We start from the raw sequence: 56141 nt of genomic DNA, 5'->3' as shown, positions 1-56141 counted from the left end.
TTATCTGCAGGCGGTCGCGCAGCGCCTGCATGACGTCGCGGCTTCCTTGGGGGCGTTGCTGGTTGTTGGCCCGCAGGTGCTGGGCATGTTCCTGATCGGCGCTTGGTTCGCGCGCAGTGGTGCCATTGCCGAGCCCGGACGCTACCCGCGCTTGTGGGCCGGCTTGCGCTGGTTGTTGCTGCCGATCGGCTTGGTGGTGATGTTGCTGAGCGTTTGGGTGCTGCCTTACAACGCCCCGGGACAATTCAACATGCGCAGCGCGGCTGCCTATGCACTGACTGCCATCGCCGGCTTGCTGATGTGTCTTGGCTATCTGGCCTGGGGCGTGCGCTGGAGTCGCCATCTGCAGTGGCTTGCGCCGGCCGGGCGCATGGCCTTGAGCAACTACCTGGGGCAGTCCCTGGCCTGCACCCTTGTCTTCTATGGCTATGGTTTGGCTTGGTTCGAGCAGATGGGGCGCGCATCGCAGCTGCTGTTTGCTGCCGGCCTGTTCGCTGTGCAGGTAGTGCTGAGCCGGGTATGGCTGCAGCGCTTCCAGTACGGGCCGGTGGAGTGGCTGTGGCGGGCGTTCACATACTTGCAATTGCCACCACTGCGACGCTGAAGCAGCGGCGGCAATAAAATGGCCGGGTGAACTCTCCCAAAGATGATGTCCTCATTGTTGGCGCCGGCGCCACCGGCCTTGCCACCGCCTTGGCGCTTGCCGAAGCTGGTCGGCAGGTGCGGGTGGTTGATGCGGGCCCATTGGGTGGCGCAACCTCGCACGGCAACTGCGGCACCATCACTCCCAGTCATGCGCCACCGCTGGCCGCACCTGGTGTACCGCTGCGCGCACTGCGCTGGATGCTGTCGCCGCAGGCGCCGCTGTATATCCCGCCACGTCTTGATCCTGCGCTTTGGCGCTGGCTGCTGAAGTTCGCTGCACGCTGCAATCGACAGGACTGGCTGCACAGCGCGCACGGGCGTGCCGCATTGTTGAACGATTCGCGGCGCCGTCTGGCCGATTGGGTGCAGCGCTACCAGCTGGACTGCGAGTTCGCCGAGAAGGGCTTGGACTATGTGTTCCGCCAGCAATGCAATTTCGATGCCTATGCAGCCGAATGCGGCGCCTTGGGAGACCTTGGCATCGCCACCGAGATCATCGACGGCAGCGATTACATTCACGCTGAGCCCGCCTTCAATGATGGCGTGGTCGGCGCGATCCGCTTTCCGGGCGATGCCAGTCTGCGCCCGGACCGTTACACCGCCGAACTGGGGCGGGTACTGCGTGCGCGCGGCGTGCAGATCGAAGAACACTGCGCGGTGCAATCCTTCGAGCCGTACGAGCATGGCGCGCGCGTGCATACCAATCGAGGTGCCCGCACCGCCGCTGAGCTGGTGCTGGCGACCGGCGCGTGGTCTCCACCGCTGGCCGCCAAGTTGGGGCTGCGCGTCCCGATCCAGGCAGGCAAGGGCTACTCCATCACTGGCAGCTGCCCGGTGCAGGTGCCGAGCCGGCCGGTGGTGCTGAAGGATCGTTCGGTATTTGTGATTGGCTGGGCTGAGCAGATGCGCCTGGGAGGCACGATGGAGTTCTCCGGGCAGGACCGCCGTTTGAACCGGACCCGCTTGCAGGCACTGGAGCAGGCTGCGCGGCAGTACCTGCGCCATCCAATCGGCGAGTTCATCCATGAACGCTGGTATGGCTGGCGGCCGATGACCTGGGATGACATGCCGATACTGGGGCGTTCGCCTGCGCATGCTCACATATGGCTAGCAGCTGGTCATGGCATGCTCGGCATCAGCATGAGCAGTGGGAGCGGACAACTGATGGCTGATTTGATAACCGGGCAAACGCCCGCAATCGACCCTGCGCCGTATCGCGCGGAGCGCTTCCAATGAGTGCGCGCAACTACGACGTGGTGGTGTTGGGGGGCGGCTCGGGTGGCTTGGCAGCTGCGTTCCGCGCAGCATCCTACGGCGCCAAAGTGGCGATGCTGGAGCCGGCACCCTTGGGTGGCACCTGCGTCAACGTGGGTTGTGTGCCGAAGAAGGCGATGTGGTTGGCCGCGGATCTGGCTGAGCGTATTGGATTGGCACGCCAGATCGGTTTCGATGTGCCGGCCGAACCGGCCTTGGCGTGGTCGACCTTGTTGGATCGACGCCAGCGGTACATCGCCAATATCCATGCCAGTTATCAGCAGCGGCTTGATGAAACCGGTGTCGTGCGTATCAGCAACCGCGGGCATCTGATCGATCCGCATACGGTGCAATGCGAGGATGGAACCCAGTTCCGTGCCGGGCACATCGTCATTGCTACCGGCGCGCATCCGCTCAAGCCCGAGTTGCCGGGCGCAGAGTTGGGTGGTGTTTCGGATGATTTCTTCGCGTTGCAGGCGCGGCCGGATCGCGTTGCCCTGGTAGGCGGTGGCTATATCGCGGTGGAACTTGCCGGCGTATTACGTGCCTTGGGTAGCGAGGTTGCCTTGCTGGTACGTGGGCAGCGCTTGCTGGACAAGTTTGACGCGGAAGTATCGGATCAGCTGGCGGAGAACCTGCGCCAGCAGGGCGTAGAGTTGCACTTCGGCTGCAAGCTGGAGGCGCTGCAGCGGCAGCAGCAACAGATCCGCGCGCAGTTGCACAACGGCCCGGAACAGGCTGTGTTCGATACGGTGCTTTTCGCTACCGGGCGTGGCCCGAACACAAAGGGGCTTGGTTTGGAGCAGGCTGGCGTGAGGCTGGGCGAGAAGGGCCAGATCGAAGTGGACGATTACCAGAACACCTCGGTGCCGGGCATCTATGCGGTTGGCGACGTTACCGGCCGGGTGACCCTGACGCCGGTTGCGATTGCAGCGGCGCGCAGGTTGATGGATCGCGTGCTGGGCGGGCAGGCTGAGGCCAGGCTCGACTACGAGAATGTTCCCAGCGTTGTGTTCGCGCATCCGCCGCTGGGCAGTGTCGGCCTGAGCGAGGAAGAGGCGAGCAAGCGCTTTGGCAAGGTGAACACCTATTACAGCCGCTTCCGGCCGATGCTGCAGGCGTTGGGGCAGGGCGAGGTGCGCAGCCTGTTCAAGATGGTCTGTGCTGGAGAGGATGAAAAGGTGGTTGGCATCCACCTGCTGGGCGATGGAGCCGACGAAATCCTGCAAGGGTTTGCGGTGGCAGTGAAGGCCGGGGTGACGCGCAGGCAGATGGAAGACACGGTGGCGATTCATCCGACTTCGGCTGAGGAAGTTGTTTTGATGCGTTGAAGTGAGGGGGCTGGAGCAACAGCGTGAAAGCACCCCTCCTCAATCCTCCCCTGCGCTGCGCGCAAGGGAGGAGGCTGATCCTGAAGATGCCGACAATGCGTTTGCTACCTCCTTTTGCCATAGGCAAGGGCAGGGTTGGCGAGGGGGGCCGTTGACCTTGCTTCTGCTCCGGTAGAGCCCTTGGTCCTACCCGGCAGCCACGTCCAAATCCCGCAGCGCCCATAATGGAAAGCCATCTCCCCCGGATGCCGTAACACCGTGACTGTCCCAGCCAAGCGCGAGCCCGCCATGGCCGCGCCACTATTGCCCACCAGCTCTCGCCGCCTGTTGATCAGCGGTCTGTTGCTGGCCGCCACCGGTGCCATCGCCGCGTCCGGCAAGGCGGTGATCGTCAAGCTCGCCTACCGGCATGGTGCCGACGCCACTGCCTTGCTTGCGCTGCGGATGATGGTCGCGTTCCCGTTCTTCATCGCCATGGGTATGTGGGCGGGGAGGCGCGCGCAGCCGCTGTCGATCGGTGATCGTTGGCGGGTCCTGCTGCTCGGCTTCAGCGGCTATTACCTGTCCAGCTATCTGGATTTCCTCGGCCTGCAATACATCAGTGCCACCTTGGAACGGCTGATCCTGTATCTCAGCCCCACCTTGGTGGTGCTGATCGCCTTGGTGGTGCTCAAGCAGCGGCCCACCCGCATCCAGGTGGCGGCCTTGCTGGTCAGCTACCTCGGCGTATTGCTGGCTTTCGGCCATGACATCCAGCTTGAAGGCCGGCGTACCCTGATCGGCTCGGCGCTGGTGTTCGCCAGTGCGCTCAGTTACGCGGTGTATCTGTTCGGCAGTGGCCAGGCGGTGGTACGGATCGGCGCGGTGCGCCTGACCGCTTACGCCAGCATGGTGGCCTGCGTGCTGTGCATCGGCCAGTACCTGCTGTTCCAGCCGTGGGCTGCATTGTGGGAATACGCGCCGCCGGTGTATTGGCTGTCGCTGCTCAACGGTACGGTCTGTACCGTCTTGCCGGTGCTGGCGATCATGATCGGGGTCAAGCGGATTGGTTCCTCGCTGGCCGCACAGGTGAGTATGCTGGGGCCGGTTTCCACGATTGTGCTCAGTGTATGGCTGCTCGACGAACCGATGGGAATTTGGCAAAGCGCCGGGACGGTGCTGGTGCTGCTGGGCGTGCTGCTGGTGGGCAGCGGCGTGGCGAAGAAACGATGAGTCACGAGGCCAGTGCCGCCGCCGGTCATGCGCGCATCCTTGAAGCCATCCGTGCCATCCCACGCGGGCAGGTGCTTGGCTACGGCGAAGTCGCGGCCAAGGCCGGACTGCCTGGCAGGGCCCGGTTGGTGGCGCGTCTGCTGGGCAGCAATGACGATCCGGAGCTGCCCTGGCACCGGGTGCTGCGCTCGGATGGCCGCATCGCCATGCCCGAGGGCTCGCGCGGTTGGCGCGAACAGAGTCAAAGGCTGCGGGCCGAGGGCGTGGCGGTAGAGAACGGCCGGGTGAAACGGCCCAGACCGGCGCGCAGCCTGGACGAGGCGATCTGGGGCCCGGGCTAGCCGCTGCGGCTATGATGTAGCCAGTTTCCCCGGATGCCACCATGTTCCCGCGCCTACCCAAGATCACCCAGACGCTGCTGATCGCCAACGTCGTCCTGTTCCTGCTGCAGCAGCTTCCACAGACGGCTGGCATCTTTACCCAACTGATGCTGTGGCCCTTGGGCTCGCAGCAGTTCTTCGCTGATTCGCCTGGTTTCGAACCGTGGCAGCTGTTGAGCTATGGCTTCCTGCATGGCAGTTTCGGCCATCTGTTCTTCAACATGCTGGCGCTTTTCATGTTCGGCGCGCCGTTGGAGGCAACCTGGGGCGAGAAACGCTTCCTGACCTATTACATGGTCTGCGTGGTTGGCGCCGGTCTGTGCCAGTTGCTGGTGGCGGCGTTTGCCGGTGAGTACAACCCGGTACTGGGTGCCTCTGGTGGCGTGTTCGGCCTGCTGTTGGCCTATGGCATGTTGTTCCCGAACCAGCGGGTGATGTTGCTGTTCCCGCCTATCCCGATGAAGGCGCGTACTTTCGTGGTCGTGTTCGGTGCGATTGAGCTGTTGCTGGGTTTTACCGGTTGGCAGCCTGGCGTGGCCCACTTCGCCCACCTGGGCGGCATGCTGTTTGGCTGGTTGCTGATCCGCTACTGGCGCGGGCAACCGCCGTTCAACAAGCGCGGCCCGCACCTGCGCCGGGTCAAATAACAAGACCGTAGTGGGGGGGGCGGGGGGGGCCGGCGGGGCGGGCGGCGGCGGCGCCCCCCGCCCCCGCGGCCCCCCCCCCCCGCCCCCCCCCCCCCCCCCCCCCCCCCCCCCCCCCCCCCCCCCCCCCCCACTACAGTGAAAACGCAAAAAGGCGCGGAATCCGCGCCTTTTTGCTTCCTTCAATTCCGCATCAACGCCAGATCCTGATCTGCTCGGCGTCGGTGCGCTGCATCGGCTGGCCCGGCTTGCAGCTGAAGCTGGCGCCAAACTCCGGCAGGTTGGACAGTGGAGCATTGCTGCGCCAACGGCCTGGCGCGCGCACGTCGGTACGCAGGCGCTGCACGGCTTCGTTCGGTGACAGCTGCTGTGCCCACAGACTGGCCCAGCCCTTGAAGAAGTCCTGCTTGTCGGCCGGCTTGGCATCGGCCTGTGCGGCACTGAAGGCTTCCAGCGCGATTTCCATGCCCGACAGGTCAGCCATGTTCTCGTCGCGGGTCAGCTCGCCATTGACCTTGGCGTCCTTGACGCCCGGGAACGGGTAGGCGCTGTATTGCGCGGCGACGCGGTTGCCGAGCAGGGTCCAGGCGCTCTTGTCGGCTGGCGTCCACCAGCTGCGCAGCTCGCCCCTGGCGTCGATCATCGCGCCCTTGACGTCGATGGCGCGGCTGATTTCATGCGCCACCAGGCCACCGAAGGCGCCGAACTTCTCGGCATTGCTGGCGTTGCTGGCAAAGATCGGGCCCTGCAGTGCGGCAGCAGTCACGATCAAACGGTTCTGGGCGATGTCGTAAGCGATCGACGGCTGCTGCGGCAGCACGTCCCAGCGGCGGTCGGCATTGCCCTTGCCGATGCGCTTCATTTCCTGGGCGTGGCGCCAGGTGGAAGCGATCAGGATGTTGCCGCCGAAGCTGCCGCGACCCATCGGCTGTACGGTGTAGTCCAGGTCGCGCAGCGGGGTGCCGATCTCGATCTTCATCGCGGCCAGCTTGGCTTCGGCTTCGGTCTTGGCCTCGGCACTGAGCCAGCTGCTGCGCTTGACCGCGGCGATCTGTGCTTCACGGACCTGGTCGACCATGATGCCGGCCTGGCGGCGGGTGTCACGGTTGATATAGGACGCGGCGTATTCGTGACCCAGCATCGGGCCGGCAGCGACGTTGATGGCGTCGAGCACGGCGTCCGGACGCGATGGCGCGATGGTCTGGCCACGCAACACGCGGCCGCGGAATTCAAACTCGGCGTCACGGTAGGCCTTGGACAGGTACGGTGCCATCGAGTCGCCCACGCGCCAGCGCAGATAGGCCTTCCACTGATTGGCCGGCAGGCTGTTGACCATGCCGTTGAGTTGCTGGAACAGGGCCGGGTCGGCCAGCGAAACCAGATCGTCGTTCACGCCCTGCGCCTTCAGGAAGGCGTCCAGCTGCAGGTTGCGGTAGCGGCTGTTGAGGTCCTTGGTGGAGACCGGCGCGTAGTTGTTGAACGGGTTGTTGATATCGGCCACCGAGTGGGCGCTGCGCGCCAGCTCGGTTTCCAGCTGGATGACCAGCGCCGATTCGGCATCAAGCTGCGCGGCCGGGGTGCCGGTCAGCGCCAGGATCTGCTTCACATAGGCCCGGTAGCGGCCCATCAGCGCGACGGTGTCGGCATCGGTACGGGTGTAGAACGCCGGGTCCGGCAGGCCGGTGCCGCCCTGCATGAAGTAGCCGATGTGGCGGTCCAGCGCCTTCAGGTCCACGTCCGGGGCGAAGTTGAACGCCACCGGGATGCCGACCTGGTGCAGTGCGGCGATTGAGGCGGGGATGTCCTTGGCCTTCTTGATGGCGTTGATGCGGGTCAGCAGCGGGGCGATCGGTTTGGAGCCATCGGCTTCCACCGCTGCCTCATCCAGGCCGCTGGCCCAGAAGTCGCCGAGCAGCTTCTGTACGTTGCCCTGCGGGGCGGTCATCGACCGATCCAGCAACTGGCGCTGCTGGGTGCGGGTGTTGTCGGCCAGCGTACCGAGGGCGCTGACCGCGCCGGTCTGCGGCACCGGGTTGGCCTTGAGCCAGTTGCTGTTGGTGGTTTCGTAGAAATCCGTACAGGCTGCGCTCACTGCCGGTGCCCGTGCCGCAGGCTTCTTGCGGGCGGCCTGCGCATCGTTGGTGGACAGCACGGTCACCAGGGAGAAGGCCAGGGCCAGGGTAAGTGGGCGAACGTTGGGCATGTGGTGCATATCCGCAGAAGGACAAAGTGGGCGGAGTTTAACAAGCTGGCGGCGGAATGGTGCCGGGGCAGGGCACGGAATTGGGTACTGCATCAAAACCGGTGGTTGTAGGAGCGGCGTGAGCCGCGAAGCTGGTGGTGCGGAGGCTGCTATTGATGGTTGCAATCTGATGGCGTGCGGGTTTCGCGGCTGATGCCGTTCCCACCAGCGAAGCCCGCGACTCTGTAGGAGTGGCGCAAGCCGCGAAGCCACTGCAGTGAAACAGTCAGCACCGTCGGGATTGCGTTGATTCCTGGTGCTTTGGGTCTGGTCAGCTTCGCGGCTTACGCCGCTCCTACAAAACGTTGGAAAGAAGAAGGCCCGGCAATGCCGGGCCTTCTTCGGGTCTCACTGCGGGGCAGCGATTACCAGATCACTACCTGCTTGTCGCCGGTGCGAACCATCGGCGAACCGGCCTTGCACTGGAACGCAGCAGCGAAGGTCGGCAGGTTCGATGGCGCACCCATGGCACGGAACTGCGCCGGGGCGTGCGGGTCGGTGGCCAGGCGGACCTTGGCGTTTTCGGCGGTGTACTTGGTGCGCCACACGGTGGCCCAGTTGAAGAAGAAGCGCTGGTCGCGGGTGAAGCCGTCAACCTTTGCGTCTTCCTTGCCGGCCGAGGCCTTCTGCAGGGCGTCGTAGGCCGTGGCCAGGCCACCCAGGTCGGCGATGTTCTCGCCCAGGGTCAGCGAACCATTGACGTGCTGGTCGCCCACCTTGTACTCGTTGAACTGCTTGACCAGCTTGCCGGTCAGGCCTGAGAAGCCCTTGGAGTCTGCCGGGGTCCACCAGTTCTCGAAGTTGCCGGTCGGGCCGAAACGGCTGCCCTGATCGTCGTAACCGTGGGTCATTTCGTGGCCGATGACCGCACCGATGCCGCCGTAGTTCAAGGCGTCGTCGGCATTCGGATCGAAGAACGGCGGCTGCAGGATGGCGGCTGGGAACACGATCTCGTTCTGCAGCGGGTTGTAGTAGGCATTGACGGTCTGCGGGGTCATGCCCCACTCGGTCTTGTCGACCGGCTGGCCGATCTTGGCCAGTGCCCACTTGTAGTTGAACGCGTTGGCAGCGCGCACGTTGCCCAGATAGTCATCGTGGGTGGTGCTCAGGCCGCTCCAGTCACGCCACTTGTCCGGGTAACCGATCTTCGGAGTGAAGGTCTCCCACTTGGCAATGGCCTTGGCCTTGGTTTCGTCGCTCATCCAGGTCAGGTTCTGGATGCGGTCCTTCAGCGCGCCGGCCAGGTTCTTGACCAGCTCCTCCATCTTGGCCTTGGACTCGGGCGAGAAGGCGACCTTGACGTACATCTGGCCGAAGGCATCGCCAGCGTCGTTCTCAATGGTGCCCAGGACCTGCTTCCAGCGCGGCTTGATTTCCTTCTGGCCGTTCAGTTCCTTGCCGTAGAACGCGTAGTTCTCCTGCACGAACTCATTGCTCAGGTACGGTGCGGCGCCGTCCACGGTGTGGAAACGCAGGTAGGCGCGCCAGGCTGCCGGGTCGGTGTCAGCCAGCATCTTGCTCACTTCCGCGTGGAAGGCCGGCATCGCCAGCGAGAACTTCTCCGGCGCGGCAATGCCTTGGGCCTGGAAGAACGCGGTCCAGCTGAAGTTCGGGGTCAGCTTGTCGGCATCAGCCACGGTGACCGGGTTGTAGTACAGCGAGACGTCGCGCGACAGCTCAACGCTGGACTTGGAGGCCTTGGCCAGGCGGGTTTCAAACTTGATCACGTCCTCGGCCTGCTTGGCAGCGTCGGCCGCGGCCACGCCGCTCAGTTCCAGCACCTTGGCCACGTGGGCCTTGTAGGCGTTGAGCTTGTCGGCCTTGCTGGCATCGGTGTAGTAGGTGGTGTCCGGCAGACCCAGGCCGCCCTGGCTGGCGTAGGCCATGTTCATGGTCGAGTTCTTGAAGTCTGCTTCCGGGCCGAAGCCGAACAGGAAGTTCTCGCCCTTGGCAGCGGTGCTGCGCAGGTAATCAGCCAGCGCGGCGGTGTCCTGCAGGCCATCAATCGCGGCCAGATCGGCCTTCAGCGGGGTGATGCCCAGGCTGTTGATCTTGGCTTCGTCCATGCCGGCGGCCCAGAAGTCGCCGACGATCTTCTCGATGCCGGTGGCGTTCTTCATCGCCGCGGCCTGCTCGGCCAACTGGTGCTGCACGGCAACCGAACGCTCGTCGAGGATGGTGAAGGCGCCCCAGCTGGTGCGGTCGGCCGGGATTTCATTGGCATTGAGCCATTTTTCGTTCACGTAGCCGTTGAAATCGGTACATGCGTCCTTGCTGGCATCCAGATCAGCGGCGGTGAAGGCGTTGTAGGCCGGCAGCTTGGATTCGTCCAGCTTCAGCTCATTGGCGGCGGCAGGAGCAGCGGCGGGAGCTGCTGCCGGGGCTTTGTCTTCCTGCTTGGGGCAACCGGTCAGCACGGCGGCGACGGCCAGCGACAGCAGGAGAATCTGGGGTTTGCGAACGATCACGGGAAAGGCCTCCGGGCCGGTTTCAAAGCATGAGTGGGGCCACGGAGTCCGGGGCCGAAGCAGGAAGATACGCCTGAAACCGATGAGGAAGGGGTGTAGAAGGTCATGGGTCGTGGCGGGGGTATTCCTATGGGCGGCGGCGATGGGCCAATGCTATACAGCAGCAATGACCAAGACATCGAGCAAGCAGTGGGACGCGATCCTGATCGGCGGCGGCCATAACGGCCTGGTGTGTGCGGCCTACCTGGCCAAGGCCGGCAAGCGTGTATTGGTACTGGAGCGGCGTGCGGTGGTGGGAGGTGCCGCGGTCACCGAGGAGTTCCATCCTGGCTTCCGCAACTCGGTGGCCTCTTATACGGTGTCGCTGCTGCAGCCCAAGGTTATCGCCGAACTGGAGCTGGAACGGCATGGGCTGCGGGTGGTCTCGCGCAAGCTCAACAACTTCCTGCCGCTGGGCGACGGTGAGTACCTGTTGGCCGGTGGCGGGCGCACCGCCGAACAGGTTGCACGCTTCTCCGCACGCGATGCGGCACGCTTGCCCGAGTACGAGCAGCGCTTGGAGATCTTCGCTGACGTGCTGCGTGCGCAGGCACTGCAGGCACCGCCCAATATCAGCGGTACCAGTTGGCTGCGTGCCTTGCCTGAACTATGGAAGGCCGGGCAACTCGGCCGGCAGCTGCAGCGTCTGGACCCGGGGTTGCAACAGGAGTTGATGGATCTGTTCACGATCTCCGCGGCCGAATACCTGGATCGTTGGTTTGAAAGTGCACCGATCAAGGCCTTGTTCGGCTTCGATGGCATCGTCGGCAACTACGCCAGCCCCTATGCGCCGGGCACTGCCTACGTGTTGTTGCATCACGTGTTTGGTGAAAGCAATGGCGTCAAAGGTGCATGGGGACATGCGATCGGTGGCATGGGGGCGATCACCCAGGCGATGGCGCGTGCTGCGGTCGAAGCCGGTGTTGAAATTCGTACCGATGCAGCAGTAGGCAAAGTACTTGTCGAGCAAGGGCGAGCGGCAGGTGTGGTGCTGGTGAATGGCGAGGTGCTGCGTGGCAGCGCCATCGTTGCCAGCGTCAATCCGAAGCTGTTGTACGAGCGACTGTTCGATCCCGCCGATGTGCCGGCGACTACGCTGGAGCGCATGGCCAACTGGCGCTGTGGCTCCGGAACATTCCGCATGAACGTGGCGCTGTCGAAGCTGCCTGAGTTCAGGGTGCTGCCCGGGGAGGGTGATCACCTGACCGCCGGCATCATCATCGCTCCGAGCCTGGAGTACATGGATCGCGCCTACCTGGATGCACGCCAGCATGGCTGGTCACGCGAACCGGTAGTCGAGATGCTGATCCCCAGCACACTGGACGATTCATTGGCGCCGCCCGGGCAGCACGTGGCCAGCCTGTTCTGCCAACACGTGGCCCCGCAGCTGTCGGATGGGCGCAGCTGGGATGATCATCGCGAAGAAGTGGCCGATCTGATGATCGCCACTGTCGATAGACATGCGCCGGGATTTGCTGTTTCAGTACTCGGCCGGCAGATCATGAGTCCGCTGGACCTTGAGCGGACCTTCGGCTTGATCGGTGGCGACATCTTCCATGGTGCGCTGAGCTTGAATCAGTTGTTCAGTGCGCGGCCGATGCTGGGTCAGGCAGGGTACAAGGGCGCGTTGCCGGGTTTGTACCTTTGTGGCTCGGGTACGCACCCGGGTGGCGGGGTTACCGGCGCGCCTGGGCACAACGCGGCGCGGGTAATTCTGGGGGATGCCTGAAATCATGAAAGCCCGGCAAATGCAGGGCTTTCTCTTCAAACCCATCCAGTGCATTACTGGAAGGTGTAACGCATGGACAGCATGAAGCGCCGGCCCAACGAGTCAAGCACGTACGGGAAGGGACCGATGTTGTCGGCCAGATTGATGACTGCCAGGTTCAGGCGCATGTTGTCGGTGAAACGGTAGCCGATGTTCGCATCCCACGTGGCCCAGCTGTCACGGACGAAGTACTGGCGGCTTTCTGGCGTGGCCACCAGACTGAACTGTGCGCTGCTGGTGTAGTTCGCCGCGAAGCCTGTACTCCAGTTGCCGATCTTGTGCTGAGCAGTCCAACGGAACTGGCGCTTCGGCTCATTGAAGGTGCCGACCTGTTCCACGAATGGGACCTCCGCATTGGCGGCTTGACCGCGGTTCTTCGGCATGTAGCCGTAGAAGCCAAGATCCAGGCGGCCGAAGCGGTCCATCTCCAGGCGGTAGTCCACTTCGGCAGTCCAGCCGCGGAACATCAGGACCGGGCCATTGCCGAACTGGGTCTTGATGTCGGTGGCCGCAGCGGTGATCGGATCACGGGTAACCAGGCTGCAGAAGCGGTTGGCATTGGCGACATCGCTGGCGTTGAAGTTAGGGTTGTCAAAGCAGCCGGTGATGATGTCGTTTGGGCTGAGTGCGGTGATTACATCGGTGATTTCGATGTCATACCAGTCAGCGGCAACACGCAGACGGTTCAGCCATTTCGGGGTGAGGACGATGCCGGCGGTCCACGATTTGGCCTTCTCGTTCTTCAGACCGGTGTAGCCATTGCTGGAACCCAGCGTGTTGGTCGGCGAGGCGACGAAGGACGACGGATTCACGCTCGGATAGGCCGCGAAGAATGCCTCACAGTTGCGGCGACGAACGGTTGGGTTGCTGCCGCCGTCAATTGCTGCGGTGGAGCACACTTCCGGGATGTTGTAGTAGGCGGGCTGCTGGTTCGTATACAGCTCGGCGATTGAGGGCGCGCGCATCGACTGGGTCTTGTTGCCGCGCAGCTGGATGCCGGCGAACGGCTCGTACTGCAGGCCGTAGGTGTAGGCCGTGAAGCCGCCGGCGACCGAGTTGTCAACGCGGCGAACCTTGCCGGTGATATCCAGACGATGCAGGCCCTGCAGACCCCACTCGGGATTGAACAGCGGAGCCAGTAACTCGCTGAACACTTCATCGGTGTTGTACTCGCCGTGCGCGGACTGGATCGGCACCGAGCGGCCCTGACCCAGGCGCTGATACTCGCTGGGGGTGAAAGAGCCTTCTTCGCGACGGTGTTCATAGCCGCCGGCGACAGCGAACTCGCCGCCTGGCAAGTCGAACAGGCCGCCGGTGGCAGAGACATTGAACACGGTTTGACGCGTCTGCGCCTTGGCGACGGTATTGGTGGAAACGTAGTCCAGCGCTTCGCGCGATGCCTGCTTCTCGCCGAACAGGTTGAGTGGACGACAGGCGGCGTCGACGGTGGTGCCGGCGGCGGCTTCGTCGCAGACGATATTGCCCGAAGCCTCGCGCTTGACGTTGATGGCGTTGATGAAGTTCTGCTGGATCAGGCCGGTGCCGAGGTAGTCGAAGTCACCGCGGCCACGAACAACGCTGGCTTGCCAGTTGAAATTGCGATCACCAAGGACGAAGTAACCATCGGCGCCGATGACGGCACGGGTCAGGCGGGTGTCGGTGCTGGCGTTGTTCATGCTCAGGTCGCGCGAGGAGCGCGACAGGCGAAACTCGGTGATGCCGTTGTCAGCCAGTATCTTGCGTGACTCCTCACTCAAATACGGGTTGTTGGCCTTGAACAGCAGGGCACCGCTCAGTGCGCCGGTGCCGTCGACGCCTGCGCGGCCAAAGGAGATCGCGTTGTAGGTGTTCTGGTCCAGGGTTTCGCGCGCGGTGGCTTCGTAGCGGGACAGTTCGAAGAAACCGCTTACAGCGTCGTTGAACTGGAAGCTGCCGTTGGCATGGACGGTGCGACGTTCGAGGTCGGCGATCAGCGGCACCGTCTCGTTGAGATTCAGGCCGTCACCACCCGAGGCGTTGCCGCCGGCGTAGCTTGTACCCGGGTTGAACGCGACGAGCTTGCCGGTGTTGTCGAACTGCCACAGTTTGTTGTCCGGGCCGAAGCCGGCAATCGCGCCGAGAGGATCGCGGGTGTAGCGGGCGATATTGGGCAATACCAGGCCACCGAAGCTCATGCTGGCGATACGGCGGTTCCGGATCCATATCTGGTCGGCAATGCCATCACGCGGGCCGGCGTTGAAAGGGATGCCACCATCGATACGGCCATCATTGGCTGGGGTGCGCCCCGGCTGCCAGCTGGCTGCGAGACCTGCGTTCGGGTTGGCTTGCAGGCTGTAGCCCTTGCGATAGAAGTCGCGCTGCAGGGCATTGACGCCTTCGCTGTTGTCCAGCTCGGCGGCGATTGTGATGTTGCCGCGGTCGGCGGCGAAATTGGTACCGAAAATGGCCGCCCACGAGTAACGGTCATTGTCCTGCTTGCTGGTTGTGCCGTAGCCCAGCTCGACTTCCGCACCCTGGAACCTGTCGCGCAGGATGATGTTGGTGACACCGGAAATGGCGTCGGAACCATAAGTAGGAGCGCCGCCGACGCTCAGGTTCTCAATGCGGTCGACCATGATGCTGGGAATGGCGTTCATGTCGACCTGGATACCGGAGCCGCCACCGGCGCCGAAAATGGTCGGTGGTGTAGAAGTGACATAGCGCCTGCCGTTGACCAGGGTCAGCAGGCGGTTGCTACCCAGGCCGAAGCGACTGGCAAAGTTCACACCAGCACCAAAGCTTGCCTGATTGCTACGCGAGCTGACGCCGGCGGAAATGCCCGGCACCGTGGTCAGTGCATCGATCAGGTTGGTCTGGCCATAGGCTTCCATGGCCTCACGGGAGACAACAGCAGCCGGTTCAAGCGTATCGAAGCCGGCGCGATGGATGCGCGAGCCAGTAACCGTGATCCGGTCAAGCAGGGTTGCTTCGGTGTTCCCGGCGCTCTTTTCGGCTTCAGCGGCAGCGGAGTCCTGCGCGAATGCCGGTCCAGCTACTGCAACGAGAACCGCTGATGTCAGTGCCAGGCTCAGTGGGGTGCGGCTGAGCGACGTGTGATTTGCCATCTACATCTCCCTCATGGAGTCGTTGTTGTCGGCCTTGGCTTGATTGCGGCCAGGGGTCATCCTTGTTTTGAGCAAGGTTCCATTTGTCTGGAACCGGTTGTTGATGGCCGACAGAAGAACTGTCTTTCCGGCTCGGATGTGCGGTGTAAGTTCATGAAATTGGTCACTAAATGTTTATCTCCGTGTGGCTTGAGGCCTTCATCGGCAAAGGCCTTGATGGGCCTGGGTGACCGCTTGACGCTATAGTTCCGCCCTGATCTGCGAAGCACGAGGAAGACGGTGGGCGGTTCGATCACATTGGGCGGTGCCCACAAAGTGCAGAAGGGGCTGTCGCCTCATCCGCGTATCCGCAATGTCATTGCGGTTGGCTCGGGCAAAGGTGGGGTGGGCAAGTCCACCACGGCGGTGAATCTGGCCCTGGCGCTGAAAGCGCTGGGCGCCAAGGTCGGTGTGCTGGATGCCGATATCTACGGCCCCAGCGTGCCGGCCATGCTCGCTTTGAGCGGCCGCCCGGAGAGCCCGGACAACAAGTCCATCGAGCCGCTGCGGGCGTTCGGGGTCGAGGCCATGTCGATCGGCTTCCTGATCGAGCCCGACTCCCCGATGATCTGGCGTGGGCCGATGGCCACTTCCGCGCTGACCCAGCTGTTCAACGACACGCTGTGGGGCGACCTGGATTTCCTGCTGATCGATCTGCCGCCGGGGACCGGTGACATCCAGCTGACGCTGTCGCAGAAGATCCCGGTGGCTGGCGCGGTGATCGTTACCACGCCGCAGGACATCGCCACGCTGGATGCGCGCAAGGCATTGAATATGTTCGAAAAGGTTGAGGTTCCTGTGCTCGGCATCATCGAGAACATGGCCGTGCATACCTGTAGCAACTGTGGCCACGTCGAGCATCTGTTCGGCGAGGGCGGCGGCCAGCGCATGGCCGAGCAGTACGGGGTGCCGTTGCTGGGCTCGCTGCCGCTGGATATCGGTATCCGTGAGCAGGGCGATGTGGGCGCGCCTATCGTGGTCGCGCTGCCCGAGTCGGCGGCGGCCAAGGCCTATATGGCGGCGGCACAACGGATGGCGGAGGAACTGGCCAAGCGTCCGCGTGCCAGCATTCCGATCCTGTCCTCGTTGATCTGAGCCGGATGACAGCTAGAGCTGTTCATGGGAAAGGCCCGTTCTGCGGGCCTTTCTCATATAGATTGAATGTACGGAAGTTGCCGGCGGGCGATTGCTTGCCGGTCCCTGGCCGGCTCTAGGCTAGAATCGACCACCCCCGGCCGCAGGCATGCTGCGGCACAACGTGAACAGGATCATTGAATGAGCATCAAGAGCGACCGTTGGATCCGCCAAATGTCCGAACAGCACGGCATGATCGCGCCGTACGAAGCCGGCCAGGTCAAGCAGGTGGACGGCCAGCGCATCGTCAGCTACGGCACCTCCAGCTATGGCTACGATGTGCGTTGCTCGCGTGAGTTCAAGGTGTTCACCAATATCAACTCGACCATTGTCGACCCCAAGCACTTCGACCCGAAGAGCTTTGTCGACATTGAGGCCGATGAGTGCATCATCCCGCCGAATTCGTTCGCGCTGGCGCGCACGGTGGAGTTCTTCCGCATTCCGCGTGACACGCTGGTCGTGTGCCTGGGCAAGAGCACCTATGCGCGCTGCGGCATCATCGTCAACGTCACCCCGCTGGAGCCGGAGTGGGAAGGCCATGTGACGCTGGAGTTCTCCAACACCACGCCGCTGCCGGCGCGTATCTATGCCAACGAGGGCGTGGCGCAGATGCTGTTCTTCCAGGCCGACAAGGACGACATCTGTGAGACCTCGTACAAGGATCGTGGCGGCAAGTACCAGGGCCAGACCGGCGTTACCCTGCCGCGCACCTGAGTGCGGCCTGGGCTGAAAAGAAAAAGGCGCCGTCAGGCGCCTTTTTCTTTATGCAGGATCCGGCGGAGCGGCTTATTTGCCGCGCCCAAACAACATGCCGATGCCGACGGCTACCAGGATGGCTGGCCACCAGGTGGCCAGCATGGTGCCGATGTTGCCGTTGATCCAGCCGAGGTTCTTGGCCAGGAAGAACAGGCCAACGATGATCAGGATCAGGGCGGCGATCAGATTGGAGCGCATCGGCTTGCGGAGTCCGTAAAGGGGGAAGGTGCTTATCGTAGCCGTTGGCGCCAGATTTCGACACGTTGGGCCAGCACCTCCGGATCGAAACGCTGTGCCTTGCCGCTGCCCCAGACCGGGCCCGGCCACGCGGCGTCGTTCTCGTTGCGGCCGATCAGATGTACGTGCAGCTGGCGCACGATATTGCCGAGCGCACCGATGTTGATCTTGCTGACATTGGGCTTGTGCTTGAGGTGCTGGGAGATCTGGTTGATCTCGGCCAGCAGCAGGCGTTGCTGGGCACCGTCCAGGTCGATCCACTCGCTGGCATTGGGCACACGCGGTACCAGCACGACCCAGGGGAAGCGGTCGTCGTTCATCAAGCGGATCTGCGACAGGGGGCCATCGGCAATCAATACGCTGTCGGCGGCAAGGCGGGTATCAAGTACGAAATCGGACGTCACAGCTTCGGTCATCGCAGGTTCTCGCTGAAGAAGGCCAAGGTGCGTTCGCGCGCCAGGTCGGCGCTGGCTGGGTGGTAGTGCATGCCGACCTCGCGGTTGAAGGCGTGGTCGGCTGGATAGACATATACAGGCAAGTCGGGTTGCTTTTCACGGTGCGCTGCAACGGCGGCGGCCGGGATCGAGGCATCCTGGTCGCCAAAGTGGAAGATCGCCGGGGCTTTGAACGCTGTATCCAGGAACGGCACGTTGCGCGCGCCGTAGTAGCTGGCCGAGGGCAGGCCCAGCCGTTGCGCGGCCAACATGGCGATGGTTCCGCCCCAGCAATAGCCGACCGTGCCGACCTTGCCATAGGGCGCCAGCACAGCAGCGGCGGCTTCGACCACGGTTACCGCGCGGTCCACGCCCAGCTCGTCGACCAGCGCCTTGCCGCGGCTGACGCCGGCCGCGTCATAGTCCAGCTGCAGGTCCGGTTCGATCAGGTCGAAGAAGGAGGGCGCCAGCACCGCATAGCCCTGCGCGGCGTACTGCTCGGCGACATGGCGGATATGCGCATTGGCGCCGAAGATTTCCTGTATCACCACCAGGCCGGCGCGTGGGCTGCCCGAGGGTAGGGCCTGCCAGGCGCGGACAGGGCCGAGTGGGGTGGGGAGGGTGATCCAGTTGGGCATGGGGGAGACTCCGGATTGATATGGTGAATGGCGGTGTTCCTTCTCCCGCCTGCGGGAGAAGGTGCTCCGAAGGAGCGGATGAGGGGAGCTTTTGGAGCGGGGGCTGCTCGCTAGAAGCCTCCCCTCACCCCAACCCCCGCTCCGCGCCCCGGCCCTTGCGCTGGCGCAAGGGCGTTCAACAGGGCACGAAGCGGTGGTTCGTAAGCGCCCCTCTTTCACCCCGCAAGCGGGAGAGGGGCTCAAGCAAGGCATCGCCGCGATGGGATTGATTATCAACCCCTGCGCCTATTAAGCCAGCCGCAGGGCGGCGCGCCTTCGGCCCGGTATACTGCCCGGCTTTCCGGCCCTGCTGCCATTCCGGCCCGGCCCCAGGATTTCCAGATCATGTCCCAGCTGAACCCCAAAGTCGGCTTCGTCAGCCTTGGCTGCCCGAGAGATTGCGAAAATATACTTCTGCCGCGTTAGAATCCTGACTTCCAACACATAGAGCGAGGCAGGGATGCAGCCACTGAATCCTGGAAATTTGATTGAACCCATTTGCGAATGGATGGGCGCGGCGCGCCTTGAAAAGGGCTCGCGGGTTGCGGTTGAAGAGGTGATCAAAGGCCTCGGGCCGGTTAAGGAAAAGTATCCCCGGCAAGCGGTCGAGGCCGCGCTGACCGCCTTGGTCAATGATGGCGTGCTCACGATTTTAGGCGGGAAGCACACGCTGACAGAACTTGGCGAGCTGACCCTCTATCCGGGCTCAGACGAAGACAATGTTCTCGCTGTCGCGCACGATATTGAAAACTACATGCTGAGGAACGATCCGGAAAATACGTTCTTACTGCCGACTTATGTTGCAGAGGTCCGCCAACGCCTCAACCCCAGGCAAGCAGCGGCCGACGTTGTAAACCAAGCGGTCCAAGTGCTTGTCAACGAACGCTACTGGACGCGTACCGGCCACGGAACCTATAAGCTTTCCGAGTAGCGCAGCTGCGTAGATGTGGCTGCAATAAAGAGCCCAGCTGGTTGGCTGGGCTCTTTGGGTCACGGTCCGGGCTGTTTGAGGACACGTAGGTGCCCCGAGCCCATCAGGAAGTTCCGGTAGGACTGGATTGATGCTTCGTAGGCTGCTGCTGCAACTTCCTGGCCAGCAGCCAGCACTCCGCCAGAACAGTCCAACACGGCCAGCTGCGCAGGCCTTCCATCGGCGGTGGTGACGCTCAGGCCTTCGTGGCTGGTCGCCGCGAAGATGACCGCCGGCACCGGTGATTCGTTATCGGCCATTCGGGCTCCCTCCATATTGCTGTCGTCCGTCCTTCCAGACGCCGGTTTCGTTGTAGCGGATGTGCTGGTACTTGCCGGTCAGACGGTGCCGGCGCTCGACGGGCCAGCCCATCCAGTTGCGGGCGGTGATCTGCCAGAGCAGGCGGTCAATGGAGGACACGGGGAGCACCCTCATGCAGTTCTGGCTTAGCCGGTTCATCAATGTCCGGGTTCGCGATCCTGAGGGGCGGGGGAATGCGCTTCATCGTGCCGTCGCTGAGCAGTCGATATCGGGGGGCGAACTCGAACATGCCACCAACGCCAAAAGTCACCTGATGCGCTGCCTGCTGCATCAACGGATCACTAGACAGTTTGTGCGCGAAATGGAAGTGTGCCGCCTTGAACAGCGGGGTATCGTTCCAGTCCTTGTTCCGTTGTTCGACGGAGTTTTCGGCGGCATGCACGAATGCCACCTCCAGCAGCCCGGCTTGCGGATCGATTTCTGACCGGTCAGCTGGATTCACGTTCAGGAGGTCCATCAAGAGCTGCTGGGGAAGCACGCGACTGATCGCGGTGGACGCATCCCAGATCAAGCCGCCCGCCCGTGCCAACTCCTCGCGCAACGGCGTGATCAGATCCTCCCTGCAGGCCACCTCGCGGTCGATAGATTCGGCAAGCGCCATCTCCGCAGGAGAACCAAGGTTCCGCAGAAGGCGGGCATGCCTGCGGGAACTGCGGTTCGCGTCCCAGTGATCTTCCAGGGCATTCACGAGTTGCCTGCAATACCGGCGCAAATGCACGATCGCGTTCATGCAGACGCGTTTGGCAGTGGGGTCGTAGTAGTTCATCGTTCGTTCTCCAACTTCTTCCAACTCGGGTCCGTGAGCCCGTCGTGGTAATGGGGTAGGGCGACCTTGCCGAGGTGCGGGCATTCCACGATCAGGAACACGCCACCGGCGCGGCGCTCACGGGTCACGGTGATTGCCTCCGGTTGGTAGTCGTTCTCCATGCTGCGGAACAGGTAGTGCCCGGGCGAAGTTGGGGCCGCTTTTATCCACCTCCGGCCTTCTCGCCGTGGCGACACATGTGCGAAATCCTGAAGGAAGTTTTCAGCAGTGAACCCGTCGTGGGCATAGATACGCGCCGAAATCTCCTCGGGGGTGGTGGCAAGCGGCGCCGTGAAGTAGCTGTAGTGCTGCCCGAAGTCGTTGGTGAAGTTCCGCTCCAAGTGATCGGCATGCGCCCGCCAGTAGCCCTCTCGCTCAGGGTGCAATGAGCAGTTCATCAGGCACTGGAAAATGGCAGACGCAGTGGCGCGGGCCAGCGAGCCGCGCTCCTCTACGGCGTAGCGACTGGAAAGGGGCCGACTCATGCGGCGTCTCCGGCGCGAACCACGTCGAGATTCCGGATGTCGGCCGCGATCTTCTGCGCTTGCTCGCGGAACACGAAGTCAATGTCTACTGGGACACTGTTTCCAGATCGAACCCATGCGCACACCTCAGCGGCCGCTGTCAGCAGTTTGGCGTGCGCCAGTTCAGCCTGTCGGCGCGCCTTGATGAGCTGCCATTCCCTGTCTGCGAAATCGTCGCGCTGGCGCTCTAGCACCAGCATGCGGCGACGCAACGACTCAGCGTCCGCCAGCGCAGCATCGCGTTGTGCCTCAAGCTGTTGGCGAACCTCCTGCAGCCGACCCTTCTCGATCTGTAGAACCTCCCGCTCTGCCGTCAGGCAATCGACGGCGGACTGGCTGTAAACCGGATAGGCGTTGTTCCAGCTGTGCTGTCTCGCTTGCGACTCTGTGTCGAAGGCGCGGCCATCATCACTGAGCCACTTCGTAGGCGTGGGATCGCTCACGACTTCACCTCCTCAACGTAGGCCGCAACGTAATGGACGTGGGTGAGGTTGAAGAGCCAGGCGACGACTTGCGCCTGCCACTTTCGGCTGTAGGTGCCGTATTCGTCATCCGGGATGCCGACCATCGTGCTGGTGATCATCACGCGGTACTTCATGCGGTCATCTCCGGGCGCCGCTGCAGGCTGTTCTCCCAACCAGCAATGCGCGGGGCGTTGTAGTCGCGGTAGGCCAATGTGCCGCCGTCCACGACATCCCAACCCATCAGGTTCCCGCCGAAGGAATCCTCGATGTAGGGTTCCTTGCCGAAGCCGTGCCAGCGCCCGTCGCTGTCCATGGCGATGAAGTTCACCCAAGCAGGGAGCTCGGACCATGCCGGCAAGTTGGCGATCGGCTGCCTCATGTCCTGCATCGCCTGCAGCGCATCAGCGGCGCGGTCGATCAACTCGGCTGTGATCATCGCTTCCGAGATCCGGCCCTGCCCAGGTGTGCGGCGGAGTGTTGCTGCGGCCGAGCGCAGCTCGGTGATGATGTCTATGCTCATCTCGATCACCTGCTCGCCGTGTGGCTCTGAATGTACTCACCCAGGACACTTCCAAACCCGTATGCGATCCCTTTCATGGACTCTGGATCGTTTCCGCTCGTGCGTGCCCACTCGATCATTGCCGAAAGGATGCAGCCGAGCTGCCCCGGCACGACGCTTCCATCCGGGTTACGCAAGGCGTCGATCATTTCGAACGCGTGAGCGCGGCCGTGAGTCCAGTGAGCGTGGCAGTAGTCGGTTTTTGCTGGTACTACATCCCACCAGCAGACCATGATGCTGGAATTGTTCAATTCGGGCCGTGGCGGTCCAATCCGCGTGAAGGGAAGTTCAGATGCGCAAGCGGCTGCGCGCGAATGGACATACCACTTTCCGGGAGCGATCAGTCTTTCATCAGAAAAAGCGCTCTTTGCGTTGCGCTTCGCGCTCACTTTCTTTGCTGCACTGGGAGCCAACTTAGACATTCACCTTCTCCTTCGAAGCGCGCGAAGCCAACCCGCCGATGTTTTCGCGAATGCGGCCTAGTTCGTCCTCCGTGCGCTCAATGAGGCAGCACAGCGCCAAAAACAGACGATCATGCTCGTCGTCTTTGAGTAGCGGGTAGGTCAGGCCCTCCGGGTCATCCGCTAGATCAATGCGTGCCAAGAAGTCGCGGTGAAGCACCCCCGCAATTGCACGCGCGCTCTTGGAAGCCCTGTCGGCCAACTTGAGTGGGTACCTCAGATCAGGGCAAAGCGGGTTGTTGATCCACGCGGAGTCCAGCCAGTGATCGGTATTGGCGAGCGTTGGAGTTGGGGCTGCGGGAGGCGTTACACTCTTGGTCGCCATGTGATTACTCCTAATTCTTGGTCGAAGACGGAACTACTTGGCACGACGGCTGGGGCGTTGGCGCGCCCTGGCCGTCACTGTTTTTGGTGGAGCGGAAGTTCTTCTCGCGATCGATGCTCAGCGAGCGGGGAGCGAAGATGGACAGAACGGCGTGGCCAACGTCGGTTTTGGTCAGGCGGACGCTGATATCCGGGCCGACGTGGATCGTTTCTCCGAGCGACATCCGCAGCGATACGGAGCCAGGGATAGGTGAGGGCGGGCGTCCGTTAGGGGTTTTCCTGCACATAGCTCACTGGTTCCTTGATGTTTATTTGGGCAACAGTTGCCCACCATGCAAACGTGGGAGTTCGCATGCGTTCGGTTTGGCGGGTTGAAAAACTTAGTGCCGTAGCAGCGGCGGAGGCTGTCTGGTGAAGACCGGCCCGGAGGTCGCTTTGTTGGCCGCGAACTCCTTGTGCAAGCGCGCCAAGCCTTTACCGGTGACCATCGTCGTGATTGAGCGGGTTTCGCCCTTTTCGGGATGGGTCCACGTCTTGCTGTACTTCAGGTCGAGCAATCCAGCCTCGATCTTTTCCTGGTAAGGCTCGTTGTGGCGATTGAGCCAGTGGTTCTCACGCATCCAGCGGCAGAGGCGGTTCCGACCCGTACCAAGGATCTTCGCTGCTTCACCCAGCTCCAGAAGCTGATCGCTCTGCACTACCTGATCGTGGAACTCGACCTTCGGTGCTTGGGCAGCAACTTCGTGGGACAGCGCAGTGGCTTGGGCCTCGGCTACCGTCTTGGCGCGGTACTGCTCGGCCCATGCAATCGCAGCTGTGGCCGGATCGGTGAAGTCAGGTAGGGTGGGGTGGGCCAAACGCTCCTCCAGCGAGGTCATGTGGTCGTACACCACCGCCTGGAGGTCGTAGCTGTAGCTCATCGCCATGAGGACGGATTCCCGCTTGGGGAAGCGGTAGCCCTTGCGCGGCCTGCCGTAGGCGTCGGGGAGATCGGCCAAAAATTCGGCCGATCTCTCGCCAAGGACTTCCAGCACCTTGTCCAGGAAGTGTTTGTGCTGCAGCTCGGCGAATCCCTTGGAAGGGAAGGGCTGGCCGGCCTGGGCCGCCTGCTCGCGGCGGAAGTCGTTGATGAAGTCCACCAGCTCCAGGCTGGTCATGGTGACGGCGCTCGGTGTGATTGCGATCTGATGGCTCATGCTCAATTCGTCCGATTGAAGGTACCGGGATTGATGCCCGAACTTTCGGATTTGAAATCCAGAAGTCCAAACTCCCCCATGTCGGCGAGGTGCTTTCTGGCCAGCTTGATGACGCTGGCATGGTCGCTTTCGGTTCCCTCGGCAATTGCGAGGGTGTTGGTGACGGCGCTGTCGCCGTCCAGAGTTACGAGGGTGCTCATGAGACGGGGTCCTTGAGGCCCAGGGCCTGTTTCAGCAGATGATTGATGGTCCAGTTGAGGCTGCGTTCCAGCTCGTCGGCTTTCGCCTGAGCTCGCTCGCGCACCACTGAGTCCATTCGCAGGCCGAACGGATTGGTGTCACTGGTTTTGGTTTTGCGGTCTTTCATGTCGTCTCCGTTGGACTGGCGGCTACATGGTGTAATTAGTTACATCATGTAGCCATGGTGTCAAGTGGTTTTTAGCTTCATCATGTAGCTATGGCGAAAAAGACCGAAACGCGGCCAGCTACAGCTGCAATCAATCCCTTTGGACTGCGCATGCAGCCAGAGCTTCGCGCGCAGCTCGAAGAAGCCGCGAGCAACGCCGGCCGCTCGTTGAACGCCGAGATCACGGCTCGACTGGAAGCTAGCTTTCGAAGAAGTTTTGACGACGCTCAAGTGGCGGCTGCAGCCAATGCACTGGAACGGGATGGCGCCAGCGCAAAAATGCGTGCTGCCCTCACGAGTCACGTTTTGACGAAATGGCTTGATTTGGGGCTGGAGAACGTGGCTGAGGCCATTCCCGAGGGCGCGCTGGAGACCGTCCGAACCGCCGCCAGGGACACGATTGACGCCTACAGTGGCGTGCAATGGGGGGATGGCACTATCGCCGACTTGCTCCGTGCAGCGCCTGAAGCGCCCATTGCAAGCACGTCGTCCGCTAAACGGAAGCGCTGACCCGCTCATTCAAAGCCTCCAGCAATCTGCAGGAGGCGAAGCGGCAGGAAGAAGGTTGCGGCAGCTGCCAGGACGATCCAGCCAGTGCGCAGGATCGCGGCGTACGTTGAACTATCCGAGAAGGACTGGCCTTGGGTCGTTGCGACTTGGCCGGGTTGTGCCTGCTGTTCCATCTTCCTGCCCCTGCGCTGTGGGTCAGCGCGATGGGGCTAGATTAGGAGTTGTGAATCAATATTGCAATGGCAATGTAAATTTCCGTTGCCTAATTTATTGAACGGTTCAGGAACTCAGGCTATTTGCTTGGCGCTGTACTGCACTACTGCCTTGCCCGCGATGTGCAGGTCGTCCGGCGCAATGTACGGAGGGAAGAGGGGGTTGGCGCTCACGATGTACACACCATCCGACCGACGCTGCAGTCCTTTGATCTGAGCTTCCCCAGCCACGCTGATCACATAGATGGCATCACCGTCGTAGTAGGTGATTGCCGTATCGACCATGACCACGTCGCCATTGTTGATGACGGGCGCCATTGACGGGCCGCGACCAGTGATGAGTTTCAGTCGGCCAGGCTTCGGCAGGAAGCCGAGGCGTTGGCGGATGTCCCACTCCGCGTAGTCCATGCTACGAATAACCTCTGGAGAATCCTCATTCACCACTCCAGCGCCCATGCCAGCCCCTCCATCCAGTAGGTCGATGCGAAGGTACCCATGAGGTGTCTCACGTGGCGAGAGTGGGGCGGAATCAGCGGTGTCGTCTACCGACCCTTCGCCGGTGGCAAGCCACGCAGTCGAGACGCCGAGCGCGCGCGCCGTCTTTACCAGGATGTCGCTGCGTATGGTTTGCGACCGCCCGCTGAGCCAGCCGTTGACGCTCGGAGCCGAAACGCCGGCAGCCTTTGACAGTTCCAGTTGAGTGAGATTCGCTCGCTGCATCGCGAGGCGCAGCCGTGATGCGAGGTCCATGATTAGGCCTAGTTAACTATTTAGCGGATGTTACGCAGGAAAGACTTGCTTTGTAAATTAGGAGGTGTAATTTATTGGTGCACCTAAAACGGAATGAGGCGATGGATAACCAAAGAGCGGCATCAACGCTCATCGATGCGTTGGGAGGGACGGGTGAGGTCGCGCGCACTTGCATGGTCAGTGAGCCGTCCGTGAGTCAGTGGCGCAAGCGGGGGATTCCCCATTCGTGGCTGATGTTCTTCCGGGAAAAATACCCGGAGCGGTTCGACAGCGACGGCCGGGTCATCGCCTTTGGTGCGGACGTAGGCAGCTCGGAAGTAGGAAAGGCAGTAGCGCTGGGATCGAACTGATCACCACGCAGTAGTTCAAGGATTCACGTCCGAAGGATCGGGCGGTAGGGGCATCAAGGACGGCGACCACGCAATGCACGGTTACTCGGGGTGCATGGGCGTCTGGCGCAACGCGGGTCGCAATAGCGATCCATTCGTCAGATACGACGAAGCCCCGGCTGTCTTGGCTGACAGGTGCCGAGGCTTCGTTGAGACCGAGGCCACTATGCCATCCAACGAAACCCCAAGCAACAACCCCGCGGTCGCCGCTACAGAGTTGGTGCGCGCTGAGCACATCAGCGGCGTGGTGTTTGCCATCTTCATCGACCCGGAGCATCCCGGCTTCGAATACGACCCGAGCATCCGATGTGCGCAGCAGGCGGTGGAAATTGCTCATCACGTCGCCGATAAGCGGTGGATTACAGACCAGCACCTACAGCAGTTCATCGCGCTGATGCGAGCTGAGTTCGGAGAAGCATTTCCTGTAGAGGCGCTACAGGCCGATCTGAAGAAAGGCAGGGGGCAGTAAATGGCTGCGCCTTGGATCAAATTTGACACCACGACCCCGGACAAGCCGGAGGTGGTGAAGATCGCCGCACTCCTGAAAATCGACCAGGACGCGGTTGTGGGTAAGCTGCTGCGACTGTGGTCGTGGGTCGATGCAAACAGCGTGGACGGTAACGCTATGAGCGTTACATCAGCGTTTATCGATCGTGTCACTTTTTGCGCTGGGTTCGCCGATGCAATGCGAACGGTTGGCTGGCTGGCCGGTAGTGACGAAAACCTGTCGGTTCCGAACTTCGAGCGCCACAACGGAAAAACCGCGAAGGGACGGGCACTTACATCAAGGCGCGTCAACGAGTCACGGGAACGTAACGCCGCGAACGTGGCGAATGTAACGCAAGTACCGTTACAGAATGCGTTACCAGAGATAGAGGAAGAGATAGAGATAGAAGAAGAGCAAGAGCAAGATCAAAAGCAATCCACTGTCGTGGATTTGTCCACAGCAGCCGGCGATGCCGGTGCTGGTGACGGCGACCTGCTTGGAAAAATCCCGAAGCAGCAGGGCAAGTCCGTCTGTCCGCACATGGACATCATCGCGCTGTACCACGAGATCCTGCCGGAGCTGCGCGCCGTGCGAACGTGGGAGGACGATCGCCAGCGGCTGCTGCGCTCTCGCTGGAACAGCTCCCCGGACAGGCAGAGCCTCGACTGGTGGCGAACCTACTTCACGCAGATCCGCGAGATGCCGTGGTTGATGGGCCAGCGAACTGGTCGTGATGGCAACACGTTCCAGTGCACGCTGGAGTGGCTGGTCCGACCCAAGAACTTCGCCAAGGTCATCGAGGGGAACTACCTGGAGCTCGGTCGATGAGCCGCGACTACGACGAGAGTGCTGGGCCGTTCAGTCACGACGCCGAGGTGGCCGTTCTCACGGGCCTGATGCTGTTCAACGAGGAACTGGCCAACGTGCAGGATTGGCTGGCCGCTGGTGACTTCCACTCGAAAGATCACGGGGTGATCTATGGTGCGATCGTGGATCTCATCGCTGCAGGTAAGCCCGCTGATGGCGTGACGGTTGGCGAGTGGGCGCAAGCCCAAGGGGGCGAGGAAGGTCGCCATCTCAACCAGTTGGCGCTACAGCTGGCCGCGATGGGCTACACCCGGGCGAATGTCGTCTCCTACGCGGAGATCATCGTGGAGCACTCGCGCATGCGTCGGCTCATCGATACGTGCCAGCGCGCGTTGAAAGCGGCACAAGGTGGCCGAGGGCATTCCGCCGAGCATCTGGCATCGCACTTGGCCAACCAGATGGCCGACATCGCACCGGTGCGTGCAGTAGGCCTGCGCCCGTATCGCGACGTGATGAAGCGATTCTCCGACCAGCTGCAGGACCGGCACTACAACGGCGTCAAGATCGGACTGCCGACCCCTTGGGCGGACATCAACAAAGCCATTGGCGGACTGCGGGATGGCCAGGTGGTTGTTCTGGCCGCGAGGTCGAACATGGGCAAGTCGTTGATGGGCTTTCAGCAGGCGAGGTTTACGGGCCTGCGTGGCGATCAAGTCGCTGTGTTCTCGATGGAGATGGTGGATACCGAGGTCGCTGCCCGCGACGTTGCTGCGCTAGGTGAAGTGCCACTGAGGTGGATCACCGGACAGGACGAAGAGGCCGCCGCATCAGACGTGGAGACGTATTGGCGCAAGTCCACCGAGGCCATCCGCAGCATGATGGGTGCAGAGATTCTGCTGGACGATGACCCGCAACTGAGTGCTCCACAGATTGTCGCCAGATCCAAGCGAGCTCACGCGCGCAAGCCGCTGCGCTTGGTGGTGGTGGATCACCTTCACGAGATGTCGTTGCCCGGCAAGCAGGACGAAGCGCTGGAGCGCGGGCAGGCACTGCGCGACCTAAAGGGCTTGGCCAAGTATCTGAAGTGCCCGGTTCTGGTGCTAGCCCAGCTCAATCGAGCGGGCGCGCGGGGCGAACGCCCCAAGGTGACTGACATCCGCGGCTCCGGCGGCATCGAGGAAGTGGCCGACGTGATCCTGTTCGTTCACCGGCCCGAGGTCTACAAGGCTGATGACAGCCCGGGCGTGGTGGAGGTGATTGTCGGCAAGGGGCGAAACATCAAGACCGGCACGGTGGTGCGGCTGCGCAACCGCTACGAGTATCAGCGCGCCGATGACATGGATGGCACGCAGGAGCTGCTGCAGGAGCTGAAACCGGCCCCGTCGCAGCAGGTCGAGCTCGCCCCGCGGATAGGCGGGAAGCCTCGCGCACCTCGCAGCGGCCGAGCTGGCCCAGTAATTGGAGTGAATGATGATGACTGAAGAACCAGTTTCCACCGCGACCATGGCCGACAGGCCTGCAAAGCCCATCGACATGGTGACGGCCGGCGGCTTGCTGCAGCGTGTGTCTCCGCCACTCGATGCAGTGGATGCCCTGCTCACGTTGGCCGGCATGCTTGATCGCGAGGCGGCCAGCTACCAACGCTTTGCCAGCCACACTGGGCGATCGACCAGCGTTGAGGCCATCAGGCGCTGTGCATCCATCGCTCGCCAGTTTGCTCGGCAGGTCGAGCGCCGATCGACGCAGGTGGTGGTTGAGCCGCGGAACAAGGCGGTGCCGAATGAAGCGTGAGGATCTGGATGACCTGCTACGCCTTTGGGGCTACTACTACGGGCCGCGGCGGGCTGAACTTGAAGCCGGCGCGGGGTTGTATGGGCAGTCCACCCTGGCAGATTTGGGCAGGCCGAAGATCATCCGCCAGATTGCCAGCATGGATCGTGCGGGTGTGGCCAGGCGCAGGCTACTGGGAAAGGAGGCCGGCCTCCTGGATGAGAACGGGTCGGCGCGTGTGGTCCCGGGCTGGGCTGTTGAGACGGTGCGGTGTTCGGAGACCAGGAGCGGTGCAGCGAAAATCCTGGCGCCAGACTTCAGCGTGCCGCCTGAGGCGATGCGGGTGGAGCGCTCGGTGTCCCTGCTCGGTCGGGCGGAAATGGGCCTGGCGCGTATCGTCAGGGCAGAGTTCTGCAGCTTCGGGCCGCAGAAGGACAAGGCCGAGCGTTTTGGCATTGAGCGCAGAGCATATCGAGAGCGGCTGGCCGAGGCGAAGGGGTGGATTCGTCGCGATCTCTGCAGCGTTTGACCCGGTGTCATCGGGGGTGTAGATTTCCCGCTAAGTTGCAACAGTTGTGACTTCCACGGCTCGCCCTCACAGGCGGGCCGTTTCTGTTTCTGCGGGCGTAGGCCAGAGGTCCAGGCTGCCGGGCTCATAACCCGGAGATCCGCCGGTTCGAATCCGGCCCCCGCAACCATCCATGCCCGTCAACCCTTACCGAACCAATCATCGAGCCTGTCGGGCTGCGGTGACGGGCACCTATTCGACACCACCGGGAGAGCGCTATGACGCACCGGAGCATTCAGGGGATTCACATGCGCGACGAGATCATCGGCAGCGTGGGCAGTGCTGTGGCAAAGGCAGCACCTCCGGTAGCTGTCGCTGGATCCGTCGTTGCCGGCGCCAGCCTGGACCGGATCGTGCTGGTGCTGACGGCCATCTACCTGGTCGGGCAGATCAGCTACCTGGGCTGGAAGTGGTTCCGGGAGTGGCGGCAGGCCCGGCGCAGCGAGGTCGCCGAATGAAGGGCAAGGTCATTGGCGGCAGCGCTCTGGCGGTGATCGCGCTGGCAGCTGGCGCGCTGGTCAAGCCCTGGGAGGGCTATTCGCCCACCCCGTACATCGACATGGTTGGCGTGGCCACCTACTGCTACGGCGACACCAGTAGGCCGGACAAGGCCAGCTACACCGAGCAGGAATGCGCTGAGCGGCTCAACAGCCGCCTTGGCAGCTACCTGACCGGGGTGAGCCAGTGCATCAACGTGCCGATGCGCGAGCGTGAGTGGGCCGCGGTGCTGAGCTGGACCTACAACGTCGGCGTCGGCGCTGCCTGTCGCTCAACCCTGGTGCGCAAGATCAACGCCGGCCAGCCTGCATCGGCCTGGTGCCCCGAGTTGGATAAGTGGGTCTATGCCGGCGGAAAGCGCGTGCAGGGCCTGATCAACCGCCGCGCCGCTGAGCGCGCTATCTGTGAGGGAAGGCAGTGATCGCCCGCGCGCACATCCTTGCCGGCATCGGCCTGTTCCTCGCTGGGTGCCTGGTTGGCCGGGAGTGGCGCGACCGCTCCGCTGATCTGGCAGAGAGCCGGCAGGAGGCCAAGGCCCTTACCAGCCAGGTCGAGGCAGTGCAGGGCGCCCGGACCATCGAGCAGTCCCAAGGCCAGGCACTGGCCACCATCGGAGCCAAGCATGAAGAAGACCGGGAAGCGGCCGAGGCCGTCCCTGCTGCTGTTGTTGCTGACCTGCGTGCTGGCAATGTCCGCCTGCGGCAAGAGTGGGCCGGCTGTGAGACCCGACTACTGTCCCAAGCCGTCGCCAGCACCGTCGAACGTGATGCGCTCGCCGCAAGCAGAGAAGAGGCTGCGGGCCGAATTGTTCGAATCGGCCGAGACGCCGACAACCAGCTCGCAGCCTGCCAAGCCGTGATCAAGGCTGACAGGGGTCTGTAATGGCAAGGCCGAGTAAGTACAGCCAGCAGTTGGTGGACGCGATCTGTGAGCAGCTGATTGATGGCAAGAGCCTGCGCACCATTTGTTCCACGGCGAAGATGCCGGGACGTTCCACGGTATTGCGTTGGTTGGCTGAGAACGAAGCATTCCGGGGCCAATACGCACGCGCACGCGAGCTGCAGGCCGACACGCTGGCAGAAGAGATCCTCGACATCGCCGACAAGGCGGTGCTGGGCGAGCGCCTGAAGAAGGACGGAAAGGGCAAGGTACTGGAGCGCACCACCGGCGACATGGTCGAGCGTTCCAGGCTGCAGATCGATGCGCGCAAGTGGTACGCCGGCAAGCTGCAGCCCAAGAAGTACGGTGAGCGTGTGGCGCTGGACCATGGCGTGCAGGACAACCTGGCCGATCAGTTGAGGGCCGCCCGTGAGCGCGCAGCTGGCCGCGAGTCCTGAGCAGCAGCTGGTTGAGGCCATTGCCTCCTTCCAGAGCGACCCGCTGGGGTATGTGCTGTTCAACTTCCCATGGGGCGAGAAGGGCGGGCCGCTTGAAGGCAAGGCGCTGCGGAAGTGGCAGCGTCGGCAGTTGGAGAAGATCGGCGTCAAGCTGAAGGCCGGTGCCGCTGATGCCGGCGAGGTGATCCGCCAGGCTGTCGGCTCCGGTCACGGCATCGGCAAGTCCGCGCTGGTGGCCATGCTGATCAAGTGGGCCTTCGACACGTTCGAGGACACGCGCGGCGTCGTCACGGCCAACACCGACAACCAGCTGCGCACCAAGACGTGGGCCGAACTGTCGAAGTGGCACGCGATGAGCCTGACCAAGGACTGGGCCACGTTGACCGCTACGGCGCTGATCAGCTCGGCGCCGGGCCATGACAAGACGTGGCGCATTGACGCAGTGCCTTGGTCCCAGAACAACACTGAGGCGTTTGCAGGCCTGCACAACGAGGGTCGGCGCATCCTGCTGGTGTTCGATGAGGCATCGGCCATTGCCGACAAAGTGTGGGAAGTGGCTGAGGGTGCACTGACCGACAAGGGTACCGAGATCATCTGGGCCGCGTTCGGGAACACCACCCGCAACACCGGCCGCTTCCGCGAGTGCTTCCGCCGGTTCAAGGCCAGCTGGGACACCGAGCAGATCGACAGCCGCACCGTTGAGGGTGTGAATCTGGTCGAGACAGCGCGCATGGTTCGCGACTACGGCGAGGACAGCGACGTGGTGAAGGTCCGCATACGCGGCCTGTTCCCATCGATGTCGGCTCGGCAGTACATCGCCGAGGCAGACGTTGTCGCAGCCTACGGGCGCCACCTGCGGCCAGAGCAGTACAGCTGGGCACCCAAGATCCTTACGCTGGACCCGGCTTGGGAAGGCGACGACGAGCTGGTGATCGGCTTGCGGCAGGGCCTGTACTTCCGGGTGCTGAAGACGCTGCCGAAGAATGACAACGACGTGCACGTAGCCACGATCCTCGCCCAGTTGGAGGACGAGCATCAGGCCGATGCGGTGTTCGTGGATGGCGGTTATGGCACGGGCATCGTGTCCGTTGGCCGCACCTGGAACCGCGACTGGCGGCTTGTGTGGTTCTCGGGTGAGTCCAGCGATCCGGGCTGCCTGAACAAGCGCGCTCAGATGTGGAAGGAGGCGCGCGACTGGCTCAAGGAAGGCGGCGCCATCCCGGAAGACCCAACGCTGCGCGACGAACTGCAGGCGCCCGAGACGGTGCCGCGCTTGGACGGCAAGGTGCAGATCGAATCCAAGAAGGACATGAAGCGCCGTGGCCTGCCCAGTCCCAACCGGGCCGACTCGCTGGTGCTGTCCTTCGCCTACCCGGTGATGGCAAAGCCCCGATTCCCCGATGGCACCCCAGTGGTGCCGCGCGACGACAACGACGCCCAGGCGGGCGAGCCCTACAACCCGTTGAGGTGATGCAGATGTGTACAAGTACCCCGAAGGTCAAGCCGGTGGCCGCAGCGCCGCAGGTCGGGCCCGAATCGATCGATGATGCCGCGCTCAACGAGCGCGACCGGGAGAGGCAGCGTCAGCGTCTGCGCCGTGGCCGTGCGTCGACCATCTTGGCCGGAGACACCGCCGCCACCCCTACCGCGCCCGTCAAGACGGCACTGGGAGCCTAAGCGTGGCTATCGATCGGCTGGAGCTGCTGAAGCACTGCAAGTATCGCGCCACAGCAATGAAGGAGGCGCAGTCCGAATGGAAGGGCGACTGGCAGCAGGCGTCCGAATACATCGACCCGACTCGTGGCCGCTTCAGCGACAAGCAGGGCAGGCCGATCAAGCGCAGCCGCGCCAAGATCATCAACAGCAAGGCCACCGAGGTCCTGCGCGTGATGGCGGCCGGCATGATGTCGCACATGACGAGCAAGGCTCGGCCATGGTTCAAGGCTGGCATTGCCAACTCGCAGCAGGCAGAGCTGTTCGGCGTGCGCGTCTGGCTGGATGCGATTTCCCAGCTGCTCCGCGACACCCTGGCCGGAAGCAACTTCTACAAGGCCATGCCGGTTGTCTACACCGAGGACGGCCTGTTCGGCACGGCGCCAATGCTGGTGCTGGAAGACAGCAAGGACGTGGTGCGGTTCTACCCGCTGACCTGCGGCACCTATGCCGTGGGCCTGGACGACGATCAGCGTGTTGACTCTCTGTGGCGCCAGTACAGCCGCACTGCGCGCCAGTTGGAGAAGCGCTACGGTCGTGATCGGCTACCGCGCACCGTCCAGAACGCGCTGGATCGCGGCGGCGATGAGAAGTTCTGGCTGCAGTCGCTGATCGAGCCGAACCCGGATGCAAAGCCTGGCATGGGTCCGCTCGGCATTCAGGCGCCGCACCTGCGCGCCTACCGCGAGGTGGTGTGGATCGATGCCGGCACGGACGACGGAACCGGCGTGCTGGACATTGGTGGGCACTACGAAGCCCCGTTTGTTGTTGCGCGTTGGAACCCAGTGGCTGAGGACATCTATTCCACCAGCCCTGCGGTGGACACGCTGGGCGACATCAAGCAGCTGCAGTACCTGGAAGGTGAGAAGCTCCGGATCATGGAGCAGCTCTCCGACCCGACGCTGGCGGTGCCGGAGACTCTCCGCGCCCGCGGCGGTGCCAAGCTCCGCAAAGGTGCGCACATCTACCTGCCGCCCGATGAGGCGCGAGGGGCTGAGGTCCGGCCGGTATACACGCCTGATGCCCGATCGTTGGCGCAGATCCGCGAGGAAATCGCAACGATCGAGGCCCGCATTGAGCGGGCTTTCTTCTATCAGCTGTTCCTGATGATGGAATCGCTGGGCGATCAGACTGGGCGCACCGCAACCGAGATTGCCGAGCGTCGCGAAGAGAAGGCGGCGGTGCTTGGGCCGACACTGGAATCGATCACCGATGAGGTGCTTGACCCGGTGATCATCCGCGTGTTCCGCCTGCTGGAGCGGGCAGGGCGAATCCCGGATCTGCCCGAGGCATTGGCTGGTACGCCGCTGCAGATCGAGTACACGTCCATCCTTGCCCAGGCTGCGAAGGCCAATGGCGTCAGCACGATCGAGCGTGTGGTTCAGTTCGCTGCGATGGTTGCTCAAGCCACTGGCAACCCTGCAGTGCTGGACAAGCTCGATGGCGACCAGTCTGTGGACGAGTACAGCAACGCGGTCGGCGGGCCGGCTTCGATCATCAACAGTGATGACAAGGTGGCCAAGGTCCGCGCTGACCGCGCCCAGCAGCAACAGATGCAGCAGATGGCCGCCATGGCGCAGCCGTTGAAGGATGGCGCGCAGGCGATCAAGACGGCCAGCGAGGCGGTCCCGGCGGAAGGCTCGGCAGCTGAGGCGCTGATGCAGGCAATGGGTGGCGGTCAATGAGCCGCGACCTGTTCCGTTCCGAGCAGGAGCTGGAAGACCAGCGCCGGCACGAATCACTGGCCAGGCTTCAGCACCAGCAGCTTGTCGAGGATGTCCGCGGCGTTCTGGACGATCCGCGGATGCGCCGGCTGCTGTGGCAGTTCGTGCAGGCAATGGGGTTGGATGCCTCGCCATACCGCGTTGAGCCAACGGACACCGCTCGCGCCATCGGCAGGCAGGAAGCGGCGCAGTGGTGGTTGAACGCCATTCGCGATAACTGCCCTGAGCGCGAGGCACAGATGCGTGCCGAGGCCAACAAATCACTGAAGCAGCTGCTTGCGCAGCTCCGAGCCAACGAGGAAGCAGAAGATGAGTGAATCCAATACGGTCGATGCTGGCAACGCTGGCGGGACCACCGAAACCACCAACACCGCGACGCAGCAGGAAGCCGGGGCAAAGCCGACGGTAACCGAGGGCCAGGGTGGCGGGGAAGCTTCGGGCGCACCGCAGGGCGAAGGCGAGGGTGGCAGTAACGCCAATCCCAAGCCGGAAGGCCAGCAGAGCGCACCGGAGCAATACGAGGCGTTCAAGGTGCCGGAGGGCTTCGCGCTCGAAGGCGACCGCCTCAAGACTGCCGGCGAGTTCTTCAAGACCAATGGCTGGACGCAGGAGCAGGCCCAGCAGGCCGTCGACCTGTACAGCCAGATGGCCGGGCAGGACGCGGCGGCGCTGCAACAGGCGATGGAAGACAAGCGCGTCGAGCAGGTTGCGCAGTGGGGCGAGCAGACGAAACAGCAGCTCGGCGACAAGTACGACGAGACGGTCAGCCTTGCCACCACTGCGGTAAAGGCCATCAACGATCCCGAGTTGACCAAGGCATTCAATGAGCTGGGCCTTGGCAATCACCCGGCGATGGTCAATGCCTTTGCCTTCTTCGGCCGCGTCATGCGCGACAGCTCGATGGATGGGCTGGGCGGCGGCACCAGTACCGGCAACCAGGCCACCGACCACGCAAGCGTGCTGTACGGCAACAACGCCTGATTCACCACCACCCCGAAACCCACGGCCACCGCAAGGTGGCTTTTTCATTTCTGGAGATTGAAATATGTCGACCGTAGGCAATACCTACCTGACCCTTGCGGACGTGTTCAAGCGCACCGACGCCAACAAGCAGATCGCCGCTGTCATCGAGCTGTTGGCTCAGACCAACCCGATCCTGCAGGACATGATCGTCAAGGAGTGCAACGACGGCACTTCCCACCTCACCACCGTGCGCACCGGCATCCCCGAGGCCACGTGGCGCATGCTGTACCAAGGCGTTCAGCCCACCAAGTCCACCACCGCGCAGGTGCGTGACGCCACCGGCTTCGCTGAAGCGTGGAGCGAGATCGACCAGAAGCTCTACGAGCTGACCCAGGACAAGGCCGGTCTGCGCCTGTCCGAAGCATCTGCGTTCCTCGAAGGCCTCAACCAGACCTGGGCTCGCGCCTTGTTCTATGGCGACCAGGCCACCACGCCGCAGATGTTCACGGGCCTGACGCCGCGCTTCAACAAGAAGGCGACCAGTGGATCCGGCAACCAGATCGTGGACGCTGGCGGCACCGGTTCGGACAACACCTCGATCTGGTTCGTAGTGTGGGGCGAGAACACCGTGCACGGCCTGTACCCGAAGGGCAGCACCGCGGGCATTTCCCGCTACGACAAGGGTTCGCAGACGAAGACCCTGACCGATGGTTCGGTGTACGACGTGATGCGCGAGAAGTTCCAGCTGGATGCTGGCTTGTCGGTGCGCGATTACCGCTACGTGTCGCGCATCGCAAACATCGATGTCTCTGATGCGCAGGCGGGCACCGTGAAGCTGTACGACTTCATGCGCAAGGCTTTCTACAAGCTGCACCAGCGCAAGGTCACCGGTGGCAAGGCAGCCATCTACCTCAACAATGACATGCTGGAAGTCCTGGACACGCTGGCTACCAACGGCGGCACCACCGACAACTTCGTGCGCCTGACCCGCAAGGAGATCGAGGGCGAGGAAGTGCTGGCCTATCGCGGTATCCCGCTGCGCGAGTCGGATGCGCTGCTGAACACCGAAGCCCGCGTGGTCTGACCGACCGCACCAACCCTTGGCAGTGGGCTTCGGCCCGCTCGCCGTTAAGTCATTCCAGGAGCACATCACCATGATCCTTGATCTACAGAACCTGTTCTCGAACGCACAGGCAGTGCTGGCGAGCGCAGCATCCACCAACGTGATCGACCTCGGCGCCACTGGCACTGTCGTCGGAGAAGGCGCCCCCATCAAGCGCGACATCGGTCCAGGCATTCCGGTTCCGCTGCGTGTCCAGGTGGTCGAAGCCTTCAACAACGCCACCAGCCTGCAGGTCGAACTGCAGGTGTCGGCTACCGAGAACTTCGCTTCGCCCACGACCGTCGGTTCGCAGACCCTGCCGCTTGCCAGCCTGGCCGCCGGCGCCGTGTTCGGCGGTCTGTACTTCGTGCCGCGCGGCGTCAACCAGCGTTATGCCCGCCTGAACTACACCCTGGTTGGCACGGCTCCGACCACGGGCAAGATCACCGCGGGCATCGTTGCCGGCCACCAGGAGAACAACCTGTGACCGGCCTTCGCGTGCGCGCGACCCGGCGCGGATTCTTTGGGCAGCAGCGCGAACCCGGCGACGAGTTCGAGATCGACAGCGACAAGCAGATGGGCTCCTGGATGGAGAAGGTCGGTGACCAGGCCGTGGCCGAGAAGTCGGCGCCACCGGTTGACCAATTCCTGGCTCGCAACGCTGATCTGATCAAGGCGGATCTGCCCGGCCTGGCGGTTGAGCAGCTGGCTGCCTATCGCGAACTGGAAGCCTCGGCCGAAAAGCCCCGCAAGGGTGTCATCGAGGCAATCGACCAGGCCGTGGCCGAGAAGTCGGCAAACGCCTAACCGGCAACCACAGAGGCCACCTTCAGGTGGCCTCTCTCTTTCTGGAGCAGCACATGAAGCTGGTTTCGATGAAGCGCAGCGAGGTGGACAAGGGCGAGGCAGAGAGCTGCTCGCCGTGTCATGGCGACACGCCCGACTACCCCTGGGGCCTGCGGCTGAACCTCAATGAAGAACAGCTGGCGCAGCTGGGTATCGGCGCCATGCCAACGGCAGGTGCGGTGATCCTGATCGAGGCCAAAGGCGTCGTGTCGAGCATGCGCGAGGAGCAGATCGACGGGAAGCTTCAGCGTGGGCTGGAGATCCAGATCACCGAGCTTGGCGTGGACACTGGCGCAGGCGAGACGGTGGCCGAGCGCCTGTATCCGGCCAAGGACAAGGCGTAAGCCATGCCTTCCAAGATCGACATCTTCAACTTGGCGCTGCTGAAACTGGCTCAGGACGCAACGATTGCCAGCTTCACGGAGCGGTCCAAGGAATCCCGAATCGCTGCACGCCTGTGGGAGCCCATGCGCGACCTGGTGCTTGCCGAGCGGCAGTGGCCGTGGGCCATGCGCGCGATGCCGCTGGCTGTGGCCAGCGAGCCGGCAATGCCTGGCTGGCAGCTGCGCTACTCACGTCCGGCTGACTGCATCACCGTGGTGGCGGTCACGGATGAGGCCGGCGTGCGCGCCGCTCGTCGCATGTCGCGGTGGTGCGAGGACGACTTCCGCCTGCGCTACGCGGTTGAATACGAGGTGGCCGGTGGCGAGGAGGGCACCAGCATCCTTGCCGACATCGAGCAGGCCTACCTGATCTACGTCGCGCGCGTCGAAGACACCGAGCGCTATCCACCGAGTTTTGTGGATGCGCTGGCCTGCAAACTGGCCGAGGAAGCAGCGCCGGCGATCATTGGTGATCGAGGCTTCAGCTCAAAGCCAAACCTGAAGCAGCTGTACCAGATGGCCCTGAGCCAGGCAGCTGCTCACGCCTACAACGAGGGCGTGCACGACGACGATCCGTACATGCCGGCCGCTCAAGCGGCGAGGGGCTGAGGCGATGCCGAATTTCCCGCAACCGTCCTTGGCTGGCGGCGAGCTGTCGCCAGGGCTGCATGGCCGCGTGGACCTTGCCCGTTACATGACCAGCCTGGCCACGTGCCGCAATGTGGAGACCAAGCCAACGGGAGGTGCAGCGAAGCGCCCTGGATACATCTTTCGCGGCGAGGTGAAGCACCACGACCGCGACACCCGGCTTGTCCCGTTCATTTACTCCACGGAGATCAACTACCTGATCGAGATGGGGGACGGCTACTTCCGGTTTTGGGTGGACGGGGTGCTGCTTCGCGATGGCCTTGGGCAGCCGGTTGAGGTGGTTACGCCCTACACGGGAACCATGATCTACGACGTTCGTTTTACCCAGTCGGCAGACGTGATGTATCTGGTGCACCCGTGGATCCCACAGAAGGAGCTGCGCCGGCTCACTGCGACCACGTTCGAGCTGCGCAACTTCGAGTTTCGCCGTGGGCCGTTCCGCGCCTTCAACACCGATGAGGCTGCAGTAATGGCCGTGTCAGGGACGCAAGGCGTGGTCAACGTGACGGTCAACGTGTCCACCTTCACGCCCGAGATGGTTGGTTCGCTGCTGTACGTCGAGGAGAAGGAGCTGCGCTCCGTCAAACCGTGGGTATCTGCGGAAAAGAACGTCCCCATCGGCGCGTATCGCCGCAGCGACCAGAAGGTCTACCGGTGCGTGTCGGTGCCAACAAGTCTTGGTGGGAAAGGTTCTCCATACTACGTCTGCGGTGGCGTCCGCCCGGTGCATGACGTTGGCCGGGCATTCGATGGTCCGCAGGACGTGAAAGACGATGGCGTTAACTCCTACGCCGTGGGTGTGGAGTGGGAATATGTACACGGTGGCTTCGGCATCCTGCAGGTAACCGAGTTCGTCAGCGCATACGCGGTGAAGGCCACCGTCATCGAACGCATCCCCGACAGCATCATCGGTACTGCGCCGGCTCCCGTCGGCGGTCCCTGGTCCTTTAGTGGCGACGGCACCGCCAAGGTTTTCCCCATCACCGGCGCGGCCAGCGGGTCCTACCTGGACTACAGGGTCACCATCAATGGTGTTCCTGTGCAATCCAACCCGTTCTATCCAGGCGGTAGCGGTACTGGCGGTTCCAGCACCGGCGGCATCGGGCGCGGTGGTAACGGCACGACTACGGAGGCGCTGTAATGGCACAGGGCTGGACGATCAACGCCATCACCGGGCAGATCACGTTCTACGAGGCGCCGCCGGCTGGTACAGACAACATCGTCGTGACGGAGTTCGCCGCGGGCGCCAATGGCGGCACCGACGTGTGGGCAGTCGGCGCCTGGTCGTATCGCTACGGCTATCCCGGCGAGGTGGAGTTCTACGCCGATCGAATCTGGTTTGCCGGTACGCCGGGCGATCCGCAGACGGTGTGGGCATCGAACATCGGCGACTACAACAACTTTGGCCGCAGCTCCCCGATCGTGGACAGCGATGCGGTGTCCTTCACCATCAACGCGAGGCAAGTGAACGCCATCCGCGACCTGGTGCCGCTGGACAGCCTGCTGGTACTGACCACCGGCGGAGAGTGGAAGGTCACCGGTGGGCAGGACGATGTGGTCACTCCCAGCACCATCGGCATCAAGCCGCAGTCCTACTATGGCGTTGGTAACGTACCGGCCAGGGCTTTGGGCGAATCGGCGATCCTGCTGCAAGAGCAGGGCCAGAAGGTTCGTGACCTGGCCTATCAGTTCGAGAAGGATGGGTTCCGTGGCAGCGAGATCAGCATCTGGGCCGATCACCTGGTAGAGGGTTACAGCTTTCGCTGGATCGAGAAAGCCGCGGCGCCATGGCAGATCGTATGGCTGGTGCGCAATGACGGTGTACTGGTGGGCTGTACCTACCTGCCCGAGCAGGAGGTTAGCGGCTGGCACCGGCATGACACGGGACGTGATACCGAGAATCCCGAGATCGGCGAGGACCGTGTGCTGGATGTGTGCTGCCTGCCCCGGAAGGATGAAACCCAGACTTATGCGCTGGTACGCCGCGTGGTCAATGGGCAAGTTCGACAGTACATCGAGCAGAAGGCTCCGACGCGCCAGCCCGAGACTTTGGACTGGAAGTACCTGGACAGCATGCTGACATACGATGGCCGCAATGCCTCGATGACCACGATCACCCTCACTGGCTCAGGCTGGACGGAGAACGACGAGCTGACAGCGTCAGCCAGCGATGCGGTGTTCACCGGTGGCAGCGATGTCGGCGATGGCCTGCTGCTGCGACTGGGCAGCGAACAGGTGCGGTGCGTAATCATTGAGTTCATCAGCACCGTAGCGGTGAAGGTGCGCAGCATCGGCCAGGTGCCGACGGCACTGCGGAATGTCGCGGTGCTGAATTGGACCTTTCAACGAGACAGCATCGGCGGCCTTGGGCACCTGGAGGGCCGGACCGTGTTCGCGTTGGTGGACGGCAACGTGGAGCGCGACCTGGTCGTGTCGGCCGGCAAGGTGCAGTTGCAGCGCCCAGGCGGTGTGGTGCAGGTCGGCCTGCCGTATGGCGCACACATCGAGACGCTGGAGATCAACAGCGCCAGCGGTGAGGCGGTCCGGGCGATGAAGAAACTGACCTTCGAAATCGCCTTGGTCGTGCGGAACACGCGCGGTGTACATGTCGGCGGTTCGCTGGGTGCGCTGGACCCGATTGCACAGCGGCAGTTCGAGAACTACGACGAACCGACCGAAGCGCATACCGGAATTTTCAAGAAGAACATCACCGCCCGGTGGGGCGAGGATTGCGGACACGTGCACATCTTTAGCGATGACCCGCTGCCGATGGAGATCCTGTCCATCGTCCCGAAAGTGGCCATCTCCGACTGATGCGCGCCGTATTGGTGCCCGCTGAATCGGCGCACGTCGGAGAGATCGCTGTGCGCGCCCGGCAGCAGGACATTGCTGAGCTGTGGGCGCTCTCCCGCACGACGCCTGCGGAGGCGCTGACGCGCGGGCTGGCCACGACCGTGGACGCCACCACTGCTTTGTTGGACGGGCGCCCTGTGGCCATGTTCGGAGCATCGCCGTATTCGATCCTGGGCGGAATGGGGACGCCCTGGATGATCGGCACCGTCGACCTGCGGAGCTGGTCGGCCCAGAAGGAACTGCTGCGTGTCGCCGCTCCGGCGGTCGAGCGTATGCAGGAACGGTTCCCCATGCTTCTTTTCAACGCTGTCGACGCTCGGAACAAGCCGGCCCAGCGCTGGCTGCGGTGGCTCGGCTTCCAGTTCCTCGAACCCCTCCCGGTTGGCCCTGACGGGCTCCCGTTTATCCCTTTCTGGAGAAAAGCCGGTGTGTGAACCGACTTCCATCGCCTTGATTGCCACCACGGTGCTGACGACTGCCTACCAGGCGAACACCCAGCGGCAGGAAGGCAAGGCCAACGCAGCCATCGCGGAGAACAATGCCCGGCTGGCAAGTGCTGACGCCGACGCGACAAACGCGCAGGCAACCCGCGACATGGAGCAACAGTCTTGGCGCACGCGCGCCCTGCTTGGCCAACAGCGGGCATCCATCGCGGCCAACAACCTTGATCCAACGTTCGGCACCGCCGCTGAGATCATGGGCGAGACGGCCATGTTCGGTGAGGTCGACCAGCAGACGTTGCGCATGAATGCCGCTCGACAGTCGTGGGGATTTAACGCTCAGGCAACGAATTACCGCAACCAGGGGTCTCTGGCGCGCTGGAGTGGCAACACCCAAGCGGCCGGCACAATTCTCGGGGGTCTGGCATCGGCGGCGAATCAGGCCTATAGCGCGTACGGCTCCCGTAGCGCCGGCAAATCCCGCGTGGGTGGCGGCACCACTGGCACCGTCAACAACGGCAGTTGGATGGGAGGCTACGCCTGATGGCCACCTTGATTCCCCGTAGCCCCGGCCCGCAGGTCCAGCAGCAGATGGGTCCGCAGGTGCGCAACACTGCGCAGGTCGACATGTCGCCAGCCGTCCGTGCTGCCGGCGTGCTTGGCAAGACTGCCGGTGACTTCTTCCAGCAGCAGAAGGACAAGGCGGATCTCACGGCGGTTATGCAGGCGCGTCGTGAGCTTTCCGATTGGGAGGGCAGCACTTTCAATCCAGCCAGCGCCGACGGCATTGCCAAGTACCAGGGGAAAAACTCGCTGCAAGCGCACGATGCGCTGCTCGGTGACTTGGATAGTCGGGTCAGCGACATTCGTTCCAGGTTGTCCGCCGATCAGCAGCAGCGTTTCGACCAAGTTGCTTTCAGCTTCCGCGATACCATCCAGACGCGCCTGGACGGCTACGCGGACCGCGAATACAGCATCTACGAGAAGGAAGAGCGCAAGGCGACCCTGGACAGCATCGGCCAAGATGCCGTAAGTGCCGGGATGGCCGGTGACTTCGGCCTGTCGGATACCCGCATTCAAGAGGCCATTGGTATCGCCACGGCATCTGATCTTGCCCAAGGCCTTGGTCCCGAGGCCATCAAGGCCAGTGAGCGCGGCATCGTTTCGTCGGTCCGTAAGCAGACGGCGGCTGCCATGGCCACCCGCGACCCGTTTGCGGCCGAGGACTACTACCACCGCTACGCCGACCAGATGACCCCGGAGGATCGTGCGCAGGTTGAGCGCACGTTGTACCCGGTCGTGAAGGATCGCGCAGCTTACGAGCTGGCCCAGTCCATTGCCGATGGACGCGGCGCCGCCGAGCCTCTGCCGGCTCCAGCAGCACGCGGCGTTCCTTCGGCTGCGGTGGCCAAGGCCATTGATGACGCCGCTGCGGCAGAGGGGCTGGATGCGGCAGGCCGCGCCGACCTGTACGCCCTGGCAGAGCAGGAATCAGGCTTCCGGGCCGACGTCGTCAACAAGGAAGTGCTGGACGATGGCGACCAAGCAACCGGGCTTTTCCAGTACCGGGCAACCAGTGCCGGCGGCATCGACCGGAAAGATGCCGCGGCTTCGGCCCGGCGTGCGGCGCGCGAGTACCGGGAGCGGTTGGCCAAAGGTGGGCGCGAGTTCGCTATCGCCGCGCACTTCGCGGGTGAGGGCGGTGCTGATGCGGTGGTTAATCGTGGCCGCTCCGCCCAGAATCCGAAGACTGCGCTCTATGTGCGCCAGGTCATGGGGCGATCCGCGCGTTGGGGTTCTGAGGGTGGGGCTGGTGTTGCGCCGGCGGCACCGGTTGCCGCTGGCGCCCCTGCAATGCCCGCGACCCTGGCAGATGCCGTCGCGGCCATCCCCCGCACCATGCCGCCGGATCAGCGGGCTGCGACGGAGGGCTATCTGCGCGACATCTTCGCCCAACGCAGGGATCGGATCGAGCAGGCCAAGCAGCAGGCGGCAATGTCGATCTACGACAAGGTGGCCGCGGCCGGTGCAAGCGTGCCGCTGTCGCAGGTATTGGCACCTGCCGAGCTGGCGCTGGTCGGTCAGGATTCCAGCCTCAGCGAGTCCATAAACCGGTATCGGAACCTGATCTCAGAAGGGACGGTGATCGAAGATGATCCGGGGACGCTCGATCGACTGCATCGGATGCAGGCACTTCAGCCATCCGAGTTTTCCAGGCTTCCACTTGGCCAGTACGCCGACAAGCTGAGCGGAAAGACTTTGAAGACTCTGGCCGAGGACCAGACCAAGGCCAACGATCCGGCAAAACGCGTCGACTACATGACGGACGAGCAGCGGCTTAATCGAGGGTTCCAGATGCTGGGGATCGGTACTGACTCCGACGCCAGTGGAGATGGGTCCGGCGACAAGAATGCACCTCGCAGCTCGCTTCGCGGCGAGTTCCGCATCGCGTACCAGAACGCGCAGACGGCGTTTGTGCAGACCACTGGAAAGAAGCCGACGCCAGAACAGGGGGACGTGCTGCTTAGCACCGTGGCCAGACAGTTCTCTCAGAATCTGCAGGCAGGGCGGCTGGGAACAATCCGCGATGAGGACGGAAAGTTCAAGAACAACCCGAAGGTGGCAACTGGCCTCTACAGCGCTGCCGCGCAGTTCGACCTGCAAGTGAGCCAGGCCGATCGTGACGCCGTGCGCGGCGCTTACACCCAGAAGTACGGCCAGGCACCGACCGATGCCTGGGTTACGCAATATCTGTCCCGCAGGATTCAAGGAGCCAAGAAGTGATCGACAACGTGCTGGACGGCTTCGATGAGCTGTCGGATGAGATCGAAAGCAGTCGGCAGGTCACTCTGCGCAGTGCCTACACGGGCACCAGTGCAAAGCCCGAGGAAGCTGCTCGCGCGAACAAACTTTCGGACCAGCTCGGCCAGCCTTACGGAGTTGTGGCGGCAAATCTGAGCGACTTCGAAGACGACGCCCGGCGGCAAGACATATCCGAAGCTGGAAAGCGTTCTCCGCATGTGGCCGAGTTTCTGAGCGATCCACGTCGCATGGCGCTCGCCAGTGATGAAGCGCCGAAGCTGGCTTCGTATGCGAAGGCGCTCAAGCCGGAGGGGGAAGGCCCTCAGTCTCTGCTGGGCCGCACTGTCTACTCCCTCTTTGGGCCAATGATGCAGGGTGAGGTTGGCCAGAAGCTCAGCGCCAATCTGGACGACTTCTCTGGCATCACCTGGGCTGAAACAAGGGGCAAGCTCGCGGGCTGGGGCCAGTCGATGGCGGAGTCCTTGAGGGATGAGGCCGACTACTCTGGCGGGGCCGATATTGACGATGCCTCCCTTGCCCGTGACGCTCGTCTGGCTGTGTCACGCAAGGGGGCGCTGGAAGCAGAGCGCGCCGATATGGCCAAACGTGCGGCCGCGGCGCGCGGCGAGGCCGGTGCGATCCAGCAGTCTTACCCGGACAACTCGCTCGGTTACCACGCGATGGGCGTTGCTCGGTCCCTGCCTCTGATGGCTGCCGCGGTCATTACGCGTAGCCCATCTGCTGGCGCCGTTCTGATCGGAACGGGTACTGCCGTCGACCAACGCAGCCAGGCCTTGGAGGAGGGGGCGACACCTGAGCAGGCCACTGCCAGCGGTATTGTGCATGGCACCCTTGAGGGCAGTCTCGACGCAGTAACCTTGGGTATCGCTCGTTTCGGCGTGGGTCCGGTCAAGGACGCGCTGGTCAAGCGCTTCGGTGAGGGTGTGGCCACACGCCTGCTGGCGCGTGCTTCAAACAGCGCCGGCGGACGGATCGCGCTCGCCACGGCCGAAGGTTCCGCTACCGAAATTCCGACCACGCTCGGCCAGATGGCATCCGATGAGCTGATCCTGGACAAGGACTACACGGCCGCTGACTACCAGCGCGGTATCCGCGATAGCGCCATCCAAGGCGGTGCCATGTCGGGCGGCATGTACGTGGCGACGGCTCCGGTGCGCACTCTTGCTCGAATGGAGGAGGATCGACAGCTGGCGCAGCTGATCGAGTCTGCCGACGCAAACGAGCGACTTCAGCTGGCAACCGACATTGCCGCTGGTCTGCGATTGACTGAGCGAAGCCCCGCCGATATCGCCGCCTTCACGGAGCAGGTGAGCGGCACTGATCAGCGCGTGTACATGCCGGCGGAGCAGGCGCAGGTATTGTTCCAATCGGAATCGCTGCTGGAACTGGTGGGGGATGAGGGCGTACTGGCCGAACAAATGGCGTCGGGCGAACTCTCGGTTTCGCTTGCGCAATGGATGTCCGTCGTTTCGCGCCTCCCAAACCGAAAGGAGATCGAGCATCACGCGAGAACCACGGTAGACGGCTTCTCTCCTGCGGACATGGAGTCCTACGATCCGGACGCGCTCGCTGCCGAGTTTGGTGCACAGGAGACGGATGGCGCGGCGATGCGATCGGCACCGCAAAACAGAGAGGCGCGAGAGCAGATCCAGCAGGATGTGATGGGGCAGCTCATCGGTACAGGTCGATATGGCACCAAGGCAGCTGAGGCGCAAGCCAAACTATTCGCGGCCGGTATCACCACGTTGGCCGAACGCTCGGGGATTGATCCAACAGACCTGTATCAGCGGCATATGGGCGGGATTCGCTCGGGGCGGTCTGACGGGACTGCCAGCCCATTGGCCAGTCGCCCGTTCCTGGAGTCCGGCCGGATCGATGCGCTGCTCTCCTCGATCCGCTCTCCAGATGGTGGTGCCACAGCCTCAGAACAGTTTGGCCCCTCGCTCGCATCGTGGCTGGTTTCGGAGGGCGGACTGCGTGATCAGGCCGGCGAGCTGCGCGCGCGCGACGCAGGGAAGTTGCGCCCCGGCCTAGTAAGCCGGAACGGTATGCCCCTGGATACCGCCCGCGAGCTTGCTGCAGAGGCGGGCTTCATCCCCACTGATGGCGATGTGAACAGTCTGCTGGACGCGCTGGATTCGGACCTGCGCGGCAATGCTGTATACAGCCCTGACCTCGGGAATCAGGCCAGGCAGCAATTTGAGCTGGATCGCCAGTCGTTGCTTGGCGCCATCGACAGCACTCCGGCCCTGCGGGACATGCCTGCGGAAGAGTTTCAGGCGATGACGAACCAGCAGATTGCCGACCTGCTGGGTCCAATTGAGTCCTATAACCAGTTGGCAGCACCCGGCGATTTGCTGGATTCAGATGGGTTCAAGCAGTGGTTCGGCGACCGGACCATCGACCAACTGGAGGCGGACTATGCCGCGATGCCAGAGACCGACGAAGGCCACAAAATTGATACCGATCTGGTGCGCGAGCTGGCGCCGGACTACGTTGCTGACCGTAGCCGCTCGCAGGAGCTGCACCCTTATGCCAGCCGGCTGACGGCTGAACTGCTGCGCCGGGCGTTGGCCAGGCCGGTGCGGGAGGGTAAATCGCCTGTGGTAGCGCTGCTGGCTGGTGGTGGCGGCTCCGGCAAGTCCACTGCAGGCGGACCGGTGCTGATGGACTTGAACCCCGACATCACCTACGACAGCACGCTTTCAAGCATGGCTACCGCCAATCGGGTGATCGCGGCTGCGGTGGAAGGAAACAAACGGGATGTGGGGGTGGTGTTCGTCTACCGGTCCCCAGAAAGGTCTGCAGAAGGCGCTATCGCTCGCGCAATCGGCAAGGGGCGGCCGGTTCCTGTCTGGGCGCTGGCTGATGCGCATGCCGGCGCAGTGGCCACGATCAAGGCGCTGGCGAAGGAGTATGATGGCAACCAGAGAGTTCAAATCACCGCCATTTGGAACGATGGCAAGCTGGATGAACGCCGAGTCATCGCAGTAGAGGAGATTCCCGATGTTGAACGAAACGAAGCAGAGCGCATCTTCCGCGACGCCGTTGAAGCCGAGCGAGCCGCGGGCAGGCTTGACGAAAAGCTCCACGCCGCCTTCCTCCAGGTTCCCGAAGGACTGGCTGGAGAAGGGGCTGGACAGGCTCAATCAGCAGACCCCGGAAACGCTGCCGGAAACGCCGTAACCGAACAGACCCCGCCCACCGGCGGGGTTTCTGCTTCTGGGGATACGTTCTTCCAGCGAATCGGTGACGCCGTCCGGTCATTGTTCCAGCCCAAGAAGGCCAAAGGCGAGAACCGCGGGCAGATAGAAATCTTCCCTGACCGTCGCATGGCAATCAGCCTGTTCGAGAGCGCCGACCGCAGCACCTTCCTGCACGAAACCGGTCACTTCTTCCTGGAGGTGTACCGAGATCTAGCGGCGATGCCTGATGCTCCGCAAAAGGTGAAGGATGACTTCGCCGGCCTCCTGAAATGGGCGGGGGTGGAGTCGGCCGACCAGATTGGCCGCGACCAGCACGAACAGTTCGCGCGTGGCTTCGAGCACTACCTAGCCGAAGGTAAAGCACCGTCTCCGGAACTACAGCCGGTGTTTTCGCAGTTCAAAGCATGGTTGCGCGGGATCTATCGCAGCCTCTTGAACTTGGACGTGAGCCTGACCGACGACGTGCGGGGAATCATGGACCGCATGCTGGCGTCCGACGAGCAGATCGAGATTGCGCAGGCCCGGCAAGGCATGGCCCCGCTGGCTCGAACGGCAGAGGAGGCGCGGGCCCTCGGTATGACCGAGCAGCAGTGGGAGGACTACATCGCCAAGGTGGAAGCGGCGAGCGAGGACGCAAAGGCGGAGGTCCTGTCGCGGCTGGTGAAGTCGCAGGAACGTGCGCTCAAACGCTGGTGGAAGGAAGAAGAGGCCTCTGTGCTGGCAGAAGTGTTGGCCGAGTACGGCAACCTACCCGCCGAACGTCTGGCGCGTGTTCTGGCTGGTGCCAAGACGTACCGAGACGGCACCCCGATCGCGGATGCTGAGCGCGTCCATCTTGATCGGCAGTCCCTGGTTGATGGCTGGGGCGATGCCTATCTCGCCCGGCTGAAGGGCCTGTACCGCAACGAGGGCGGCGTATCCCCCGATATGCTGGCTCCGTTGCACGGCTTTGAGTCCGGAGATGCGCTGGTCAAGGCACTGGCTAATCGCGGTGACTTGCGTGCCCGTGCTGAAGCCGAAGCGAAGGCGCGCATGCTGGAGCGGCACGGCGATCCGTTCGCAGACGGCACACTGCCAGAGCTGGCGATGGAAGCGGTGCATGGCAATCGGCGGGTTCGGGTGCTGGAGCATGAGCTGAAGGTGTTGGCCGATCTTGCTGGCCAACCGACCCCCAGCCCGCGAGTGATGAATGCTGCCGCTCGCGATATTGTCCAAGGCAAGAGCAGCCGGGAGCTACGGCCGAACGATCACCTGGTTGCTGAGCGCAGGGCAGCCCGTCAGGCGCTGCAAGCAGCGGTCAAGGGCGACTTTGCCGCTGCGCTGCAGGCCAAGCGGCAGCAGGTGTTCAACGCGGCACTGTTCAAGGCCGCGACGGATGGGCGGAAACAGTTTTCCCAGATCGAAAAGGCCGCCAAGGCGCTCACTCAGAAATCGTCGCAGGAGCGGCTGGCGAAAGCCGGTAATGGGTTCTTGCAGCAGGTGAACGGGATTCTTGCGGCCTATGGCTTTGGCAGGGCCGAGCCAGGGGATGCAGTGGGGTTGATGGCGTGGCTGGACGGCTTGCAGAGCAGCGGCGAAGTTACGGCCGTTACCGACACGGTCATGGCTCGGCTGTCGGCACCCGCGCAGTTCCGTGACATTCCACTGGCCGAGGCCCGCGAGTTCGGAGAGGCAGTGCGGAACCTATCCCACCTCGCTAGCCGGCAGAACAAGATTCTGGCTGGGGCGCGCAAGGTAGATAAGGAAGATGCTGTAAAGGAACTGATCGATCGCCCCACGGAGGTTTTGGGCGAGGCCAAGGAATACGTATCAGAGGGCGACTTGCCGCTGGCGCAGCGTGCCGGTCGGTCGGTGGTCAACAAGCTGGATGACATCACGCGCGTAGAGAACATCATCGAGAAGCTGGATGGCGGCGAGACGGGGCCGTGGCACGATTTCATCTGGCATGCGCAGGAGCAGGCCGAGATCAAGAAAAGCCAGCTGATGCGCAGAGTGGGTCAGATGCTCAAGACCCTGCACGATGGCTTGCCATCTGACTGGGCAGACAACCTGAACAAGCCGGTCACGTACAAGGGCGTTCGAGTAACGCGCGGCCGGCTGATCTCGATGGCAATGAACATGGGCAACGCCGGCAACATCCAGCGATTGAGGAATGGCGGTTTCGCTACCAATACACGGGCTATTGCCCTGTCTGAGGCCGACCTGTCTGTTCTCAGTTCGATGCTTACCACGACCGAGTGGAACTACGTGCAGGGCATGTGGGATGCCATTGGCTCCATGCGGCCAGACATCGAGGCCTTGAACAACCGCATGGGGGGAATCCCCATCCAGTTCGTTGAGGCGCTGCCGTTTACGGTTCGCACGGCCGATGGGGAAACGATCCAGCTTGCAGGCGGGTACTTCCCGATCGCCTACGATTCTTCTCGATCGAGGGTGGGTGACGTGCAGTCCACCGAAGACGCCATGCAGACACTGATGGCGAGTGGGGCGGCCCGCGCGGCCACCAGCAAGGGTCACACCAAAGGCCGCGCAGAAGAGGTTTCAGCGGCCTTGCTGCTTGACTATGGACAGGTGGTGCATCGCCACCTTGATCAGGTGATGACGGATCTGGCGTACCGGGAAACTGTCCGCGATGTGCAGATGCTGCTGAAAGACCCTCGGATCAGGAGCTATGTGACCTCGCGGCTGAGCGAGTCCGCGTGGCGCTCGCTGATGGGTGGCCTGGCGCACTCGGTGGTTGGCAGCACCGCAGCGGCAGGTAGTGTTTCAAACTGGCGTCCACTGGTGGATGGCCTGCTGGCAAACACCACGGTGGCTGCTTTGGCGATCCGCCCGGATCTCGCGCTCGGCAACTACGGCTCAGCCCTGATCCAGGGCATGGATCGTGCTGGCCGGACGGAGGTGACGAAGGCCCTGGTTGACTTCCAGGCCAACAGAGCCGAGCTCACACAGTCGATCACGGAGAAGTCGCCGTTCATGGCCGGCCGCCTGCAAGAGGTCGACTATCTCTACAGCAGCGCCATCAACAAGATTCAAGGGAATAAGTGGAAGGGCCGGCATGCGGCTTACACCCGCACGGTGATGAGCCTCCATCGCTACGCGGATGCTGATGTAGCGCGGGTGGTGTGGCTGGCGCGGTACGGGATCGAGAAGCGCAAGGGTGCGGAAGACTCGGAGGCGGTGCGGCTCGCGGACAAGGCGGTGCGAATGACCCAGACCGCGACGGCGAAGAAGGACCTCTCCACCTTTGAGCGCGATGCGTCCTTGCGGCAGACACGGCAGTACATGGGTCCAATGTTCGTGATCTTCGGCCGGTTGCGGGCGGCGACCGAGGGGAGCGGGGCGACCCGCAGTGGTTCGGCACGGATGATGTCGCTGCTGCTGCAATGGGTACTGGCACCGGCAGCGTTCGCATTGCTGTCGGGCAGGCTCCCTGACGACGATGACGACGACGGGAAGGACTGGATGACCTGGCTGGTGAAGGAAATTGGCCTGTTCCCCGTGCAGACCATGCCGCTGGTGCGCGATGTTGCAGCGCTGGCGGACTCCTACCTGTCCGGGCGCCAGCCGAACTCGCGAAGCGCTCCCCTGGCTACCGCGATCAGCAACATGGGCAAGGCAGGTAAACGGATAATCGACAATGATTTCGACGGAGACTCATGGGATGAGTTCACCGTTGATTTGCTGCAGCTCGCGGGCCCATTGGTAGGTGCGCCGGCAGCCCAGGCAAAGCGCTGGAAAAAGGCGTTCGATGCAATATGGGATGACCCCGATACTGGGACGCTGGAGCTGACCCAGATGGCGGTTTACGGCGAAGCGCCGTTCTATGCCAACGGAGAGGTGCTGCCTGAGAATCAGTAGCGTGACGCAGGCACCGATCCCCGCTATTGTTCTGCCATCAAACCAACAGGCAGGGGGCCTATGACCACGGGAAACTCGGCGAAGCCGAACAGTGATGGATAGGGGATTGTCAGAAACCGGGTTGTCTATTGCAGGATGCACAAGAATTTAAGGAGATTAGTAATGGAACTTGTTGTTCGATCGGCAAGAAAAGTGACTTTCCAAGCAGGGCGATTAACTTGGCGTTTCGGGTTGGTTGGAGTTTTTGCCTTTTTGGCAGGCTGCGCCAGTGGATATGGTCAGTTCTACACTGAGGTGCCAGGGGCAACTCCCGATGTAGTTGCTCGCTTGCGCGCAGCGCCTCCGCCGGCGGTACCGATGATCGAGCGGAGTTCTAGCGCTCCCGATCAAGATGCCTACGCACGTCGTGGTTACGCACCAATCGGATACTCGTCGTTCAATAGCGGACGAGCCGAGAGCGAGGATGCTGCCCTTAAGCATGGGCAAAAGGTTGGGGCCGACCTGGTGGTCGTTGTCAATCCGTCGTTTACCAATTCTGTGACGAGCCAAATTCCTATTACGACTCCAACGTCTTCGACTTCCTACACCACGGGGACAGCAACAGCTTATGGATCGCAAGGACCTGTGACTGCTTATGGAAGTTCAAGAACAACGACGTATGGAAGTCAGACTAATTACATTCCAATGACAACCAATCGCTACGACTATGGCGCAGTGTTCTTCGTGAAGCGCGCTTACATTCTTGGTGCGAATTGGCGTGATTTGAGTGATGCTGAGAGAACAGCTCTGCAGTCAAATAGCGGTGTCGCGGTCGCGTCGGTTGTCGAGGGAACGCCAGCTTTCCGAGGCGACATTCTTGCTGGAGATGTCATTTTAAAAATCGACGGTCAGCAGATATATGGACAACAGGCTGCATCCGACTTGATTGTCGCGGCGCGCGGGCGGAGCGCCATCCTTACGATATCGCGGGGTGGTGTGATTATCGAGAAGTCTATTCCCTTGGATAAGTAGGCGTCGATCTGAAGGGTGTTTTCCCGAGCCACGATTTATTTACAAAAGCCCCGCCAGTGCGGGGCTTCTTCTTTCTGGAGACTCCATGACCATCACGGCAAATGACCGTCGCAAGAGCTACGACGGCAACGGCGTGGCAACCACCTTCAACGGCCCCAGGGCCTTCCTGTCGTCGCATCTGTCGGTGCTGTTCGGGACCGGTGGTGTTTTCACGCTGGTGCCGCCGAGCCAGTACACGGTTCGAGGCCTCGGCCTGCCGGCAACGACCCTGCAATTCAACGATCCGCCGGCTGCCGGCCTGAAGATCCTAATCCTGCGCACGGTGCCGCTGGACCAGCCGACCGACATTACCAACCAGGGCGCGTTCCTGCCGGAGATCCACGAGGACGCATTCGATTACCGGGTGATGCAGCTGCAGCAGCTATCCGAAGACTCAATGCAGACCATCCTCGATCCAGAAACGGGCGAGTTCGTGTGGGATGCCAAGGGCCAGCGGATCATTCGGGTTGGTGATGCAAGGGCCGGCCAAGATGCGCTGAACTTGCGCAGCGCAATGACGATCATTGAGCAGATCCAGACCGGTGGTGTGGGTGTGACGCCGGTGCGCTACCTGTTCCATGACGACGACGGGACCGCGTGGGCGGATGGTGTGGCTACCGATTTCCCCATCCCGCAGGCCGACGTTGCAGACCCATCGATGTACCGGGTGTACTTCGAACAGGTGGCCGGCGCGTTGGACTTTGTGGCGCTGCGCCCCGGCGTCGATTACACCGCCATCGTTGGTTCCGATACCGGCGATTCGATCATGCGGTTTGCCGTTCCGCCAGTTGCAGGCGCCCGAGGGTTCGCGGTCCTGATGGGTTATGCGCGGCCGTGGGCGGGTGATCCGCCGCTGACCACGACGGCGATGCGCAGGGTAGTCCTGGCAGCTGACAGTCTGCTGGTCGACGGAGGCTACGAGAACGCCCTGATCATCTGCCAGTCCGATGATCCGACCACGATCACGATCCGGGTGAACACTGGTAGTGCTGATGCCGATTGGCGCAAGGGAGATTTCGCGCCGCACTTCATGGTGCTGCAGGCGGGCCTGGGCAAGGTTTCCCTGGCTATCGAAGGAGGGGGTAGCATTGTGCCGCCGGACGGGTTCAGCCTTGAGACGCGCGCGCGGCGAAGCATGATCAGCGTTGTGGCACAGCAGGATGATGCATGGAGTGCCGGGGGCGATCTGCTGCGGCTGGCCACGGAGCCGGCCAAGCAGGTGTTCCGCCTTATCGATCGCACGGTTCTGCTTGGAACCAACATCGCCACCGGCACCGTCAAAGACAGCTTTGTCCTTCCCTACGATCTGATGCTTGATGAAGTCGCTGCGCACGGGTTGTACGCGGGGCTGGCGGTGGCGCAGGCTGCTGGCGTTCCGGTAACTGTCGATGTGAATGTGGACGGCGTGAGCATCCTGGCCACACGGCTGACGTTCGATAACGCCGAGAAAACCACGATCACCGCCGCAACACCGGCCGTCTATAGCGCCGCGTTCCTTGCGCTGAATCGCATCATCCCAGCAGGGGCCGAGGTGACCATCGACGTTGACCAGGTGGGTACCGCCTTGGCGAAGGGGCTGACCGTGTACCTGTGCGGCGCGAGGGCCAGCTGATGACCGCGCGCCTGTCGTTGCGGCCGGATCTCGACCAGAACGTCGACGGACTGCCGCTCTACATCACCGGCACCTTGCCCTACGTCATCTCGCGCCTGGCGTATGAGGGGCGGCTCCAGATCCACAACGCTGTCGGGCGCTGCTCGGTTGAGATTCTGGCCGGCAGTGATGACCTGCCACCGGGCAGCTCGGTCTACATTGACCACGCCACACAGGAAGTGGTCATCGCATGGCCGGCGTACAGCCAGTACGTCACACCGCTGGAGAACCCCGGCTTCGAGACCGGCGACACCAGCGGCTGGAGCTTCACTCCGCGCGGGGGCAACGGCACCCCGGTAATCGATACCGCCTACCGCTACGAGGGCACGCATTCGCTGAGGTGGCCCGGTGGGCGCGGGATGGGCAACGAAGGCGGGATCGAGGTTGAGGCCTGGAACAACACCGTCGGCCCCTGCCTGCCCGGCCAGCGCGTGACCACTCGCTTTCGTGGCATGTACAACCCGGCCGGTCACCACTTCGGGAACCAGTACCGGGCGCTTGTCCGCTTCCTCGACAGCGCCGGCAACCCCATCGGCTCCCCGCAGCGCGGCCAGGTGGTCAAGGGGCGAGGGCAGAACGGACGGTGGAATGTTGCTTCTGTCAGCGCGTCAGGGCCGAACGGTACCGCCGGCGTCCAGTTTGGTGCGTGGCTGACTGGTTCCAACGCCCCCGTTTGGATGGATGCGGCCAGTTGGGACGTTCCGTCTGAGTTGGGAGTCGATGAGGTCGGTCGCTATCGCATCACATTGCGGGTTCGGGACTCATCTGGGCGTGCCGCCATTTGGACCGGGGAGCTTGGAGAGTTTCGGGCCTACATTACAAGCGCATTTTACCCGGTGACTGAAGGGGACTCGCTCGGGGTAGCCCCCCTAATCGTGTCGGTGAGCACACGGAATGCGTTTGTGCAGCACACCCAGGCCGCCGAGGACTATCTAGTTGTATCTCCGGTAATTGATGCAGTGAGTACCCGGCCGGTGCATTGGTCATTTGGCCAGTTGCCAGAGGACCTGCTTTCAATTTCTCCATTGATCATCAGTGCGAGCACTAGGGAAGGTCTGATCAAAGCGCTCTGATACTTGGATTTCAGCGTCAAGGCGCCAAGTCGACCTCGATATGATCGATTTTGCGCCGTTTCTGACGCTTTTCGACGGGTTTC

The 56141-nt window shown here is 62.8% G+C and carries 60 protein-coding genes and 1 tRNA gene (1 of these 61 running past the window's edge); 41 read left to right on the top strand and 20 right to left on the bottom strand.

Annotated elements, in window-relative coordinates:
* The 6 genes from ACVOL0_RS06360 to ACVOL0_RS06335 form a co-directional block, all read left to right on the top strand.
* A protein-coding gene (locus ACVOL0_RS06360; RefSeq protein WP_481548385.1) for a DUF418 domain-containing protein crosses the window boundary here: on the top strand, positions 1-604 show its 3' portion. 602 nt of this gene lie to the left of the window's left edge; the window shows 604 of its 1206 coding nt (coding positions 603-1206); the start codon falls outside the window, past its left edge; its stop codon occupies positions 602-604.
* Positions 605-630: 26 nt separating this feature from the next.
* Positions 631-1881, top strand: a complete 1251-nt coding sequence (locus tag ACVOL0_RS06355) for an FAD-dependent oxidoreductase (protein WP_481548384.1) — start codon at positions 631-633, stop codon at positions 1879-1881.
* The gene (gene gorA / locus ACVOL0_RS06350; RefSeq protein ID WP_481548383.1) at positions 1878-3230 is read left to right on the top strand and encodes a glutathione-disulfide reductase; all 1353 of its coding nucleotides are present in this window, start codon (positions 1878-1880) and stop codon (positions 3228-3230) included. Before ACVOL0_RS06355 ends, gorA begins: the two co-directional genes overlap by 4 nt.
* 288 nt (positions 3231-3518) lie before the next feature.
* Positions 3519-4442, top strand: a complete 924-nt coding sequence (locus ACVOL0_RS06345) for a DMT family transporter (protein ID WP_481548388.1) — start codon at positions 3519-3521, stop codon at positions 4440-4442.
* Complete coding sequence (locus ACVOL0_RS06340; RefSeq protein WP_481548382.1) at positions 4439-4783, top strand: MGMT family protein; 345 nt, start codon at positions 4439-4441, stop codon at positions 4781-4783. Before ACVOL0_RS06345 ends, ACVOL0_RS06340 begins: the two co-directional genes overlap by 4 nt.
* 41 nt (positions 4784-4824) lie before the next feature.
* Positions 4825-5469, top strand: coding sequence for a rhomboid family intramembrane serine protease (locus ACVOL0_RS06335; protein WP_481548381.1), 645 nt, complete (start codon positions 4825-4827; stop codon positions 5467-5469).
* A gap of 190 nt (positions 5470-5659) precedes the next feature.
* On the opposite strand, the gene ACVOL0_RS06330 is transcribed toward ACVOL0_RS06335, so the two are convergent.
* A complete protein-coding gene (locus ACVOL0_RS06330) occupies positions 5660-7669 on the bottom strand; it encodes a M13 family metallopeptidase (protein ID WP_481548380.1) in 2010 nt (669 codons plus the stop codon).
* Between the two features lie 404 nt (positions 7670-8073).
* On the bottom strand, positions 8074-10173 hold the full coding sequence (locus ACVOL0_RS06325) for a M13 family metallopeptidase (RefSeq protein WP_481548387.1): 2100 nt from the start codon (positions 10171-10173) through the stop codon (positions 8074-8076).
* 169 nt (positions 10174-10342) lie between these two features.
* On the opposite strand from ACVOL0_RS06325, the gene ACVOL0_RS06320 reads away from it, so the two are divergent.
* A complete protein-coding gene (locus tag ACVOL0_RS06320; RefSeq protein ID WP_481548379.1) occupies positions 10343-11944 on the top strand; it encodes a phytoene desaturase family protein in 1602 nt (533 codons plus the stop codon).
* A gap of 53 nt (positions 11945-11997) precedes the next feature.
* Here ACVOL0_RS06320 and ACVOL0_RS06315 read toward each other — a convergent pair whose 3' ends face one another.
* On the bottom strand, positions 11998-15087 hold the full coding sequence (locus tag ACVOL0_RS06315; RefSeq protein ID WP_481548378.1) for a TonB-dependent receptor domain-containing protein: 3090 nt from the start codon (positions 15085-15087) through the stop codon (positions 11998-12000).
* Between the two features lie 291 nt (positions 15088-15378).
* On the opposite strand from ACVOL0_RS06315, the gene apbC reads away from it, so the two are divergent.
* Positions 15379-16221, top strand: a complete 843-nt coding sequence (gene apbC, locus ACVOL0_RS06310) for an iron-sulfur cluster carrier protein ApbC (RefSeq protein ID WP_481548386.1) — start codon at positions 15379-15381, stop codon at positions 16219-16221.
* A gap of 180 nt (positions 16222-16401) precedes the next feature.
* Complete coding sequence (gene dcd / locus ACVOL0_RS06305) at positions 16402-16974, top strand: dCTP deaminase (protein WP_282266583.1); 573 nt, start codon at positions 16402-16404, stop codon at positions 16972-16974.
* A gap of 72 nt (positions 16975-17046) precedes the next feature.
* Here the strand turns inward: dcd and ACVOL0_RS06300 are convergent, their stop codons facing one another.
* The 3 genes from ACVOL0_RS06300 to ACVOL0_RS06290 are packed head-to-tail and all read right to left on the bottom strand — an operon-like array spanning position 17047 to position 18325.
* Positions 17047-17214 carry a LiaI-LiaF-like domain-containing protein gene (locus ACVOL0_RS06300; RefSeq protein WP_170183049.1) on the bottom strand — a complete coding sequence of 56 codons (168 nt, stop codon included), beginning with the start codon at positions 17212-17214 and terminating at the stop codon, positions 17047-17049.
* Between the two features lie 32 nt (positions 17215-17246).
* Complete coding sequence (locus ACVOL0_RS06295) at positions 17247-17669, bottom strand: HIT family protein (protein ID WP_313494466.1); 423 nt, start codon at positions 17667-17669, stop codon at positions 17247-17249.
* Entirely contained in the window at positions 17666-18325 is a 660-nt protein-coding gene (locus ACVOL0_RS06290) for a dienelactone hydrolase family protein (protein WP_481548377.1), read from the bottom strand. The genes ACVOL0_RS06295 and ACVOL0_RS06290 overlap by 4 nt, the downstream gene beginning before the upstream one ends.
* A 499-nt stretch (positions 18326-18824) precedes the next feature.
* On the opposite strand from ACVOL0_RS06290, the gene ACVOL0_RS06285 reads away from it, so the two are divergent.
* The gene (locus ACVOL0_RS06285) at positions 18825-19295 is read left to right on the top strand and encodes a hypothetical protein (RefSeq protein ID WP_481548376.1); all 471 of its coding nucleotides are present in this window, start codon (positions 18825-18827) and stop codon (positions 19293-19295) included.
* A 59-nt stretch (positions 19296-19354) separates the two neighbouring features.
* Here the strand turns inward: ACVOL0_RS06285 and ACVOL0_RS06280 are convergent, their stop codons facing one another.
* The 12 genes from ACVOL0_RS06280 to ACVOL0_RS06225 form a co-directional block, all read right to left on the bottom strand.
* Positions 19355-19594, bottom strand: a complete 240-nt coding sequence (locus tag ACVOL0_RS06280; RefSeq protein ID WP_481548375.1) for a hypothetical protein — start codon at positions 19592-19594, stop codon at positions 19355-19357.
* Positions 19584-19754, bottom strand: coding sequence for a hypothetical protein (locus tag ACVOL0_RS06275; RefSeq protein WP_481548374.1), 171 nt, complete (start codon positions 19752-19754; stop codon positions 19584-19586). Before ACVOL0_RS06275 ends, ACVOL0_RS06280 begins: the two co-directional genes overlap by 11 nt.
* Complete coding sequence (locus ACVOL0_RS06270; protein ID WP_481548373.1) at positions 19741-20421, bottom strand: hypothetical protein; 681 nt, start codon at positions 20419-20421, stop codon at positions 19741-19743. Before ACVOL0_RS06270 ends, ACVOL0_RS06275 begins: the two co-directional genes overlap by 14 nt.
* Positions 20418-20945 (bottom strand): hypothetical protein, encoded by a 528-nt coding sequence (locus ACVOL0_RS06265; RefSeq protein ID WP_481548372.1) that lies wholly within the window; start codon positions 20943-20945, stop codon positions 20418-20420. The genes ACVOL0_RS06270 and ACVOL0_RS06265 overlap by 4 nt, the downstream gene beginning before the upstream one ends.
* Positions 20942-21427, bottom strand: a complete 486-nt coding sequence (locus ACVOL0_RS06260) for a hypothetical protein (protein ID WP_481548371.1) — start codon at positions 21425-21427, stop codon at positions 20942-20944. Before ACVOL0_RS06260 ends, ACVOL0_RS06265 begins: the two co-directional genes overlap by 4 nt.
* Entirely contained in the window at positions 21424-21582 is a 159-nt protein-coding gene (locus ACVOL0_RS06255; protein ID WP_481548370.1) for a hypothetical protein, read from the bottom strand. Before ACVOL0_RS06255 ends, ACVOL0_RS06260 begins: the two co-directional genes overlap by 4 nt.
* Entirely contained in the window at positions 21579-21968 is a 390-nt protein-coding gene (locus tag ACVOL0_RS06250) for a hypothetical protein (RefSeq protein WP_481548369.1), read from the bottom strand. The genes ACVOL0_RS06255 and ACVOL0_RS06250 overlap by 4 nt, the downstream gene beginning before the upstream one ends.
* A 5-nt stretch (positions 21969-21973) precedes the next feature.
* Positions 21974-22429: a hypothetical protein gene (locus ACVOL0_RS06245; protein ID WP_481548368.1), complete on the bottom strand. Its 456-nt coding sequence runs from the start codon at positions 22427-22429 to the stop codon at positions 21974-21976.
* Positions 22422-22793, bottom strand: coding sequence for a hypothetical protein (locus tag ACVOL0_RS06240; RefSeq protein ID WP_481548367.1), 372 nt, complete (start codon positions 22791-22793; stop codon positions 22422-22424). The genes ACVOL0_RS06245 and ACVOL0_RS06240 overlap by 8 nt, the downstream gene beginning before the upstream one ends.
* Positions 22794-23172: 379 nt before the next feature.
* Entirely contained in the window at positions 23173-23988 is an 816-nt protein-coding gene (locus ACVOL0_RS06235) for a phage antirepressor KilAC domain-containing protein (RefSeq protein WP_481548366.1), read from the bottom strand.
* Positions 23989-23990: 2 nt separating this feature from the next.
* Positions 23991-24188 (bottom strand): hypothetical protein, encoded by a 198-nt coding sequence (locus ACVOL0_RS06230; RefSeq protein ID WP_481548365.1) that lies wholly within the window; start codon positions 24186-24188, stop codon positions 23991-23993.
* On the bottom strand, positions 24185-24355 hold the full coding sequence (locus ACVOL0_RS06225) for a hypothetical protein (protein WP_481548364.1): 171 nt from the start codon (positions 24353-24355) through the stop codon (positions 24185-24187). The genes ACVOL0_RS06230 and ACVOL0_RS06225 overlap by 4 nt, the downstream gene beginning before the upstream one ends.
* Before the next feature lie 90 nt (positions 24356-24445).
* Here ACVOL0_RS06225 and ACVOL0_RS06220 point away from each other — a divergent pair, with 90 nt between their 5' ends.
* Positions 24446-24904: an Arc family DNA-binding protein gene (locus ACVOL0_RS06220; protein WP_481548363.1), complete on the top strand. Its 459-nt coding sequence runs from the start codon at positions 24446-24448 to the stop codon at positions 24902-24904.
* Between the two features lie 5 nt (positions 24905-24909).
* Here the strand turns inward: ACVOL0_RS06220 and ACVOL0_RS06215 are convergent, their stop codons facing one another.
* Both ACVOL0_RS06215 and ACVOL0_RS06210 read right to left on the bottom strand, forming a co-directional pair.
* A complete protein-coding gene (locus tag ACVOL0_RS06215; protein ID WP_481548362.1) occupies positions 24910-25077 on the bottom strand; it encodes a hypothetical protein in 168 nt (55 codons plus the stop codon).
* A 114-nt stretch (positions 25078-25191) separates the two neighbouring features.
* On the bottom strand, positions 25192-25866 hold the full coding sequence (locus tag ACVOL0_RS06210; protein ID WP_481548361.1) for a helix-turn-helix domain-containing protein: 675 nt from the start codon (positions 25864-25866) through the stop codon (positions 25192-25194).
* A gap of 101 nt (positions 25867-25967) precedes the next feature.
* Between ACVOL0_RS06210 and ACVOL0_RS06205 the strand changes: the two genes are divergently transcribed.
* From ACVOL0_RS06205 to ACVOL0_RS06060, 30 genes are all read left to right on the top strand, one after another.
* The gene (locus tag ACVOL0_RS06205) at positions 25968-26216 is read left to right on the top strand and encodes a helix-turn-helix domain-containing protein (protein WP_481548360.1); all 249 of its coding nucleotides are present in this window, start codon (positions 25968-25970) and stop codon (positions 26214-26216) included.
* 205 nt (positions 26217-26421) lie between these two features.
* Positions 26422-26724: a hypothetical protein gene (locus tag ACVOL0_RS06200; protein ID WP_481548359.1), complete on the top strand. Its 303-nt coding sequence runs from the start codon at positions 26422-26424 to the stop codon at positions 26722-26724.
* Positions 26725-27570 (top strand): hypothetical protein, encoded by an 846-nt coding sequence (locus ACVOL0_RS06195; RefSeq protein WP_481548358.1) that lies wholly within the window; start codon positions 26725-26727, stop codon positions 27568-27570.
* A complete protein-coding gene (locus tag ACVOL0_RS06190; RefSeq protein ID WP_481548357.1) occupies positions 27567-29030 on the top strand; it encodes a replicative DNA helicase in 1464 nt (487 codons plus the stop codon). Before ACVOL0_RS06195 ends, ACVOL0_RS06190 begins: the two co-directional genes overlap by 4 nt.
* Positions 29023-29340 carry a hypothetical protein gene (locus ACVOL0_RS06185; protein ID WP_481548356.1) on the top strand — a complete coding sequence of 106 codons (318 nt, stop codon included), beginning with the start codon at positions 29023-29025 and terminating at the stop codon, positions 29338-29340. Before ACVOL0_RS06190 ends, ACVOL0_RS06185 begins: the two co-directional genes overlap by 8 nt.
* Complete coding sequence (locus tag ACVOL0_RS06180) at positions 29330-29848, top strand: hypothetical protein (protein ID WP_481548355.1); 519 nt, start codon at positions 29330-29332, stop codon at positions 29846-29848. The genes ACVOL0_RS06185 and ACVOL0_RS06180 overlap by 11 nt, the downstream gene beginning before the upstream one ends.
* Before the next feature lie 90 nt (positions 29849-29938).
* A tRNA-Met gene (locus ACVOL0_RS06175) sits at positions 29939-30017 on the top strand.
* A 118-nt stretch (positions 30018-30135) separates the two neighbouring features.
* Entirely contained in the window at positions 30136-30345 is a 210-nt protein-coding gene (locus ACVOL0_RS06170) for a hypothetical protein (protein ID WP_481548354.1), read from the top strand.
* Complete coding sequence (locus ACVOL0_RS06165; protein WP_481548353.1) at positions 30342-30806, top strand: lysozyme; 465 nt, start codon at positions 30342-30344, stop codon at positions 30804-30806. The genes ACVOL0_RS06170 and ACVOL0_RS06165 overlap by 4 nt, the downstream gene beginning before the upstream one ends.
* Complete coding sequence (locus ACVOL0_RS06160; protein WP_481548352.1) at positions 30803-31267, top strand: lysis system i-spanin subunit Rz; 465 nt, start codon at positions 30803-30805, stop codon at positions 31265-31267. The genes ACVOL0_RS06165 and ACVOL0_RS06160 overlap by 4 nt, the downstream gene beginning before the upstream one ends.
* Positions 31267-31722, top strand: coding sequence for a terminase small subunit-like protein (locus ACVOL0_RS06155; protein ID WP_481548351.1), 456 nt, complete (start codon positions 31267-31269; stop codon positions 31720-31722). Before ACVOL0_RS06160 ends, ACVOL0_RS06155 begins: the two co-directional genes overlap by 1 nt.
* Entirely contained in the window at positions 31694-33193 is a 1500-nt protein-coding gene (locus ACVOL0_RS06150) for a hypothetical protein (RefSeq protein WP_481548350.1), read from the top strand. The genes ACVOL0_RS06155 and ACVOL0_RS06150 overlap by 29 nt, the downstream gene beginning before the upstream one ends.
* Positions 33194-33198: 5 nt before the next feature.
* Positions 33199-33399 (top strand): hypothetical protein, encoded by a 201-nt coding sequence (locus ACVOL0_RS06145; RefSeq protein WP_481548349.1) that lies wholly within the window; start codon positions 33199-33201, stop codon positions 33397-33399.
* 2 nt (positions 33400-33401) lie between these two features.
* Positions 33402-35120 (top strand): portal protein, encoded by a 1719-nt coding sequence (locus ACVOL0_RS06140; protein WP_481548348.1) that lies wholly within the window; start codon positions 33402-33404, stop codon positions 35118-35120.
* Complete coding sequence (locus tag ACVOL0_RS06135) at positions 35117-35476, top strand: hypothetical protein (protein WP_481548347.1); 360 nt, start codon at positions 35117-35119, stop codon at positions 35474-35476. The genes ACVOL0_RS06140 and ACVOL0_RS06135 overlap by 4 nt, the downstream gene beginning before the upstream one ends.
* On the top strand, positions 35469-36140 hold the full coding sequence (locus tag ACVOL0_RS06130) for a hypothetical protein (protein ID WP_481548346.1): 672 nt from the start codon (positions 35469-35471) through the stop codon (positions 36138-36140). The genes ACVOL0_RS06135 and ACVOL0_RS06130 overlap by 8 nt, the downstream gene beginning before the upstream one ends.
* A gap of 64 nt (positions 36141-36204) precedes the next feature.
* The gene (locus ACVOL0_RS06125) at positions 36205-37206 is read left to right on the top strand and encodes a major capsid protein (protein WP_481548345.1); all 1002 of its coding nucleotides are present in this window, start codon (positions 36205-36207) and stop codon (positions 37204-37206) included.
* Between the two features lie 70 nt (positions 37207-37276).
* On the top strand, positions 37277-37711 hold the full coding sequence (locus tag ACVOL0_RS06120; RefSeq protein WP_481548344.1) for a Bbp16 family capsid cement protein: 435 nt from the start codon (positions 37277-37279) through the stop codon (positions 37709-37711).
* Positions 37708-38031, top strand: a complete 324-nt coding sequence (locus ACVOL0_RS06115; RefSeq protein WP_481548343.1) for a hypothetical protein — start codon at positions 37708-37710, stop codon at positions 38029-38031. The genes ACVOL0_RS06120 and ACVOL0_RS06115 overlap by 4 nt, the downstream gene beginning before the upstream one ends.
* Positions 38032-38084: 53 nt before the next feature.
* Positions 38085-38414, top strand: a complete 330-nt coding sequence (gene gp10 / locus ACVOL0_RS06110) for a capsid staple protein (RefSeq protein WP_481548342.1) — start codon at positions 38085-38087, stop codon at positions 38412-38414.
* A 3-nt stretch (positions 38415-38417) separates the two neighbouring features.
* Positions 38418-39062 carry a phage connector family protein gene (locus tag ACVOL0_RS06105; RefSeq protein ID WP_481548341.1) on the top strand — a complete coding sequence of 215 codons (645 nt, stop codon included), beginning with the start codon at positions 38418-38420 and terminating at the stop codon, positions 39060-39062.
* 4 nt (positions 39063-39066) lie between these two features.
* A complete protein-coding gene (locus tag ACVOL0_RS06100) occupies positions 39067-40242 on the top strand; it encodes a phage tail protein (RefSeq protein ID WP_481548340.1) in 1176 nt (391 codons plus the stop codon).
* Positions 40242-41915, top strand: coding sequence for a phage tail protein (locus ACVOL0_RS06095; RefSeq protein WP_481548339.1), 1674 nt, complete (start codon positions 40242-40244; stop codon positions 41913-41915). The genes ACVOL0_RS06100 and ACVOL0_RS06095 overlap by 1 nt, the downstream gene beginning before the upstream one ends.
* On the top strand, positions 41915-42388 hold the full coding sequence (locus ACVOL0_RS06090) for a hypothetical protein (protein WP_481548338.1): 474 nt from the start codon (positions 41915-41917) through the stop codon (positions 42386-42388). The genes ACVOL0_RS06095 and ACVOL0_RS06090 overlap by 1 nt, the downstream gene beginning before the upstream one ends.
* Positions 42381-42938: a virion core protein, T7 gp14 family gene (locus ACVOL0_RS06085; protein ID WP_481548337.1), complete on the top strand. Its 558-nt coding sequence runs from the start codon at positions 42381-42383 to the stop codon at positions 42936-42938. The genes ACVOL0_RS06090 and ACVOL0_RS06085 overlap by 8 nt, the downstream gene beginning before the upstream one ends.
* Entirely contained in the window at positions 42938-45178 is a 2241-nt protein-coding gene (locus tag ACVOL0_RS06080; RefSeq protein WP_481548336.1) for a hypothetical protein, read from the top strand. Before ACVOL0_RS06085 ends, ACVOL0_RS06080 begins: the two co-directional genes overlap by 1 nt.
* Positions 45175-52284: a zeta toxin family protein gene (locus tag ACVOL0_RS06075; protein WP_481548335.1), complete on the top strand. Its 7110-nt coding sequence runs from the start codon at positions 45175-45177 to the stop codon at positions 52282-52284. Before ACVOL0_RS06080 ends, ACVOL0_RS06075 begins: the two co-directional genes overlap by 4 nt.
* 162 nt (positions 52285-52446) lie before the next feature.
* Entirely contained in the window at positions 52447-53295 is an 849-nt protein-coding gene (locus ACVOL0_RS06070; protein ID WP_481548334.1) for a PDZ domain-containing protein, read from the top strand.
* An 85-nt stretch (positions 53296-53380) separates the two neighbouring features.
* Positions 53381-54946 (top strand): hypothetical protein, encoded by a 1566-nt coding sequence (locus tag ACVOL0_RS06065; protein ID WP_481548333.1) that lies wholly within the window; start codon positions 53381-53383, stop codon positions 54944-54946.
* Positions 54946-56058 carry a hypothetical protein gene (locus tag ACVOL0_RS06060; RefSeq protein ID WP_481548332.1) on the top strand — a complete coding sequence of 371 codons (1113 nt, stop codon included), beginning with the start codon at positions 54946-54948 and terminating at the stop codon, positions 56056-56058. The genes ACVOL0_RS06065 and ACVOL0_RS06060 overlap by 1 nt, the downstream gene beginning before the upstream one ends.
* The last annotated feature ends 83 nt before the right edge of the window (positions 56059-56141 follow it).

The organism is Stenotrophomonas sp. STEN021 (assembly GCF_056760175.1).
This window is presented reverse-complemented; position numbering and strand designations above follow the sequence as displayed.

Bases quoted from the DNA above. Each gene is read 5' to 3' on its own strand.
- ACVOL0_RS06155 (WP_481548351.1), top strand. From the start codon at position 31,267: ATGGCAAGGCCGAGTAAGTACAGCCAGCAGTTGGTGGACGCGATCTGT.
- ACVOL0_RS06210 (WP_481548361.1), bottom strand. From the start codon at position 25,866: ATGGACCTCGCATCACGGCTGCGCCTCGCGATGCAGCGAGCGAATCTC.
- ACVOL0_RS06240 (WP_481548367.1), bottom strand. From the start codon at position 22,793: ATGGCGACCAAGAGTGTAACGCCTCCCGCAGCCCCAACTCCAACGCTC.
- ACVOL0_RS06320 (WP_481548379.1), top strand. From the start codon at position 10,343: ATGACCAAGACATCGAGCAAGCAGTGGGACGCGATCCTGATCGGCGGC.
- ACVOL0_RS06100 (WP_481548340.1), top strand. From the start codon at position 39,067: ATGCCGAATTTCCCGCAACCGTCCTTGGCTGGCGGCGAGCTGTCGCCA.
- ACVOL0_RS06130 (WP_481548346.1), top strand. From the start codon at position 35,469: ATGAGTGAATCCAATACGGTCGATGCTGGCAACGCTGGCGGGACCACC.
- ACVOL0_RS06220 (WP_481548363.1), top strand. From the start codon at position 24,446: ATGGCGAAAAAGACCGAAACGCGGCCAGCTACAGCTGCAATCAATCCC.
- ACVOL0_RS06180 (WP_481548355.1), top strand. From the start codon at position 29,330: ATGAAGCGTGAGGATCTGGATGACCTGCTACGCCTTTGGGGCTACTAC.
- ACVOL0_RS06065 (WP_481548333.1), top strand. From the start codon at position 53,381: ATGACCATCACGGCAAATGACCGTCGCAAGAGCTACGACGGCAACGGC.
- ACVOL0_RS06165 (WP_481548353.1), top strand. From the start codon at position 30,342: ATGAAGGGCAAGGTCATTGGCGGCAGCGCTCTGGCGGTGATCGCGCTG.
- ACVOL0_RS06090 (WP_481548338.1), top strand. From the start codon at position 41,915: ATGCGCGCCGTATTGGTGCCCGCTGAATCGGCGCACGTCGGAGAGATC.
- ACVOL0_RS06315 (WP_481548378.1), bottom strand. From the start codon at position 15,087: ATGGCAAATCACACGTCGCTCAGCCGCACCCCACTGAGCCTGGCACTG.
- ACVOL0_RS06280 (WP_481548375.1), bottom strand. From the start codon at position 19,594: ATGGCCGATAACGAATCACCGGTGCCGGCGGTCATCTTCGCGGCGACC.
- ACVOL0_RS06290 (WP_481548377.1), bottom strand. From the start codon at position 18,325: ATGCCCAACTGGATCACCCTCCCCACCCCACTCGGCCCTGTCCGCGCC.
- ACVOL0_RS06285 (WP_481548376.1), top strand. From the start codon at position 18,825: ATGCAGCCACTGAATCCTGGAAATTTGATTGAACCCATTTGCGAATGG.
- ACVOL0_RS06230 (WP_481548365.1), bottom strand. From the start codon at position 24,188: ATGAGCACCCTCGTAACTCTGGACGGCGACAGCGCCGTCACCAACACC.
- ACVOL0_RS06340 (WP_481548382.1), top strand. From the start codon at position 4,439: ATGAGTCACGAGGCCAGTGCCGCCGCCGGTCATGCGCGCATCCTTGAA.
- ACVOL0_RS06185 (WP_481548356.1), top strand. From the start codon at position 29,023: ATGACTGAAGAACCAGTTTCCACCGCGACCATGGCCGACAGGCCTGCA.
- ACVOL0_RS06345 (WP_481548388.1), top strand. From the start codon at position 3,519: ATGGCCGCGCCACTATTGCCCACCAGCTCTCGCCGCCTGTTGATCAGC.
- gorA (WP_481548383.1), top strand. From the start codon at position 1,878: ATGAGTGCGCGCAACTACGACGTGGTGGTGTTGGGGGGCGGCTCGGGT.
- ACVOL0_RS06080 (WP_481548336.1), top strand. From the start codon at position 42,938: ATGGCCACCTTGATTCCCCGTAGCCCCGGCCCGCAGGTCCAGCAGCAG.
- ACVOL0_RS06225 (WP_481548364.1), bottom strand. From the start codon at position 24,355: ATGAAAGACCGCAAAACCAAAACCAGTGACACCAATCCGTTCGGCCTG.
- ACVOL0_RS06295 (WP_313494466.1), bottom strand. From the start codon at position 17,669: ATGACCGAAGCTGTGACGTCCGATTTCGTACTTGATACCCGCCTTGCC.
- ACVOL0_RS06215 (WP_481548362.1), bottom strand. From the start codon at position 25,077: ATGGAACAGCAGGCACAACCCGGCCAAGTCGCAACGACCCAAGGCCAG.
- ACVOL0_RS06135 (WP_481548347.1), top strand. From the start codon at position 35,117: ATGAGCCGCGACCTGTTCCGTTCCGAGCAGGAGCTGGAAGACCAGCGC.
- ACVOL0_RS06300 (WP_170183049.1), bottom strand. From the start codon at position 17,214: ATGCGCTCCAATCTGATCGCCGCCCTGATCCTGATCATCGTTGGCCTG.
- gp10 (WP_481548342.1), top strand. From the start codon at position 38,085: ATGAAGCTGGTTTCGATGAAGCGCAGCGAGGTGGACAAGGGCGAGGCA.
- ACVOL0_RS06330 (WP_481548380.1), bottom strand. From the start codon at position 7,669: ATGCCCAACGTTCGCCCACTTACCCTGGCCCTGGCCTTCTCCCTGGTG.
- ACVOL0_RS06270 (WP_481548373.1), bottom strand. From the start codon at position 20,421: ATGAACTACTACGACCCCACTGCCAAACGCGTCTGCATGAACGCGATC.
- ACVOL0_RS06170 (WP_481548354.1), top strand. From the start codon at position 30,136: ATGCGCGACGAGATCATCGGCAGCGTGGGCAGTGCTGTGGCAAAGGCA.
- ACVOL0_RS06335 (WP_481548381.1), top strand. From the start codon at position 4,825: ATGTTCCCGCGCCTACCCAAGATCACCCAGACGCTGCTGATCGCCAAC.
- ACVOL0_RS06095 (WP_481548339.1), top strand. From the start codon at position 40,242: ATGGCACAGGGCTGGACGATCAACGCCATCACCGGGCAGATCACGTTC.
- ACVOL0_RS06195 (WP_481548358.1), top strand. From the start codon at position 26,725: ATGGCTGCGCCTTGGATCAAATTTGACACCACGACCCCGGACAAGCCG.
- ACVOL0_RS06125 (WP_481548345.1), top strand. From the start codon at position 36,205: ATGTCGACCGTAGGCAATACCTACCTGACCCTTGCGGACGTGTTCAAG.
- ACVOL0_RS06245 (WP_481548368.1), bottom strand. From the start codon at position 22,429: ATGTCTAAGTTGGCTCCCAGTGCAGCAAAGAAAGTGAGCGCGAAGCGC.
- ACVOL0_RS06205 (WP_481548360.1), top strand. From the start codon at position 25,968: ATGGATAACCAAAGAGCGGCATCAACGCTCATCGATGCGTTGGGAGGG.
- ACVOL0_RS06060 (WP_481548332.1), top strand. From the start codon at position 54,946: ATGACCGCGCGCCTGTCGTTGCGGCCGGATCTCGACCAGAACGTCGAC.
- ACVOL0_RS06265 (WP_481548372.1), bottom strand. From the start codon at position 20,945: ATGAGTCGGCCCCTTTCCAGTCGCTACGCCGTAGAGGAGCGCGGCTCG.
- ACVOL0_RS06255 (WP_481548370.1), bottom strand. From the start codon at position 21,582: ATGAAGTACCGCGTGATGATCACCAGCACGATGGTCGGCATCCCGGAT.
- ACVOL0_RS06105 (WP_481548341.1), top strand. From the start codon at position 38,418: ATGCCTTCCAAGATCGACATCTTCAACTTGGCGCTGCTGAAACTGGCT.
- dcd (WP_282266583.1), top strand. From the start codon at position 16,402: ATGAGCATCAAGAGCGACCGTTGGATCCGCCAAATGTCCGAACAGCAC.
- ACVOL0_RS06190 (WP_481548357.1), top strand. From the start codon at position 27,567: ATGAGCCGCGACTACGACGAGAGTGCTGGGCCGTTCAGTCACGACGCC.
- ACVOL0_RS06200 (WP_481548359.1), top strand. From the start codon at position 26,422: ATGCCATCCAACGAAACCCCAAGCAACAACCCCGCGGTCGCCGCTACA.
- ACVOL0_RS06235 (WP_481548366.1), bottom strand. From the start codon at position 23,988: ATGAGCCATCAGATCGCAATCACACCGAGCGCCGTCACCATGACCAGC.
- ACVOL0_RS06250 (WP_481548369.1), bottom strand. From the start codon at position 21,968: ATGAGCATAGACATCATCACCGAGCTGCGCTCGGCCGCAGCAACACTC.
- ACVOL0_RS06145 (WP_481548349.1), top strand. From the start codon at position 33,199: ATGTGTACAAGTACCCCGAAGGTCAAGCCGGTGGCCGCAGCGCCGCAG.
- ACVOL0_RS06120 (WP_481548344.1), top strand. From the start codon at position 37,277: ATGATCCTTGATCTACAGAACCTGTTCTCGAACGCACAGGCAGTGCTG.
- ACVOL0_RS06070 (WP_481548334.1), top strand. From the start codon at position 52,447: ATGGAACTTGTTGTTCGATCGGCAAGAAAAGTGACTTTCCAAGCAGGG.